Here is a 57671-nt window from a genome sequence, read left to right as displayed (position 1 = left end):
GATGGCGGCGCTGTCTCCACCCGAGACTCAGTGAAATTGAAATCGCTGTGAAGATGCAGTGTATCCGCGGCTAGACGGAAAGACCCCGTGAACCTTTACTATAGCTTTGCACTGGACTTTGAATTTGCTTGTGTAGGATAGGTGGGAGGCTTTGAAGCGTGGACGCCAGTTCGCGTGGAGCCAACCTTGAAATACCACCCTGGCAACTTTGAGGTTCTAACTCAGGTCCGTTATCCGGATCGAGGACAGTGTATGGTGGGTAGTTTGACTGGGGCGGTCTCCTCCTAAAGAGTAACGGAGGAGTACGAAGGTGCGCTCAGACCGGTCGGAAATCGGTCGTAGAGTATAAAGGCAAAAGCGCGCTTGACTGCGAGACAGACACGTCGAGCAGGTACGAAAGTAGGTCTTAGTGATCCGGTGGTTCTGTATGGAAGGGCCATCGCTCAACGGATAAAAGGTACTCCGGGGATAACAGGCTGATACCGCCCAAGAGTTCATATCGACGGCGGTGTTTGGCACCTCGATGTCGGCTCATCACATCCTGGGGCTGAAGCCGGTCCCAAGGGTATGGCTGTTCGCCATTTAAAGTGGTACGCGAGCTGGGTTTAGAACGTCGTGAGACAGTTCGGTCCCTATCTGCCGTGGACGTTTGAGATTTGAGAGGGGCTGCTCCTAGTACGAGAGGACCGGAGTGGACGAACCTCTGGTGTTCCGGTTGTCACGCCAGTGGCATTGCCGGGTAGCTATGTTCGGAATAGATAACCGCTGAAAGCATCTAAGCGGGAAACTAGCCTCAAGATGAGATCTCACTGGGACCTTGAGTCCCCTGAAGGGCCGTCGAAGACTACGACGTTGATAGGTTGGGTGTGTAAGCGCTGTGAGGCGTTGAGCTAACCAATACTAATTGCCCGTGAGGCTTGACCATATAACACCCAAGCAATTTGAGTCGAAAGGCCAGATTGCGGTGTGTGAAGACGCAATGAACCGAAAGTTCGAAATACTCACAAAACACCAAGCTATCACATCCCCAATTTGCTGAAGCGCGGCCGACTGGCCACGATTCGGTACCCGAATTTCTTGACGACCATAGAGCATTGGAACCACCTGATCCCATCCCGAACTCAGCAGTGAAACGATGCATCGCCGATGGTAGTGTGGGGTTTCCCCATGTGAGAGTAGGTCATCGTCAAGATTAAATTCCGAAACCCCAATTGCGAAAGCAGTTGGGGTTTTGTTTGTTCGGTCGAAATACAGGGGCACGCCGTCTATCGTGCTCAGGGCAATTGTAAAAAAAATCACATCAACCTGATTCCGCGCTTTTGGTATCGTGCAGCGCTTTTTAACGGACTGAGTTTGCGCCCATGGATCGGCACACCTTTTCAAAGAGTTGCTGCACTAGTGCCTGAGCCGATCCCGATCAAAGACCACGAAAAAGAGTCACGCCTGGTCAACAAAAGACTGATGGCCTGCGCTCTGTTCGTCGTCGCTATTACCTGTGCGCTGGTGGTGCGCCTTTACGTCCTGCAAGTGGTTGAATTCGACTATCACTCCACGATTTCCGAAAACAACCGCGTCCACGTCCTGCCAATTACACCAACCCGTGGAATGATCTATGACCGCAATGGGGTCGTCCTCGCAGATAACCGACCCAGTTTCAACTTGACCATCACTCGCGAACGCGCCACCGATGTGAAAGCTGAGCTTGATGAGGTGGTCAGCCTCCTGCATTTGCCTCCGGAAGATCGCACGCTGTTCGACAAAGCCATGAAGCAGGCACGGCATCCATTTGTGCCCGTTACCCTGTTCTATGAGCTAAGCGAAGAACAGATCGCCGAACTGGCAGTAAACGAGTTCCGGTTGCCTGGACTCGATGTCGAGCCGCAGTTCGTTCGCCATTATCCGCTGGGAGAGCACTTCGCTCATTCGGTTGGCTACGTCGGGCGCATTAACGAGAAAGAATCCAAAGTACTGGATACGGTCGAATACCGGGGGACGCAATCCATCGGCAAGACCGGTATCGAAAAATTCTACGAGTCACAACTCCACGGTCATGTCGGTTACGAGGAAGTTGAAACCAATGCTCAGGGCCGCGTGTTGCGCGTGCTCAAGCACACGGACCCGGTTCCCGGCGAAAACATTGTCCTGAGTCTTGATATCAAGCTTCAGGAAGCCGCCGAACGAGCTCTGGATGGTCGTCGTGGCTCAGTCGTCGCACTCGATCCATCGACCGGTGAAGTGCTGGCTATGGTTAGCAACCCGAGTTTCGACCCCAACCTGTTCGTCACAGGCATCAGCTCAAGGGAATATTCGACGTTACGCGACTCTATCGACCGGCCGCTTTTCAATCGTGTGCTGCGTGGCCTGTATGCGCCGGGTTCAACCATCAAACCGGAAGTTGCAATCGCCGGGCTCGACGCCGGGATCGTCACGCCGCAAACCCGTGTGTTCGACCCAGGCTACTACCAGCTCCCTGATTTCGATCACAAGTACCGAAACTGGAACCACAGCGGCGACGGTTGGGTAGATATGGACGCAGCAATCATGCGTTCCAACGACACCTACTTCTACGATTTGGCGCACAAGCTCGGCATCGATCGCTTGCACGACTACATGGCCATGTTCGGTCTGGGCGAGAAAGTCTCCCTGGATATGTACGAAGAATCTCCCGGGCTGATGCCATCCCAAGCCTGGAAGCGCGCTACGCGTCGTCAGCCATGGTTCCCCGGCGAAACGGTGATCCTCGGTATTGGCCAAGGCTATATGCAGGTTACGCCGTTGCAACTCGCCCAAGCCACGGCGCTGATTGCCAACAAAGGCGTATGGAACCGACCGCACCTGGCCGTGACGGTCGACGGTGTCGCGCCGGTGGACGAACATCCGATACCCAATATCTTGCTCAAGGACCCGCGCGACTGGGAGCAAGTCAACCACGGCATGCAGATGGTGATGCACGATGCCCGCGGGATTGCCCGAGCAGCGGCGGCGGGGGCGCAATACCGTATTGCCGGCAAGAGCGGTACCGCGCAAGTGGTAGCGATCAAGCAGGGCGAGCGTTACAACCGTGCGAAAACCCTGGAGCGAAACCGCGACAATGCCTTGTTCGTCGGTTTCGCTCCGGCCGAACACCCGAAAATTGTCATCTCGGTGATGATCGAAAACGGCGAAGCCGGGGGCCGCGTCGCCGGTCCCGTTGTACGGCAGATCATGGACGCCTGGCTGCTCGATCAGGACGGTCACCTGAAACCGCAGTACGCTGCACCAGGCAAAGCGTCGGGTGACCCTCACGCCTAGAGCAAGCGCCGTAAGGCACTTGCCATTGCCCTGACGTTAACGTAAAGATTGCGGCAGGGCGCCTATTCACAAAGGCGCAGGGGCGGACGACCCGGAGCGCTTGATGACGCTAATAAAAACAAACCTACCCAAACTGCATCGCGAAGCCCGGTTGGCCCGGGAGAAACTTCACCTGGAAGGCGAAGTGCCTGACGGTGTCCTGCGCGCCGAAATCGATGCCTCATGGCGTCGTAGCCTCAGCCATGGCGTGCATTTCAATGCCAAGCATGAGCTTGCGCTGGAATCGAGTGCGAGCGTCGACGTACTGCTCGCGAGCAATCGCTTGTTGATCGACGCCGCGTTGCCCGCCATCGATTACCTGGCCGAGCGCCAGGGCAAGGAAGGGTTGATCATATTGGCTAACTCCGATGCCACGATTCTTGCGGTTGAAGGGCGCGCCGATCGTCTCAAGGGCAGTGGCCTGCAAGACATCACCCTCGGCGCTTGCTGGAGCGAGGCAGTACGCGGCACCAACGCTCTGGGCACCGCGCTGGTCGAAGCCCGACCAACCTTGATCGATTGTGGCGAACACTATCTGGATCGCCTGAGCGATTTTTCCTGTACCTCTGTACCGATCCATTGCCCCCAGGGCGATATCCTCGGCGTCCTCGACCTGACCCGCGAAGGACCATTGGGTCGTGCCCATGACAGTACCGCGCTCTTGGCCATGGCCGTCAGTCAGATCGAGAGTCGGGTGTTCAACGCCAGCTATCCCGATGAGATCGTCCTCGCTTTTCACAGTCGTCGTCAGTATCTCGAGTCTCCATGGCAAGGCCTGCTGGCAGTGAGCCTCGGCGGGCGGATTCTGGCGGTCAGTGCCCAGGCATGTCAGTTGCTCCATGCCGAGCGCTCGGCTCTGGTGGGCCGGCGCTGCGAAGAGTTTCTCGGTGTCGATGGCCTACAGTTACTGACCCGTTTGCATCAGGGCGGCGCTGGCAGCTTGCAAACCGCCAAAGGCGAGTTTTTCTACAAGACACTGCGTGCGCCACAGCGCTCGGTCAACGCCAACAGTCAGGCGCGCAACGTTGCGAAAACCGCGAAAACGCAACCAGATCTCGAATCGCTCGCCGGAAGTAATACCCGTTATGCCCGGGCTTTGCGCATGGCTCGCCAAGGCTTGGCCAACGCGCTTCCGGTGTTGCTGCTGGGTGAAACCGGCACCGGCAAAGAAGTCATCGCCCGCGCCCTGCACATGGCCGGCAGCCGTTGCGATAAACCCTTCGTCGCGGTGAACTGCGCAGCCATTCCCGAAGGCCTGATTGAGTCTGAACTGTTCGGCTACCGTGAAGGCGCGTTCACCGGCTCACGCCGTGGCGGCATGATCGGGCGCTTGCAACAGGCCCATGGTGGCACCTTGTTTCTCGATGAAATAGGCGACATGCCGCTGGCCTTGCAAGCTCGCCTGCTACGCGTTCTTCAGGATCGCAAAGTCGCGCCGCTGGGCGCCGGTGAAGAGCAGGACATCGACGTCGCGCTGATCTGCGCCACCCACCGTGACCTCAAGCGTCTGGTAGAGGAAAAACACTTTCGCGAAGACCTGTTCTACCGGGTCAACGGCATCAACGTGATACTTCCGGCGTTGCGCGAACGTGAGGATTTTGGCGCGCTGATCAGTCGCCTGCTCAGTAGTCTCGACGCGCCAACCGTAGTCCTGCACGACGACCTTGACCGTTTACTCGCCGCTTATCATTGGCCCGGTAATATCCGTCAGCTTGAGATGGTTTTGCGTACGGCGCTGGCCATGCGCGAGCCGGGGGAGGCTGTTCTGACCATCGACCATTTGCCCGACAGCATGCTTGACGAGTTGTCCGTCAGCGAACGGCCGCACTCCGGCAGCATTCGTGAAAATGAACTGGAAATGATTCGCCAGTCCCTCGACACGCATCAGGGCAATGTATCGGCCGCCGCAGACGCCTTGGGCATCAGCCGCGCGACGCTGTATCGCAAGCTTAAACAGTTGCGCTCATGATGCAGCGCCTGATCGTTCGGCTGATCGACAGCCAGAACCCCGAGGCCCTGCAAGCGGCGTTGCATTGGCTCTACAGTTTTGTCCGGCCCCATCGTCTGGCAATTGCCGGACTGCTGGGATTATCGGTTTGTGCTTCGGCGCTGGTGCTGGTGCAGCCATGGCTGACCAAGCTGTTGATCGATGACGGTCTGCTGGCACGCAACTTTCCGATGCTGGTTTTGATTGCCGGGTTGATGATTGTCGCCGGACTGCTGGGGACGGCGCTTTCGGGGATCAATCGCTACCTGCACACACGGCTGTCCGGGCGCATGCTGTTTGCGTTGCGCGATGATCTGTACCGGCATTTGCAGACCCTGTCGCCGAGCTTTTACGGCCAGCGGCGCATTGGCGACCTGATGTCGCGGCTCGATGGCGACGTCGCGGAGATTCAGCGCTTTGCCGTGGACTCTCTGTTTTCGGCGGTGTCCAGTGTGATCGGTCTGGTCGTAGCGGTGGCGATGCTGCTGACGTTGTCCTGGAAGTTGTCGCTGTTGGCACTGGTGTTGATTCCCCTCGATGTACTCTGGCTGCGCTGGATGCGACGCAAGGTCGAGCGCGATGTGCGGCAATTGCGCGAGCGCTCGGCGGACATGTCCTCGTTCATGGTCGAGACACTGCCGGTGATGAAATTCATTCAGTCTGCTGGCCAGCAACAGCGGGAAGCGCGGCGCCTTGAGACGCTAGGGCAGGGCTACATGAGCCAGTTGCTGCGCCTGCAGGTCACCGAATTTTTCACACAGGCCGTACCGGGCACCCTGACGTCGTTGTCGCGCGCCTGTGCATTTTTGATTGGCGGCTATTGGGTCGTGCAGGGCACTTGGCAGTTGGGTGCGTTGATCGCGTTTTCCACTTACCTGGGCATGGCCGTTGGGCCGGTTCAGAGTTTGCTCGGGCTCTACGTGGCCATTCAGCGGATGACCGTCAGCCTCGGCCGGGTCATGGAGTTGCGCGGTGAGCAACCGACAGTACTGACACCCGATGCACCCCGGCCAATACCGGCCTCTGGCGATCTCTGGTTCGACAACGTGCACTTCGCCCATCCGGGCCGGCAGTCGACGTTGCGCGGCATCGAAGCGCGAATTCCCTACGGTTTGAAAGTCGCCTTGAGCGGCGGCTCGGGTGTCGGCAAATCAACCCTGATCGATCTGCTGCAACGGCACCACGATCCGCAGTCCGGGCGAGTGCTTCTGGATGACGTCGACTTGCGTGAATTGGACTTGTTCCAACTGCGTCAGCGTATCGCCATCGTCAGTCAAGACATCGTGCTGTTTCGCGGCAGCCTCGCCGACAATCTGGCTTATGCCGTGCCGGACGCCAGTCGTGAATCGATAGCCGAAGTCGCGCGACTGGCTCAGCTGGACAGCCTGATCGCGTCCCTGCCTGAAGGGCTCGACAGCCCGTTGGGGGAGCGTGGTCAGCAGCTGTCCGGCGGGCAAAAACAGCGCATCGCGATTGCCCGGGCATTGTTGCAGGACCCTTTGATTCTGGTCCTCGACGAAGCCACCTCGGCGGTGGATGAAACCACCGAGCGCGAAGTCATCGAAGCCATCGACCGTTTGTTTGCCGGGCGTACGCGGATCCTGATCAGCCATCGTCCCTCGACACTGGCCGACGCCGATTTGCGCTTTGAATTGCTCGATGGCGTACTCACCTCGAAAACGGTGCTGCATGAAGCCTGAACTGCGTATTGGTGTGGTGGACAGCGGCCATTCGGCTGCACAGCGGGTGCAAGTGATCGCCGGACGACGGTTTTCACTTTTGAAGGACGCTCTGGCCGAAAGCGACTTGCGGGATGACCCGCTCGGGCACGGCAGCGCTGTGATCGAGGCCATCAGCCGGCGCGCACCCTCAGCGTTGTTTTGCGTGGCTCAAGTGTTCGATCAGCGCGGGGTCACCAGCGCGTTGCAGATCGCTACCGCGATCGACTGGCTGGTGGCGCAGGATGTGCGGCTGATCAATTTGAGCCTGGGGTTGCGCCAGGATCGCAGCCTGTTGCGCGCAGCCTGCGCGGCGGCCGTGGCGAAAGGCGTGCTGTTGTGTGCGTCGAGCCCTGCTCAGGGTGAAGGCGTGTTCCCCGCGAATTATGCGCAGGTGCTGCGGGTGACCGGCGACGCCCGTTGTGCCGAGCAGCAATGGTCATGGCTCAACAGTGCCCAGGCGGATTTCGCCGCGTGTGTGCACGGCACATATCCAGGGCAATCCGGTGCGAGCCTCGGTTGCGCAGCGTTGAGTGGACACATTGCGGGTTTCCTCGCTGCGCAACCTGACGCCAGCAACGCACAAGTCATCGACTGGTTGCAGCAGAACGCCGCCTATCGTGGCCCTGAACGGCGACTCGGGTCATGACCGCGATCGTCATTCTCGGCGCAGGACCCGCGGGTGCAGCGGTTGCGCTGGGGCTTCGGCGGCTTGGTTACAGCGTGACTTTGGTCAGTGAATGGCGCCGGTTTGCCGCGCTCGAAGGCGTATCTATCCGGGTGCTGGAGGCATTGCGTGGTGCGGGTTTTCATCATGCGCTGACGAACGCAGCTTTGCCGTCTCAGCGGCAGGTTTCGTGGAACGGCCGGCAACACGCACAGAATATCGAATACTTGCTGGATCGCCCCAGCTTTGACCGAGGACTGCGTGAGGATCTGCGCTTGGCCGGTGTCGAGCTCATCGAAGGCCGTGTGTTGTCGGTTCAATCTTGCGAACCTGGCCATCGAATCGAGATCGACGCTCGCGAGCCGCTGCTCACGAAGTTTCTGGTCGAAGCCCGTGGACGTCAGGCGCCCGCACTCGGCAAAGGCCTTCGAGGCCCGGAGACCGTCAGCCTGCTTAATCGCTGGCAAGGCTCGCCGGGCACCACGGCCAGCGCCGTTGAAAGCCTTGCAGACGGTTGGGCGTGGATGGCGCGGCGGGCCGACGGCCAGTGTTACTGGCAATGGACGGTGGACGTGGCCAGTGTGGGGTTGCCCGCCAAGGCGCAATTACTGGATTTTTGTCAGCAACGGCGTCAGGCGTCGTCCGTGGCGAGAGCGTTTTTTGGCAGCGACCCCCAGGTCCAATTGCAGCTGCATGCCCGCAGCAGTACGGCGATTCTGAGCCCTCAGGTGTGCGGCGATAACTGGATTCGTATTGGGGACGCAGCGATGGCTGTGGACCCGCTATCGGGCAACGGCATTTTTCAATCCCTGTCCTCGGCGTTGCAGGCGCCGGCGGTGATCAACACGCTGTTGCGCAAACCCGAGCGAGCGACGTTGGCCCAACGCTTTCATCAACAAAGGGTGGAACAGCTGTTTTTGCGATTCGCGCGCATCGGCCGTGATTTTTATGCGGATGAGCAACGATGGTTGGATCAACCCTTCTGGCAGGCACGACGGCAATGGCCGGATGCCGAGATCGCCCATGCCGAGGCAGATTTCAATGCGTTGAGGATCGAGCGGGCGCCGGTGTTGCGCGATGGTTTTGTCGATGAGGCCGAGGTGGTGATTACGGCGGATCAACCGTTGGGGATCTGGCATGTGCTGAGTGTTGAGTTGGCGCCGCTGGTTCGGGGGATGAAGCAAGGAGTGCCTGCGGAGCAGGTCCTGGCGGGCTTGACGCTGGAGCAGGGGAGGATGGTCAGGAGTTGGTTATTGGCGCAGGGGTTCAAACCCTGAGGCCAGTGGTTGTTGGGCTGGCCTCATCGCGAGCAGGCTCGCTCCTACAGGGTGAATGCTTTCCAATGTAGGAGCGAGCATGCTCGAGAAGGCGGCCCGACAGTCGCCGCTATTACAACTTGATCAACACCGACTTCAGCTCGGTGTAATGCTCAATCGCCGCATAACCCATTTCACGCCCGACCCCCGACATCTTGTAACCGCCGAACGGCAGTGCCGGGTCCAGGGCGCTGTGGCAATTGACCCATACCGAGCCGGATTTGATTCGCGGAATCATCCGGTGCACCGCTGCCAGATCATTGGACCAGATGCTCGCACCCAGTCCATAAGGACTGTCGTTGGCCATGCGCAACGCGTCGGCCTCGTCATCGAACGGAATGGCCACCAGTACCGGACCGAAGATTTCTTCCTGCACCAGCGAATGCTTCTGATCGACATCAACGATGACTGTCGGTTTGACGAAGAACCCCGGCCCGAATTGCTCACCGCCACAGGCGATGGTTGCGCCGCTTTCCCGGCCCTTTTCGATGTAGCCGTAAACCCGTTGCTGCTGACGCGCTGAAATCAATGGGCCCATCTCGACGCTCGGGTCCAGGCCATTGCCGAGCTTCATGGCGTTGGCGATATCGCTGATGTCCGCTACCACATTGTCGAAGTGCTTGCGCTGCACGTACAACCTGGAACCCGCGCAGCAGACCTGGCCCTGGTTGAAGAAAATCGCACTGGCGGCGCCGGCCGCGGCGGTCTTCAGGTCGGCGTCGGCCATGACAATGGTCGGCGATTTACCGCCCAGTTCCAGGGTGACCCGAGTCATGGAATCCATGGCGATCTTGCCGATCTGCTTGCCCACCGCGGTTGAGCCAGTGAAGGTCAGCTTGTCCACCAGCGGGTTGTGGGTCAGGGCGGAACCCGCCGTGATGCCGGTGCCGGTGACCACGTTGAATACGCCTTGCGGATAGCCCGCTTCCAGCACCAGTTCCGCGAGCTTGAGCGCAGTGAGCGGGGTTTCATCAGCGGGTTTGAGGACGACGGTGCAACCGGTGGCGAGCGCCGGGCCGAGTTTCCAGCAGGCCAGCAGCAGCGGGAAGTTCCAGGCGACGATGGCGCCGACCACGCCTACCGCTTCGCGACGGATAAAACTGTGGAACTGATCGTTAGGCATAAGCGGCGCCGACACGTCGACCGTGGAGCCTTCGATCTTGGTCGCCCAACCAGCCATGTAACGCAGGAAATCGATGGACAACTGCACATCCATCACCTGGGCAACCGCCGCGCTTTTGCCATTGTTCAGGCATTCCAGTTGCGCCAGCAACTCGGCGTCGCGTTGCATCAGGTCGGCGAGTTTCCACAACAGATTCTGCCGCTCCCGCGGGCGAGTGCGGCTCCAGGCCGAATCATCGAAGGCCTGGCGGGCGGCGAGCACGGCGCGGTCGACATCCTCAGGCGTGGCCCGTGGCACCACGCACAGTTCTTCACCGGTGGCCGGGTTGTGCAGGGGCATGGTCTGGCCGTCGGCGGCCTCGATCCAGTCTGCGCCGATCAGCATGCGTGGGGCACGCTGGATGAATGCCGTGGTGGCGGGAAGCAGGTTTGGGAGCGACATGTTGAAACCTCGTCTTGTTCGTGTGACGAGGTCTTTCGCAACGGTTGTGCCAGTTGTAGATTTCTTTGTTTCGAGCCCGAACGGGCGGGCTTGCGGGTTGTTTTTCGAATGGCCTCGGCGTGCGCAAGCGTCGCAAATTGCGACGACGTGAGACATCAGTACACCCTTGCAGGAGCGAGCCTGCTCGCGAAAAACCTCCGGACAATCCAGGCATTCAGACACTCCGCGTTATCGTTGACGTCCATCGCGAGCAGGCTCGCTCCTACAGAGAGCAGAACTATGCTTGTCTCAGGTTGCAACAGTTGTCGCGAAATTGAACGGGGAACGCAGATCCAGCCATTGACTAAACCCAGGACGTTTCAAGCAACTCATTGATTCAAATAGATATTAATAAGCTGGCACGCTCCGTGTATTGCTCATCGCAGACGTTTCTCTTGCCTCCGTAGCCGATCGAGGCCGGCGGTAGAAACCATAAAAACGACAAGCCACAAAAATAAGAAAGCACCGTGCGAGGTTCGACGTTGATGAAGAGAAGAATCCGATCAGGCATGAGCGCCAGCCTGCTGGCCGTGGCCGCTTGCGTGGCCCTGCATACCCCCGCCAGCCTGGCAGCCCGCGACGCCCAGACCATCCTCAAGGAAACCTGTCAGGGCTGTCACACCCCCGAAGCCGATAACGCCCTCAGCCGTATCAGCCACCAGCGCAAGACGCCGGAAGGCTGGCTGATGAGCATCGCCCGCATGCAGACTATGCACGGCTTGCAGATCAGCGATGACGACCGTCGCACGCTGGTCAAATACCTGGCCGACACCCAGGGCCTGGCGCCGAGCGAAACCGATGGCGTGCGTTATGCCATGGAGCGTCGGCTCAACACGGTCGAGCAGTTCGATGACCAGACCAGCCAGATGTGTGGCCGCTGCCACTCCGGTGCGCGGGTCGCCCTGCAACGGCGTCCGGCCCAGGAATGGGAGCGTTTGGTGAACTTCCACCTTGGGCAATGGCCGTCGCTGGAATACCAGGCACTGTCCCGGGACCGCGACTGGTTCGATATGGCCCGTAAAGAGATGGTGCCGCTGCTGGCCAAGCGTTATCCGCTGGACAACCCGGCCTGGAAAAAATGGCAGAGTGTCGCGCCGAAGGCCGATGCCCTGGTGGGCGACTGGAGCTTTAGCGGTCACTTGCCGGGCAAGGGTGAATTGGCTGGTGTGATGAGCGTCAGCGCCGACGGCAGCGATACCTTCAAGGTCAGCGTCAAGGGCCAATATGCCGACGGCACCCCGTTCAATGGCGACGGCAGTGCGATTCTCTACACCGGCTACGAATGGCGCGGCAACGTGACCATCGATGGCGTGACCATGCGGCAGGTGTTCGCCGCCCAGGGCAATGCGATGCAGGGCCGAATGTTCGAGGCCGAGCATGACGAGCGCGGACTGGACTTCGTCGCGGCCAAGCAGGGTTCCCAGCGTTTGCTGGCCGTGCAGCCGGGCTATCTGAAGGCTGGCAGCGAAACTCAAGTCACCCTGATCGGCAGCGGCCTGACCGGCAAGCCGGACTTCGGCAAAGGCGTGGAGGTGGTTGAAGTCATTGAGCAGAGCCCTGAGCGGATCAAGGTCAAACTCAAGGCTGCCGCCAATGCCCAACCGGGCCTGCGTATGGTCACCGTCGGTGCGTTGAAAGGCCCGAGCCTGTCGGTCTACAGCAAGATCGCCTCGGTCAAAGTCGTGCCGCAATTCTCGGTAGCGCGGATCGGCGAGGGCGGTGGTTCGACGCCGAAAGTCCAGGGTCGTTTCGATGCGGAAGCCTGGGGCAAGGGCGCCGACGGCAAGCCGTACCGCATCGGCGTGTTCCCGGCGCAATGGACAGTCGAGGCCTTCGACGATCGCGCCAAGGAAGACGAAGACGTCAAGTTCGCCGGCACCATGCAGGCCGACACCGGCGTTTTCACCCCGGGCGATGCCGGACCGAACCCGGCACGCAAGATGTCCACCAACAATGCCGGCAACCTCAAGGTGATCGCCGCCGTCGACGACGCAGGGAAATCCCTGACTGGCGAAGGCCACATGATCGTGACCGTGCAACGCTGGAACAATCCACCCATTCCTTGAGTTGGCTGAAAACGCAGGCTTCAGACACTTTTTCGGAATGACCGCAGGCCCCGGAACCGGGGCTTGCACAGGAGGTTTGCCATGGGCGCTATCTTGAATCTGGTCGAACGCAACTTGCACGAAGTGCACGTCGACGCCGACCGCATGCTGTTTCACATCCCCAGCAGTTCGCTGTTCGCCAGCGATGAACTGACGGGCACCATCATCGACACCTTGCGCGGGCCGGGTTGCTCCTCGGACGACCTGATCCAGCGCCTGGCCACGCGTTTCAATGGCGAGGAAATCACCGAGACCCTGCGCGAGCTGATGGCCCTGGAACTGGTCAGCGACGGTTCGCCGCTGACCCCGGACATCGCCACCAAACGCGTCGAGCGCACGGCAATCAATACCGTGGTGCTCAACGTCAACACTGGCTGCAACCTGAGCTGCACGTATTGCTACAAGGAAGACCTCGACAAACCATCGGCAGGCAAGAAGATGGACGTCGAAACGGCGATCGCTTCGGTGGAAATGTTGCTCAGGGAATCCCCGGACGAAGAACGTTTCACCGTGGTGTTCTTCGGCGGCGAGCCGCTGAGCAATCGCAAGCTGATCGAGTACATGGTCGATTACTGTGAGAAGCGATTCCGCGAGGCGGGCAAGTTCGTCGAATTCGTCATGACCACCAACGCCACGCTGCTCACCGAAGACACCGTGGACTACCTCAATGCCCACCGCTTTGGTTTGTCAGTGAGCATCGACGGGCCGAAAACCGTGCACGACCGCAACCGCATCACCGTGGGCGGGCAGGGTACGTACGACGTGGTGCGGCGCAAGGCGCAGATGCTGCTGTCACGCTACAACAGCCGTCCGGTCGGTGCTCGCGTAACGCTCACCACCGGTGTGACCGACGTCGAAACCATCTGGGACCACCTGTTCAATGAACTGGGTTTTGCCGAAGTCGGCTTCGCGCCGGTGACTTCCGGCGACATCAGCAGCTTCAACCTCACCAGTGATGAACTGGTGCAGGTGTTCGCCAACATGAAGGCCCTCGGTCGACGCTATCTGGAAGCAGCGCTGGAGCACCGCAACATCGGTTTCTCCAATCTGCACCAGCTGATCACCGACATCCACGAAGGCCACAAAAAAGCCCTGCCATGCGGTGCGGGCCTGAAGATGCTGGCCGTGGATCACAAGGGTGAGCTGAACCTGTGCCACCGCTTTACCGGCTCGAGCCTGCCGACCTTCGGCAACGTCCACAGTGGGGTGAAACAGGTGGAATTGAACGACTTCCTGTCCCAGCGCCTGGACCGCACCAACACCGGCTGCGAAGACTGCCAGATCCGCAACCTGTGTTCCGGCGGCTGCTACCACGAGAGCTACGCCCGCTACGGCGACCCGACCCACCCGACCTATCACTACTGCGAACTGATGCGTGACTGGGTCGACTTCGGCATCGAGGTCTACACCCGGATCATGGCCAACAACCCTGCGTTCATCAGCAGTTACATCACTCCGCGCAAGGCTCACTGATATGAAACATCTCAAGGCAATCAATAACAAAGCGCTGAAGCTGGATCAGGCCGCGGATGAGAACCGCATTGAAGAAGTGGTGGCGATGAGTTCGGTGGCGGGCTGTGCCTCGACCACCGACCCTGGCTGGGAAATCGATGCGTTTGGCGGTGTGTCGTCGCTGTGCCAGCCGATGGAAGCCGACCTCTACGGTTGCTCTGACCCTTGCTGGTGGCCGGCCCAGGTGCCAGACATGATGAGCACCTACCCGGACTGGAACAAGGATGCCCTGGCGTCCAACGACAACTGGCGCAACCTCGGCACTGTCTTTCCAAAAGACAAGTAATCGGACAGAAAAGGATTCCAGCATGCACAGCATCAAAGCCTGCGGCCTGGCCGCTTTCGCCGTCCTGAGCACGTTTTCGCTCAGTCTCCTGGCCGATGAAAACAGCGTATTGCAAGACGGTCACGAATACATGGTGACCACCAACTACCCGAACAACCTGCACGTGATCGATCTGGCGACCGACACGCTGTTCAAGACCTGCAAGATGCCTGACGCCTTCGGGCCCGGCACCGTGCAACTGTCACCGGATCGCAAGACCGCCTATGTGCTGAACAATCACTATGCGGATATCTACGGCGTCGAACTGGACAGTTGCAAGCAGGTATTCCACGCCAGCATCACCCAGAAGCCGGGGGAAAAAGCGAAGTCGATGTTCGCCTTCACCCTCAGCCACGACGGCAAGGAACTGTTCACCGTCGCCAACCCGACGTTGATGATGAACGACCGCTATGAAGTGCAACAGCCACGGCTCGACGTGTACAAGACCGATGCGGGCATGGACGCCAAGCCTGTGCGTAGTTTCCCGGCGCCGCGCCAGCTGACCATCATGCAGAGCGGTGACGATGGCACGCTGTACGTGGCCGGCGCGGACGTCTACAAGGTCAATGTGCAAACCGGAAAATTCGATGTGCTGATTCCCAGCCGGCACTGGAAACGCCCGAACTACAGCGCACCGGACGTGCTCTACGTGTGGAATCAGCAGACATATCGGCATGATTTTTCGCTGCTCTACACCGCGGCGAAATTCAAGGACAAGAAACAGGACCCGGCCACCGCCGAATACCTGTACGGTCTGTTCAGCGTCGACCTGAAGACCGGCAAGACCGAAACCACCGACTTCGGCCCTTTGACCGAAATCTACTTCAGCGGCATGCGCTCGCCGAAGGACCCTAACCTGATGTTCGGCGTGCTCAACCGCCTGGCCAAGTACGACATCAAACAGAAGAAGATGCTCCAGTCCGCCACGCTCGATCATTCCTACTACTGCATTTCCTTCAACAAGGACGGCAGCAAAATCTACCTGGCGGGGACGTTCAACGATGTGGCGATCTTCGATGCCGACAGCCTGAAACAGACGGGCAGCATCAAGTTGCCGGGCGGGGACATGGCGATTACCACGGCGCAGATTTTTGTCCGCTAACTGTGGTGCTTGAACTGACGTCTTCGCCGGCAAGCCGGCTCCTACAGGTTTTTCACAAATTTACTGTAGGAGCCGGCTAGCCGGCGAAGAAGCCCTCAACAAAACGGTGAAAATCAACCCCCCGGCACCGGACAACTCATATCCCCTTCCTGACACTTCAGGTAGTTCCTGAACGTCTGAACCCGTGCCTTTGTCAGCTCTGTGGTGCAGTTGCTGTAGATCAACGGATACACACTCCCACCGGTCACCCCGGACGCCGAGAACTTGCACTCGGCATCGCGAAAAGCCACCCAGGCGCGCTGCGCGCCCACCAGCAACTTTTTGTTGTCCGGGTTGCCTTTGAGCCGTGAATTGATCTGCTGATACAACGCATTCAACTCCTTGTCGGCCGCCGCATGCTGCTGCGCCGCGCACTGGTTCATCGTCGTTTGGTCACTGGCGTTGTCGCAATCCACGGCGAAAACGCCCGCGCTCGGCAACAGCGGCGCCAGCGCGAGGAAAAAGCGTAGTTTCATGGAGGGATGCTCGCGTTTATCAAGGAAAATTGCGCTGCAGTGTAGCGAAAGGACATTCGCTCGCACGGCCTGCCTGGCATCTTCATCCAGAACTAATTCCCGCAAATGCAGCCGAATGTTTCAGGCATGGTTGATTGCGAATCCCGATTGGTACAACTTTAGGGTTGGTCTTATGGTCTTACTGACCTACTGTTCAAGTACAGGAGGTGACTTATGAACCCAGCATCTGATCGCATCGAAAGGAAAATCCTGCTCAAGGCCAAGCGTTCTCAGGTCTGGCGCGTGGTGGCCAATGCCGAAGTGTTCGGACAGTGGTTTGGCGTTGCGCTGGAGGGCAAGCGTTTCGTCGCCGGTGAGTGGACCCAGGGTAAGGTCACGTACCCGGGGTATGAGCATGTCTTGTGGAATGTTCTGGTCGAGCGGGTCGAGCCGGAGCGGCTGTTTTCGTTTCGCTGGCACCCTTATGCGGTAAACGCGCAGATCGACTATTCCCAGGAACCGACCACCCTGGTCAAGTTCGAACTGGAAGACCACGAAGACGGCACGCTGCTCAAGGTCTCGGAGTCCGGGTTCGATCACATTCCCGACGTACGCCGGGAAAAAGCCTTCCGCATGGACAGCCGCGGTTGGGAAGAGCAGATGAACAACATCGAGCAGTTTTTGAGCGAGAGCGCCAAGGGCCACCCGCGTGAGGGTTGAGACCCGGTTTCAGCGCAAAGGCGCGAAGCTCGCTTTGCGGCTTCGAAGTCCAAGCGTCTAAGGGTTTTCGGAAGGTGGGTTATAGCGAATGTCTTACACGCGGTGGTAGTGATGTCGACTGTTGTTATTTGGATCCGATGCGTAAGCTGGCCTCACCCACTGAAGCACAGGATGTGCTCAGGATCACGGATGATCGACCATAGGCAAGGAATGCCGCGACAAGGAGTCGTAATGGTCTTGGAAAAACCCGCTTCGGCGGGTTTTTTTGTGGGCGTGTGAAAAGTCATGGCTGCGGGTATTTGCATCCCGCAGCCCATTTTTGTCACTGACGGTCAAGTTTCGCTGCTGCGCGCTGAGTAATTTGCGCACGCAATTTCAACGAGCCAGCGGCACGTTGGCTCGCCTCCTCAAGCACGCTGGCCGGTGCTGTCTCGGGGCTGCCCGCGGCAAATGGCGGCGCTGGAGCGTATTCCAGTTGCAGCTGCACCAGCTCGGCGGTGGCCTTGTCGAACAGCTCTGCGGCCAGGGTCAGAGCAAAATCGATGCCGGCGGTGATGCCGCCACCGGTCAGCAGATTGCCGTCGCGAACGACGCGGTCCTGAACCGCAATCGCCCCCAACGGCGCCAGCAGTTCGTGGTACGCCCAATGAGTGGTGGCACGTTTGCCCTTGAGCAATCCGGCTGCGCCAAGCACCAGCGAGCCGGTGCACACGGAGGTGACGTAGCGCGCGTTGGCGGCTTGGGTCTTGAGAAAGGCCAGGGTTTCGTCATCTTCCATCAAGGGGCCGACGCCGCTGCCACCCGGAACACAGATCACATCCAGTGCCGGGCAATCTTCGAACGTAGTGGTCGGTTTCAGCATCAGACCGGTGCTGGCGGTGATGGGCATCAGGTCTTTCCAGATCAGGTGCACTTTCACATCCGGCAACGAGGCCAGCACATCGTAGGGGCCGGTCAGGTCTAGTTGTTGAACCTGTGGAAACAACAGAAAACCGATCTGCAACGTCATGGCGCTTTTCTCGTGAGGTGGGTAGACGGTTTGACTGTAGGCTCGTAGTCTTTGGCGCATACGCCAATATCCCCACGAATTACGCCAAATGCCGAAAACCATTCACGTACTTGCCTTCGCCAACGTGCAATTGCTCGATGTCACCGGGCCGTTGCAGGTATTCGCTTCGGCCAATGACATTGCCCGTCAGCGAGGTTTGCCAACACCCTATGCGCCCTCGGTGATCGCCAGCGGCGGTGGGCCAGTCATGTCATCAGCCGGGCTGGCGCTGTTGGCCGAGCCATTGCCGGAGCAAGGCAGCGACACCCTGGTCATTGCCGGTGGCTGGGGCGTCTACGCGGCAGCGGAGGATGCGTCGATGGTGGCGTGGGTGCGCGAACATGCACGCGGATGTCGGCGGGTTTGCTCGGTGTGCACCGGGGCGTTCCTGCTGGCGGCCAGTGGCTGGCTCGATGGCCGACGCGTCGTTACACACTGGACCCGCTGCGAGCAACTGGCGCAGCAGCACCCGCAATTACAGGTCGAACCCAATCCGATCTTCATCAACGACGGCCCGGTCTGGACCTCGGCCGGCGTGACCGCCGGCATTGACCTGGCACTGGCCATGGTAGAAGAAGACCTTGGGCGCAGCATGGCGCTGGAAGTTGCCCGGCAATTGGTGGTGTTTCTCAAGCGTCCGGGCGGCCAGTCGCAATTCAGCGTGACCCTGTCCTTGCAAAAAGACGGCAACCGGTTCGATGAACTTCACGCCTGGATCAGCGAAAATCTCACCAAGGATCTCGGCGTCCCGACCCTGGCGTTACAGGCCGGCATGAGCGAGCGCAGCTTCGTCCGCCACTACCGCGCCGACACCGGCCAGACCCCGGCCCGGGCCATCGAGCTGATTCGGGTCGAGACCGCGCGGCGCTTGCTCAGCGATACCGGCGTGCCGATCAAACGCGTCGCGGTGCAATGCGGCTTCGGCAGCGAAGAAACCCTGCGCCGCAGTTTCCTGCGGGCAATGGGCGTGACGCCACAGGCTTATCGGGAGCGGTTTTCTGTCAGTGCAGCAGCAGATCCGGTGCACTGATCACATCAGGCTTGCTCTTGCGTCACCTGATTGAAGTACTTCGTCCGATCCGGGGTAAACGTCACCACCATCGAGGTCCGTGAGCAGGTCAGCGCACGCTCGTCGCACAGATCAACGTCCAGGTCTTCCCCGCGCAAGCCCTGCCACTGGGCCAGGTACTTTAGGGAACCGTACTTTTCAAGTTTCTTCAGGCTGCGGTTGACGCCGCCTTTCCAGCCCAGCACCGGCAGTTCGCCAGCGAGGCATTGCTTTGCGAGGTCGGGGAAGCGGGAGGCGCGCTGGCGGCCGACTTCCCAGCACTTGATCAGGCCTTTGTCGTGGGCTTCCCACAGAGCTTCGCGGTTCAGACCGGTTCGAAGGGGAGTGTCGATGCTGCGATGGATGCGTTGGGTCATTCTGGCTCCTTGAATTGCGGGGGGCTGGACAGCTCCGCTGTGCCCGTTGAATCTGGATGTTAGGTGGGGATGTGATGCCTTGCAATACAGGTTTTTTACGGTTTTTGCATTCGGTTCTGTTTAAAAAAGGTAGGACTTGGAGCAACGTATCGTTCGGGAAAAACACTGAACCCGTAGAAGCCCGGCTCACCGGCGAAGGCATCCCTGAGTGCGCATTCGCCGGCAAGCCGGGCGGCTGTGAAAACAAGTCTCAAGGCTGCCAGAAGCTCTTTTCCCCACTCAATTTGCGATCCAGAAAACACGCAGCGCTGATCAGCGCCAGGTGCGTCAACGCTTGCGGCGTGTTGCCCATGTGGCGTGCGTGACTGTCGAATTCTTCGGCGTAGAGTCCCAACGGGTTGGCATACCTGAGCAGTTGTTCGAATTCCAGATGAGCCTTGTCCACTTGACCTGCGCGGGCCAGGCATTCGACGTACCAGAACGAGCACGCGGCGAAGGCGCCTTCGGTGCCGGGCAAGCCGTCGATCTGGCTGTCGTCGTTGCGGTAGCGGTAGATCATGCCGTCGCGCACCAGGGTTTTTTCGATGGCTTGCAGGGTCGACAGCCAGCGCGGATCACGGGCGCTGACGAAGCGCACCAGCGGCATCAGCAACATCGAACCATCCAGCCCGGTTCCACCGATGTGCTGAACGAAATGCCCGCGCTGTTCATCCCAGAAGTTGTTCCAGATGTCGGCGTAGATTGCCTGGCGTGTCTGGTCCCAACGAGCGAACGGTGCGGGCAACGAGCGTTTTGAAGCCAGGCGAATGGCCCGGTCCAACGCGACCCAGCACATCAGGCGCGAATGCAGGAAGTGGTATTGCTCGCCGCGCATTTCCCAGATGCCGACATCCTTTTGGTTCCAGGTTTCGCACACCTGATCGACCACTTCCACCGTGTGCTTCCAGCCATCATGGGAGATGGCTTCGCCGTATTTGTTGACCAGATAGATAGCGTCCATCAGCTCGCCAAAGATGTCGAGCTGGACCTGTTCATACGCCTGGTTGCCGATACGTACCGGCCGGGCGCCGCCGTGGCCGCGAAGGTGCGGGAGTTCAATCTCCGGCAATTCCTGGTGACCGTCGATGGCGTACAGAATGTTGAGTTTCATCGGCTTGCCCTGGCAATCGCTGACCCGCCCGCGCAGCCAGCGCATGTAGGCATTGGCCTCTTCGACGAAGCCCAGACGCATGAAGGCGTAGACGGTGAACGAGGCGTCGCGGATCCAGGTGAAGCGATAGTCCCAGTTGCGTTCGCCACCGGGCGTTTCCGGCAGGCCGAAGGTCGCGGCGGCGAGAATGGCCCCGTGTTTGCGCGACGTCAGCAGCTTCATGGCCAGGGCCGAGCGATTGACCATCTCCCGCCAGCGCCCACGGTAATTGGACTGGCCGATCCAGTCGCGCCAGAACTTCAGGGTGCGTTCCAGGCACAGGGCGGCGGCGCCTTCCTTGAAGCGCGGATCATCGATGGCACCGAGCAGAAATTCAGTGCTCTGGCCTTGTTCCAGAGTGAACTCGGCGACGGCGGCATTGCCTTCGATTTGCAACGCTTGACCCGAAGACAGTCGCAAGGACGGTTGATCAGGCGCTTCAAAAATCACGTCTTTTTTATCCATACGGGCGCGGGTGACGGCGCGGGCGTAGTCATGCCGAACGGCGCAGTGCAGGCGCAAAGTGGCGCGACCGCTGACCAGGCAAATCCTGCGCATCAGCAGCGGACGGTCGTCCTCGGTGTCGCCAATCGGCAGCAGATCGGTGACTTCGACCACGGCGCGGTCGCTGAGCCAGCGGGTTTGCAGCACGTTGGTGTCGGGCAGGTAGATCTGTTCCCGGCGGGCGTCTGGCAAGTCCGGGGACAATTGAAAAATTCCCGCTTCGGGGCTGTCCAGCAGAGAACAGAAGATCGACGGACTGTCGAATTCCGGCCAGCAGAAAAAGTCCACGCTACCCTTGTCATTGACCAGCGCCGCACTGCGCATGTCGCCGATGATGCCGTGGGCGTCGATGGTGCTTTGGCATTCGGGGTGATCAGCCATTGTCGCGAAACTCCGGGGAACCTGGGGCCTAAGTAGCTGACTGGTCGGGGGCGGTGAGAGTTCATTTGGAGAAGGGAGATGAGGTGTCTGTTCTGGCCCCATCGCGAGCAAGCTCGCTCCTACAGTGGGTGGGCGTAAACCGTCCAGTGTGGGAGCGGGGTTGCCCGCGATGGGGCCCTTCACATTCCACCAACAATTCCACGCTTCCCCCGCAATCAGCCGTTATGGCAACGTGCATGCCCTGATTGAGACCAGACCCATGGCAAACCCCTACCGCGAACTATTCAAAGCCCCTGGCAGCGGCGCATTCGTATTGGCGGGAATGATCGCGCGCATGCCGATTTCCATGACCGGCATCGGCTTGATCACCATGCTCTCGCAGTTGCACGGTGGATACGGATTGGCGGGCGCGGTGGCGGCGACGTTTGCGTTGGCCACGGCGTTTTGTGCACCTCAGGTGTCGCGGCTGGTGGATCGATATGGCCAGGGGCGGGTTCTGCCTGTGTCGGCGTTGCTCGGTGGCGGGGCATTGTTGCTGCTGTTGCTGTGCACGCGGTTGCAGGCGCCCAACTGGACGTTGTTTGTCTTCGCCGCGTTGGCCGGTTGCATGCCGAGCATGTCGGCGATGGTGCGGGCGCGCTGGACCGAGGTCTATCGCGGTCGGCCGCAGTTGCAGACGGCCTACGCCCTGGAATCGGTGCTGGATGAAGTCTGCTTCATCGTCGGGCCGCCATTGTCCGTGGGGCTATGCGTGGTGGCGTTCCCTGAAGCGGGGCCGTTGGCCGCGTTGCTGGCGCTGGGCATCGGGGTGACGGCGTTCGTCTTGCAGCGCAGCACGGAACCTGCGGTGCACCCCCATGAAGAACATCATCAAGGCTCGATCATTCGTTCCCGCGACATTCAATTGCTGATGCTGTTGATGGTGGCCATGGGCATTATCGTCGGCGTGGTGGACGTGGTCAGCGTGGCTTTCGCCCAGCAGCAGGGCCAACCGGCGGCAGCGAGCATTGTGCTTTCGGTGTATGCGATCGGTTCGTGCCTGGCCGGGCTGGCGTTCGGCGCATTGCGTTCGAAAATACCGCTGCCGCGCCTGTTTCTGTACGGTGGGGTGGCGACGGCGGTGACGACGTTGCCGTTGCTGCTGGCGGTGAACATTCTCGGTTTGTCCCTGGCGGTGTTTGTCGCCGGCCTGTTTTTTGCGCCGACCTTGATTGTCGCGATGGCATTGATCGAGCAAATCGTACCGCCGGCCAAGCTCACCGAAGGCCTGACCTGGTTGGTCACCGGCCTGAGCATCGGGGTGGCGATTGGTGCCGCCGGTTCCGGTTGGCTGGTGGATGCGTTCGGCGCGCGGAGCGGGTTCTGGCTGGCGATTGCGGCGGGGGCGGTGGTGCTGGGTTCCGCCATTTCGAGCTATCGCCATCTGAAATGATGTTTCCATGGAAAATGTCTGTACGACTAATTCCCGGCATACCTCATCCGTTCACCAATCAGACAACTTTCGAGGTAAGCCTGGTGACCCGGCTGACATTGCTGTGCCTGCCCTATTCGGGCGCGAGTGCCATGGTCTACAACCGCTGGCGGCGCAAGCTGCCGGAGTGGATCAGACTGCAACCGCTGGAATTGCCGGGGCGGGGCGCTCGATTCGGCGAGCCCTTGCACACCGACATGCGGCGCCTGGCGCTGCAACTGGCCCATGAACAAAAAGCCACGCTCAAGACACCGTACGCGTTGTTCGGCCACAGCATGGGCGCGTTGCTCGCCTGCGAGATGGCTCATGCGTTTCGCTCGCTGGGTTGTCCGGAGCCGGTAGCGCTGTTCGCTTCCGGCACCGCCGCGCCGACGTTGCGTGCCGAATACGACCGGCACTATGCCCAGCCCAAAACCGACACCGAACTGATCGAGCAACTGCGCCTCCTCAATGGCACCAGCGAAGAGATACTGGCCAACCAAGAATTGATGAGCCTGACCCTGCCGGTGCTGCGTGCGGACTTCCTTTTGTGCGGGCGATTCGAACCAGTGCGACGGCCCTTGCTCACGTGCCCTGTGCATGTGCTCGGCGGCAAGAATGACCGCGCCACGACCGAGCAGTTGATCGGCTGGAGCCAGGAAACCCGCGGCAGTTTTTCCGTGGACATGCTGGCCGGTGGGCACTTCTTCATCCATGAACATGAGGCCAGGGTACTGCGGCTGATCAAGGATCAGCTTGAGGTGCATCATCGGCGGCACTCCATGGCTGCGAGCGCCTGATGATCGATTAATCCCTTTGTAGGAGCTGGCTTGCCAGCGAAGGCGGTCTTGCAGGTGGCACCATTTCTCCTGTCATGACCCTTTCGCTGGCAAGCCAGCTCCTACAAGAGCGGTGCGATTTACACCCCTTCTGACACCTAATTCATTCGCTAATTTTTCTGGTCTGCATTCGTTTGATAAGGACGACGTGCCTTTGTGCTTCCCGCCACTGATCCGGATGCCTTGAAATGAATGCTGAAGACTCCTTGAAACTTGCTCGCCGGTTTATCGGGTTGCCCCTGGAAAAGCGCCAGGTGTTCCTCGCGGCATTGGCCAGGGAGGGCGTGGAGTTCGCCCGGTTTGCGATTCCATCCGGCGTTGACGCCGAGGATCGCCAGGCACTGTCTTACGCTCAGCAACGCATGTGGTTTCTTTGGCAACTGGACCCGCACAGCGGCGCCTACAACCTGCCAGGGGCGGTGCGGCTGACCGGGCGTCTGAACGTATCGGCGCTGGAGCAGGCATTCGCCAGCCTGGTGGCCCGTCACGAAACCCTGCGCACGGTGTTTGCCCGCGAAGCCGATGACAGCGTGCGGCAAGCCCCGAGCGCTGCGCCGCTGCAAATCGAACACGTGGATATCAGCGAGCTGCCCGCCGCTGACCGTGAGCACTCGGTGGCTCAAACCGCCGAACAACAATCGGTGCTGCCATTCGATCTGGCGGTCGGTCCGCTGCTACGGGTGACCCTGCTCAAGCTCACCGATCAGGAACATGTCCTGCTGCTGACCCTGCACCACATCGTCTCCGATGGCTGGTCGATGAACGTGCTGATCGACGAATTCATCCGCTGCTACGACGCCTTCGATGCAGGCACCCCACCGCAACTTGCGCCGCTGCCGATCCAGTACAGCGACTACGCCCTGTGGCAGCGCCGCTGGCTGGAAGCGGGCGAGCAGGCGCGGCAACTGGCGTACTGGCAGGCGCAGTTGGGCGATGAGCATCCGGTGCTGGAATTGCCGCTGGATCATTCGCGCCCGGCGATGCCGAGCTATCGCGGCACGCGCTTCGAATTCGCGGTCGATACACAACTGGCCGAACACCTGCGCACCACCGCGCAGAACCACAACATCACCCTGTTCATGCTGTTGCTCGGTGCGTTCAACGCGCTGCTGCATCGCTACACCGGGCAAACCGACCTGCGTGTCGGCGTCCCCATCGCCAACCGCAACCGTGCGGAAATCGAAGGGCTGATCGGCTTCTTCGTCAACACCCAGGTGCTGCGTACGCAACTGGACGGCCAGACCCGGGTTGACGACTTGCTACGCGCCATCAAGGAAACCGCCCTCGGTGCCCAGGCCCATCAGGACTTGCCGTTCGAGCGTCTGGTCGAGGCATTGAAACTGGAGCGCAGCCTCAGCCACACGCCGCTGTTCCAAGTGATGTACAACCACCAGCCGCAGGTTGCGGACATAGCCTCGGTGAGCACCGCGTCAGGCCTGGCGCTGGGCAGCATCGACTGGCAAAGCCGCACCACCCAGTTCGACCTGACACTCGACACCTGGGAGAAGGGCGGCAAGCTGCACGCGGCGCTGACCTACGCCAGCGACCTGTTCGAGGCCGATACCATTGTGCGCATGGCCGGGCACTGGACGCGTCTGTTGCAGGCGGTCGTCGACGACTCGACGCAAGAAATCGGCGAGTTGTCGATGCTGACGGCGGATGAGCAGCACGTGCTGGTGCATGACTGGAACCGCACCGCCGAGGCTTATCCCGTCGAGCAGTGCATGCATCAGTTGATCCAGGCCCAGGCCCGGCGCACACCCGAGGCGTCGGCCTTGGTGTTTGGTGATCGTCAGCTCAGTTACGCGCAACTCGATGCGCGCAGCAATCAACTCGCCCATTGCCTGCGCGAGCACGGTGTCGGTCCGGATGTGTTGGTGGGGATTTGCGTTGAGCGCTCGCTGGAAATGGTCATTGGTCTGCTGGCGATTCTCAAGGCCGGTGGCGCCTATGTGCCGCTCGACCCAGAGTACCCCGCAGAACGCCTGGCCTACATGATCGAAGACAGCGCGATTGGCCTGCTGCTCAGTCAAACCGAATTGCTCTGCGCGCTGCCGACCGAGGGAGTCAAGGTCATCGCCCTCGATCAGGAAGACGACTGGCTCGACGGTTACAGAGAAACCTGCCCGCAGGTTGAGGTGCACCCGTTGAACCTGGCTTATGTGATTTACACCTCCGGCTCCACGGGCAAACCCAAGGGTGCCGGCAACAGTCACGCGGCCCTGGTCAACCGTTTGTGCTGGATGCAGCAGGCGTACGGGATCGATGGCCGCGACTCGGTGTTGCAGAAAACCCCGTTCAGTTTCGACGTCTCGGTGTGGGAGTTTTTCTGGCCATTGATGACGGGTGCACGTCTGGTGGTGGCGCCGCCGGGTGCGCATCGGGAACCGGCGCGGTTGATCCGGATCATCAAGGATTACGGCATCAGCACTTTGCATTTTGTGCCGTCGATGTTGCAGGCGTTTATCCACGAGCCGGGTGTCGAGACATGTACCAGCCTCAAGCGCATCGCGTGCAGCGGTGAAGCGTTGCCGCTCGACGCGCAACTGCAGGTGTTCGCCAAACTGCCGGGCGCCGGACTGTACAACCTGTACGGTCCGACCGAGGCGGCCATCGACGTGACCCATTGGACCTGCATCGATGAAGGCGCCGACAGCGTGCCCATTGGCCGTCCCATCGCCAACCTGCGCACCCATGTGCTGGACGCACAGTTGCTGCCGGTCCCGGCGGGTGTGGCAGGGGAGTTGTACCTCGGTGGCGCCGGGTTGGCGCGCAGTTATCACCGGCGCCCGGCACTCACCGCCGAACGTTTTGTGCCGTGCCCGTTCCACGATGGCGCGCGGTTGTACCGCACCGGCGACCGCGTGCGCCAGCGCGCCGATGGCGTAATCGAATACCTCGGGCGCCTCGACCATCAGGTCAAGCTGCGTGGCCTGCGCATCGAGCTGGGTGAAATCGAAACCCGCCTGATGCAGCATCCGCTGGTGCGTGAAGCGGTGGTGTTGGTTCAGGGTGGCAAACATCTGGTGGCGTACCTGGTGCTGGAAAACACTGAGGCGGATGCTCAATGGCCGCAAACGCTCAAGGCCTGGCTGTTGAGCTCCCTGCCGGAATACATGGTGCCGACTTACCTGATGTCGCTGGACGCCTTGCCGGTGACCGCCAACGGCAAACTGGACCGCAAGGCCTTGCCGCCACCCGAATCCGCGCCGCAGCAAACCTTCGTCGCCCCGCAGGATTCGATGCAAACCGCGCTGGCGCAGATCTGGCAGGATGTGCTCGGGCTGGAGCGTGTCGGTCTTGAGGACAACTTCTTTGAGCTGGGCGGCGACTCGATCATCTCCATCCAGGTGGTCAGCCGTGCCCGTCAGGCCGGGATTCGCCTGAGCCCGCGGGATCTGTTCCAGTACCAGACGGTGCGCAGCCTGGCGTTGGTCGCGGAGTTCGACAGCCACAGCGCTATCGATCAAGGCCCGGTCAGCGGCGAGGTGATCCTGACCCCGGCGCAGCATTATTTTTTCGATCAGGCCATCGCCCAGCGTCAGCACTGGAATCAGTCGCTGTTGTTGACGCCGCGAGAGGCGTTGAATCCTCAAACGCTGGAAGCTGCGCTGATCAAGGTCATCAATCACCATGACGCCGTGCGTCTGCGCTTCATCGAAGGTGCAGACGGCTGGAACCAGCATCACGCGTCACCCGTTGAAACGTCAGGATTGTGGCAGCGCCGTGCGTCTTCGACCGATGACCTGAGCGCGATGTGCAATCAAGCACAACGCAGCCTCGATCTGGCAGGTGGACCGCTGTTGCGCGCCGTGCTGGTCAACCTCGACGATGGCAGCCAACGCCTGTTGCTGGTGATCCATCACCTGGCGGTGGATGGCGTGTCGTGGCGGGTGTTGCTCGAAGACTTGCAACAGGCCTACCGGCAAGCAGCACTACCGGCGAAAACCAGCGCCTATCAAACCTGGGCTAAACACCTGCAACAGCACGCCCGCACTCTCGATGAACAACTGCCGTACTGGCAGGCGCAACTGGACGACGCCCGCGACTTGCCGTGCGACAACCCGCAGGGCAGTTTGCAGCATCGCCACGGGCACAAGATCGAATCGAAACTCGACGCAGGCTTGACCCAGCGTTTGCTGCAACAAGCTCCGGCGGCTTATCGCACCCAGGTCAACGACCTGTTGCTCACCGCGTTGGCGCGGGTCATCTGTCGCTGGACCGGGCATGAATCGACGTTGATCCAGCTCGAAGGCCATGGCCGCGAAGACCTGTTCGACGACCTCGACCTGACGCGTACCGTCGGCTGGTTCACCAGCCTGTTCCCCGTGCGCCTGCAACCCAAGGCCGAGACTTCACGTGCGATCAAGGCGATCAAGGAGCAACTGCGCGCCGTCCCGGCCAAGGGGTTGGGTTATGGGCTGCTGCGTCATCTCGGTGAACCGGCCCAGATCGACGCCTTGAAAGGCTTGCCGACGCCCCGAATCACCTTCAATTACCTCGGGCAGTTCGACCGTCAGTTTGATGAGACTGCGCTGTTTGTCCCAGCGTCTGAAAGTGGCGGTCAGGCCCAGGGCGACGACGCGCCGCTGGCCAACTGGCTGACACTGGAAGGCCAGGTCTTCGGCGGACAACTCACGCTGCAATGGGGCTTCAGCCGCGACATGTTCGCCAACAGCACGGTGCAGCAACTGGCCGATGCCTATGCCGAAGAACTCAAGTCGTTGATCGAGCATTGCTGCGCGACAACGGCGGGCCAGGTCACTCCATCGGACTTCCCGCTCGCACGCATCACACAGGCACAACTGGACGCTTTGCCCGTCGCCGCGCCCGCCATCGAGGACGTTTACCCGCTGACGCCGATGCAGCAGGGCATGCTGTTCCACACCCTGTACGAACCCCAGGCCGACGCCTACATCAACCAATTGCGCCTGGACATCCGGGGCCTTGAAATCGCCGCGTTCGGCCGGGCGTGGCAGGCGGCGATCAATCGCCACAACATCCTGCGCAGCAGCTTCCATTGGTTGGGACTTGAGTGCGCGCATCAGGTGATTCATCGCCAGATCGACCTGCAACTGCAAGTGATCGAAGCAGACGATATCAACCTCGATGCCTTGGCAACTGAAGAGCGCAGCCGTGGGTTCGAGCTGAGTAGCGCGCCGTTGTTTCGCTTGATCCTGGTGCGTCGGGGCAGTGAAGACTGGCACCTGATCTACACCAGCCATCACATCCTCATGGACGGCTGGAGCAACGCGCAGTTGCTCGGCGAAGTCATCCAGCACTATGCCGGCCAGACGCTGACCAAGCCGTTGGGACAATACCGCGACTACCTCGGCTGGATTGCGCAACAGCCGCTCCCTGCCGCCCAGCAGTTCTGGAAACAGGCACTGGCGCCGCTGGAAACCCCGACGCTGTTGGCGCAAGCCCTGCCGACGCCGGCCGAAGGGCGAGGCATGGGCGAGCATCAACTGACCGTTGAAAGCACCGCGCTGCAAAGCCTGAGCGATTTCGCCCGCCAGCAGAAAATTACCCTCAACACCTTGCTTCAAGGTGCATGGGCGCTGCTGTTGCAGCGCTACACCGGCCAGCCTTGCGTGGCCTTCGGTGCGACGATTGCCGGGCGTTCGGCGCCGTTGCCGGGCATCGAGCAACAGTTGGGATTGTTCATCAACACTTTGCCGATCATTGTCCATCCGTCAGCGGGGCAAGCGGTGAGCGATTGGCTCAATGAACTGCAAGCTTTGAACCTGGGCCTGCGTGAGTTCGAACACGTGCCGCTCTATGATATTCAGGGCTGGGCCGGGCAGCAGGGGGCGCTGTTCGACAGCCTGCTGGTGTTCGAAAACTTCCCGGTGGCCGAGGCACTCAAACAAGGGGCGCCAGCGGGCTTGGCGTTCGGCGCGCTGCACAATCACGAAATCACCAGCTACCCGCTAACCCTCGGCATCGAAGTCGGGGCCTCGTTGCGTCTGGATTTCAGTTTCGATCGCAGCCAATTCAGCGCCGAGCAGATCACCCAAATGGGCGCGAGCCTGTTGCATGTGCTGGCGCAATTTGTCGCCCAGCCACAACAGGCGCTCGGTGCTGTCAGCCTGCTGGATGCTCAGGCCCAGGACCGAGTACTGCGTAACTCGCGTCCACCGGCGCCGCGACTGGACAACCCGTTGCTGACCCATCAGCGCTTCGAACAGCAAGTGGCACGCACACCTGATTCGCTGGCCGTGGTAGCGGGTGACGAACGCCTGACGTACGCCCAGCTCAATGCGCAAGCCAACCAGTTAGCCCATCGCCTGCGCGCTCTTGGCGTCGGGCCGGGGCAGCGGGTCGGCCTGTCGGTGCGGCGCAATACACGAATGATCGTCAGCCTGATGGCAATCCTCAAGTCCGGCGCCGGGTATGTGCCGCTGGACCCGGATTACCCGGCCGAGCGCCTGGCCTACATGATCGAAGACAGCGGCATCGACCTGCTGCTGGCGCAATCGGGCCTGCTCGCCGATGTGCTGCTGCCGCAAGGTTTGCCGCGCCTGACGCTGGATTTGAGCGAAGACACCGGGTACTCCACCGACAACCCGGTGAACCTCGCCAGCGCCGAAGATCTCGCGTACCTGATCTACACCTCCGGCTCCACCGGACGCCCGAAAGGCGTGTGCCTGGCCCATGCCGCACTGCGCGAGTTCTGTGTGATTGCGGCGGATTATTCAGGCCTGACCCCTGAAGACCGTGTGCTGCAGTTCGCCACGTTCAGCTTCGACGGCTTCGTCGAACAGTGCTATCCACCGCTGTGTGTGGGCGCGGCGTTGGTGATGCGCGGCGATGAGCTGTGGGACACCGACACGCTTTATCGCCAGCTTGTCGAACACGAGGTAACGCTGGCGGATTTGCCGGCGGCGTATTGGTTCTTGCTGTCCCAGGAGTGGGCCGCTCAGCCTCGGCGCGACAAGGGCCGTTTGCGTCAGGTCCATGTCGGCGGCGAAGCGATGTCCCTCGAAGGCTTGAAGCTGTGGCACGCCGCTGGGCTGAGCGACGTGCGTTTGCTCAACACCTACGGTCCGACCGAAGCGAGCGTGGTCTCCAGCACCCACGAATGCACCCTGGCCGATACCCGCAACCCCATCGGCGTGCCCATCGGCAAAGCGTTGCCGGGCCGTGCGTTGTATGTGATCGACACGCAAGGTCATCTGCTGCCGAGCGGTTGCGTCGGCGAGTTGTGCATTGGTGGTGATGCGGGGCTCGCCCAACGCTATCACCAGCGCCCGGACTTGAGTGCCGAGCGCTTCATCGCCGATCCGTTTTCCACCACACCGGGGGCGCGGCTGTACCGCAGCGGCGACCTCGCACGCTATCGCGAAGACGGCGCGCTGGAGTATCTGGGGCGCATCGACCATCAGGTGAAAATTCGTGGATTGCGGGTCGAGTTGGGTGAGCTCGAAGCGCACCTGCAAGGCTTGCCGATGATCAGCGAAGCGGCGGTGCTGGTGCACGAAGCCGTGGGTGGCAAGCAGTTGATCGGCTACGTGGTGCCGGCCAATGCCGAACTGCTGAGCACAGATGCGCGTGAACTCACCGACACCGTTCGCCGCGCCTTGGGCGAGCGTCTGCCGGATTACATGCTGCCCGCACAGTTGGTACTGATGACTGCGCTGCCGCTCAATCGCAACGGCAAGCTCGACCGTGCGGCGCTACCGGCCCCCGAAGCCTGGGAAACGGCCACAGGCACCGCGCCGCAAGGCGAGCTGGAAACCGAGCTGGCGCAGATTTGGCAGCAAGTGTTGCAGGTCCCACGGGTTGATCGCGAAAACAGCTTCTTCGAACTGGGCGGGCATTCGTTGCTGGCCACGCAGATCGTCTCGCAGATACGTCAGCGCCTCGGCCTGTCGGTGAGCCTGCGCAGCCTGTTCGAACACCCGCGCCTTGAGGATTTCGCCGCGCAGGTGAAAGCCCTGCAACGCACCTGTGAGCGCCCGGCGCTGGTGGCGGGCACCGGCGGCGAGCGTCAGCCGTTGTCCTTCGCCCAACAGCGTTTGTGGTTCCTGTGGAACCTGGAACCGGACAGCTCGATGTACAACATGCCCGGCGCGTTGCGCCTGCGCGGTGAGTTGAATCTTGAAGCCTTGCGCCAGACCTTCGACACCTTGGTGCAGCGTCACGCGGTGTTGCGCACCACCTTCTACGAGGAAGACGGCAAGGCCTGGCAGCGCGTGCAGGAGCAATTGCCGTTGAGCTTTGATGCCGTCGACCTGCGGCATTTGCCATCGCCGGATACTGAGGCGCAGAAACTGGCCCGGGAAGAAGTTGCTCGGCCATTCGATCTGCGCCACGGCCCGCTGCTGCGAGTCCGCGTGTTACGGGTCGCGGAACAGGAACACGTGCTGCTGTTGACCGTGCACCACATCGTTGCCGATGACTGGTCGTTCCGCATCCTGATCAACGAGTTCGTCACGCTGTACCCGAGCCTCAACCGTGGCGAAACGCCTCAACTTCCAGCCCACAGCGTGCAATACGCCGACTTCGCCAAATGGCAACGCCAGTGGCTGGAGCAAGGTGGAGAACTGCAACGTCAGCTCGATTACTGGCAGCAGCGTTTGGGTGAGCAATTACCCGTGCTGGAGCTGCCGGCTGACGGCGATCAACGCACGGCCGCGGAAGGCGCCAATGCGCATTTCACCTTCAGCGCAGAACTGAGCCAGCAACTGCGCGACTTCGCCCAACAGCACGATCTGTCGCTGTTCATGCTGCTGTTGGCCGGTTTCACCCTGGTGTTGCGCCAGCGCACCGAGGTCAATCGCGTGCGCATCGGCACCGATATCGCCAACCGAAATCAAGCCGAGCTTGAAGAAATGGTCGGCTTCTTCGTTAACCAATTAGTTCTGCAAATTGACGTGGAGGCCGAGCAGTCGGCCAGGCAGTTGCTGGACGTTTGCCGTCGCGCGGTGCTGGAGGCTTCGGACCATCAGGACCTGCCGTTCGAGCGACTGGTGGAAGCCTTGCGCTTGCCGCGTCGGGCCGGACGCTCGCCGCTGTTCGACATCAAGCTGATTTACCAGGAAGGCGTCGGTCGCCTGCCGTCGATGGAAGGCTTGCAGGTCGAGGACTTTGCGTCGGGGCGTCAAGCCGCCGAGATCGGCATGGTCGCTGCGTTCTACAACGACGCCGAGTACGTTCACCTGAGTTTCGAGACACCGGCCGGCCAGTACTTGCCGAGCACGCTGGCGTGTCTGTTCGAGCAGATTCAGGCCGTGCTGCAAGCGTTGTTGCGCGTCGACGAGTTGAGCGTGAGCCAGTTGCTGGAGGTGGCCACGGACGTGCAGCGCCGCGCCGAAACGCGCCTGAGTGAACAGCGCAAGGCTTTGCTCGGCGGCGCCATGGCGATCAAGCGACGCTCGGCGAAACGTGGCGCGCCGACTGTGCAATCGGCGGCGGACTGATTCAGGCGGCGGTGCTCAACCTGCACCGTCGTCAACATTTTCTGGAGGGGTTTATGAGCGTTTCAACGACCAGGTCCATTGCCAAATTGGCTCGTGGTGCCCGCAAGAGCCTGTCCACCGATCCGACGCAACTAGTGAGTTTCGCGCCGATGTTCGAGGGCGTCAGCATGCCGCTGGTGTGCCGTCCGGCCGTGCCTGGCGTGAATCTCGTGGAATGGGCGACTCAGAATCGCGCCCTGATCGAAACCCGCTTGCTGGAACACGCGGTGATTCTGTTTCGTGGCTTCCAGGTCGCCGACATCGCCGAGTTCAACCGTTGCGTCGATGCGATTTCCGGTGGCGCGTTGGAGTACCTGTTCCGCGCCTCGCCACGAACCCAGATCACCGGTCAGTTCAAGATCTACAGCTCCACCGATTACCCGGCGCCGGAGAAAATCTTCCCGCACAACGAGCACTCGTATTCGCCGGTGTTCCCGCGGCACCTGTACTTCTATTGCGACACCCCGTCGACCACCGGCGGTGAAACGCCGTTCGGTGATACCCGTCAGATTTTGGCGCGGATCGACCCGGCAGTGCGCGAGCAATTCCAGCGCAAACGCATCCAGTACGTGCGCAACTATGGCGACGGCATGGGCCTGCCGTGGCAGACGGTGTTCCAGAGCGAGGACCGCGCAGACGTCGAAGCCTACTGCACGAAGATCGGCATACAGGCCGAATGGAAGTCCGGCAATCGCCTGCGCACCCGGCAAAACGGCCCGGCCATCGTGCGCCATCCGCTGACCGGCGAACGCATCTGGTTCAACCACGGCACTTTCTTCAACGCCCTGACCCTGCCCGACAGCATCCGCGACAACCTGCTGCGTGAATTCGGCCCGCTGGACCTGCCGCAGAACACCTTCTTCGGTGACGGCACGCCGATTCCCGAGGACGTGATCCGTCACCTGCAAGGCATCTACCGCGACGTAATGGTCGAGTTCGCCTGGGAGAAGGGCGACGTGGTCCTGCTCGACAACATCCTCAGCGTGCATGCGCGCAACGAATTCACCGGCTACAGAAAAATCCTCACGGCCATGGCCATCGCGCAGAAAAGCGCCGACCTGGATCAGGAATAAGGACACCCGACATGAACACCACCGCCCTCGAACCTTCGGTAGACGTATTCCAGACTTCGGCCCAGCAGGCGTTCTATCTGCGCGCCCAGGAACTGGCTGGACAAACCCTGTTTGCCGCCCTGACCCTGCCGCTGGCCCAACCGGTGACCGCGCAAGTTTTGCGCGCAGCGCTTGAAACGCTGGGCCAGCGCCACGAAACCCTGCGCACGGTTTGTCGTCGCTTGCCGGGGATGAAATGGCCGGTGCAAAGCCTCTGCGATCAACTGCCGCTCACGTTGCTGGGCAGCCAGCCTTGCGTGGCTGATGCTTTCGAGCGCAGTCGTGAAGCCATGCTCAACGATCCGATCCGGGTGCTGGCGGTGGCGCCGGTCGAGACCGCTGACGGAAAGCATTTCGTCACGGTGCTGACGCTGGCCAGCAGTTTCGACGAAGCCTCGTTGCGTGTGCTTTCGGGCGAACTCGCCAGTCTGTTGCGCGGCGAAACCCTGCCCGTCGACGAAGAAGCGCTGCAATACCTGGACTACAGCGCGTGGCAGGAAGAACTGCGCGAGGAAGACATCGGTCATCAAGGCGCGGCGTTCTGGCGCAACCTGCAACAGCAGTTCGCCATGGCGCACCGCTTGCCCTTCGAAAAACCGGTCGACGTTGCGCGGGTGCGTCGTCAGGCCATGCTCGCTGACACCCAATGGTTTGCCGGCGTGCAGCGCACTGCCGCCGACCTGGGTATCGAGGACGAACAGGTGGCGTTGCTGCTATGGAGCGCCTTTGTTGCGCGCATCGGCAATCAAGAGAAACTGTTGATCGGCTGGCAAGTAGTGGGGCGCAACGAGCAAACAACCGCGACCCTCGGACGCTTCGCCCGTCGCTTGCCGGTGGCCTTCGATTACCGCAGCCATCAAACCATGGCACAAGCGCTGGCATCCTTCACCGCCAGCCTTGAGCAATCACTGTCGTGGCTTGACTGTCTCAACGAGTTCGAATTGAGCGCCGAAGGCAGCGGACCGCTGCGTTATGGTTTCGTCTATGAATCCGGTATCGAGCACGCTATCGAGGTCGACGACGCCAACCCCGAAGTCCTGCGCTTGCGAGTTCAGGGTGAGCGGTTGCAGCTGTCGTGCCTGGAGGGCGCAGTTCCGGAATCGATGCTGGTCGAATGGCTGGCCCAGTTTGCCGAGTTCAGCTGCCAGTTGCTCGCATCCCCCGAGCTGACGCTGGCTCAGGCGAGTCTGGTCAATGAGGCGCATCTTGGCCGTTTGATCGAGGGCTTCAACCCGAACGCCACCGAGCAGGCGTTGCCGTGCCGCTTCCTGCAAGAACTGTTCAGCGAACAGGCGCGCCTGCACCCGCAGCGCATCGCGGTGAGCGTCAATGGTGAGCGCCTGAGTTACGCCGAACTCGATGCACGCTCCAACCAGGTGGCCAACACCTTGCGCGCCCAAGGCGTCAAGCCGGACCAGGTCGTGGCGGTCTACGGCCAGCGTTCGCTGGAAATCGTCGTTGCGCTGTTGGGCACGCTGAAGGCGGGCGCGGCGTATTTGCCGCTGGACCCGAACTACCCGATCGAACGTCTGGCGTTCATGCTCGCCGACACGGGGGCGTGTCAGGTATTGGCCTGTCAGCCGTTGCCAGAAGCGTTGGGCAGTGAGCGCGTCGTTTCCTTGATGCCCGGCGCCGAAGTCTGGTCCTCGTCATCCAATCAACCTGAACCCCAGGGCGACAGCGCGAACCTGGCTTACGTCATCTACACCTCCGGCTCCACCGGCAAACCCAAGGGCGTGATGATCAGCCATGCCAACGCCTTGGCTTCGACCGTGGCGCGCAAGGCCTTTTATCGTCAGCCCCTGCGTTCGTTCCTAATGCTTTCGTCGTTCTCCTTCGACAGTTCGGTGGCCGGGGTTTTCTGGGCGTTGGGGCAGGGCGCGACCCTGTGCCTGCCTGACGAAGACAGCTACAAGGATCCGGCGCAACTGGCGTTGTTGATCCAGCGCGAAGAGGTTTCTCACTACCTGACCTTGCCGTCCTACCACGCGCTGATTCTCGAACACCTCGACCGTCAGGCGCTGGCCTGTGTGATCGTCGCCGGCGAAGCGTGCAGCACCGCGCTGGTGCAGCGACATCGCGAAGCATTGCCGGGGGTGGTGCTGGTCAACGAATACGGCCCGACCGAAGGCACCGTGTGGTGCTCGGCCTGGGAGCTGCCGCTCGGCGAAGACGACGACAGCATTGCGATTGGTCAACCGATTGCCGGCATGCGCATTCACGTACTGGGGCCGGATCTGCAACCCGTAGCCGTGGGCGTTGAAGGCGAGTTGTACGTCGGCGGTGCCGGCATTGCCCGAGGATACCTGCAACGGGCCAGGCTGAGTGCCGAGCGCTTTGTGCCCGATTTGTTCGCGACGACGGCGGGCCAACGCCTGTACCGCACCGGTGACCTGGCGCGTTATCGCGCCGATGGCGTGCTGGAGTATCTGGGCCGGGTCGACCATCAGGTGAAAATCCGTGGTTTTCGCATCGAGCTGGGCGAGATCGAGGCGGCCATGCGTAACGCACCGGACATCGAAGACGCTGCGGTGATTGCCCGCGAAACCCCGACCGGCCCACAACTGCTGGGCTTCGTGGTGTCCCCGACCGACACTGCGGACATCCGCCTCAACGAACTGCGCAGCCACTTGGTCGAGGCGCTGCCCGAGCACATGCAGCCAGCGCGCTTGCAAGTCCTTGAGCGTTTCCCGCTGATGCCGAACGGCAAACTTGATCGTCAGGCGTTGCTCGATCTGGATGTGCGCCGCAGTACCTTCGTCGCACCGCGCAACGATCTGGAGAAAACCCTCGCGGCGATCTGGGCCGAAGCGCTGCACGTGGAGCGCGTCGGCGTGCACGACAACTTCTTCGAACTCGGCGGGCACTCGCTGCTGGCCACGCGGATTCGTGCGCGGATTCAGGAAGAACTGAACCTGGCGATCCCGCTCAAGCTGTTCTTCGAAGGCGACACCCTGGAGCGTCTGGCGGGGCAGATCGAGCAGTTCCGTCAGCACAGTGAACATAAAGAAAACGATGTAGACGCCCTCGAAGCGTTGTTCGACGAAGTGGATGGGGAACACACGCGATGAGTGCTGCACCGGACAGAATGATGACCCTGGCCCAGCGTTTCTGCGGCTTGAACGCGGACGCCCGACATGCGTTGCAACAGAAGATGCACGCCCAGGGGCTGACCCTGGAACTGCTACCGATTCCGCCACGGGACCACAGTGTCGACACACTGCCGGCGTCGTACGCGCAGCAACGCTTGTGGTTCCTCTGGCAGATGCAGCCCCTGGCCACCGCCTACAACCTGACCGGTGCCTTTCGCCTGAATGGCGCGCTGAATCGTGAAGCGCTGGCGCACACCTTGACTGCGCTGGTGCTACGTCATGAAGTGCTGCGCACCACGTTTGTCTTCGACGAACAGCAGGTGCTGCAAAAAATCCATCCGCACATGGACGCGCCGCTGGTCGATGTCAGCGCGGGCGACGAGGTCGAACTGCAACGGCAGATCGCCCTGAACGCCGAGCAGCCATTCGACCTGCAAAATGGCCCGCTGATGCGCTGCCGCTTGATCCGCCTCGACGCCAAGCAACACGTGCTGGTGATGACTTTCCATCACATCGTCACCGACGGCGGTTCGCTGCCGATCCTGTTGCAGGAGTTCACCCGACTCTATGCGCAGCTCAGTGCCGGGCAGGCTGCGCAATTGCCGGAGCTGGTCATCCAGTACGCCGACTTTGCCCGTTGGCAGCGTCTGTGGCTGGAGGCCGGCGAGGCTGAACGACAGCTCGATTACTGGCGCGAACAATTGGGCAATGAACATCCGTCGCTGAGCCTGCCAACCGACCGTCGCCGCCCGGCGATCCCGAGCCAGCAGGGCGCCAGTGTCGAACTGAAGGTTTCAGCCGCGCTGACCGCGCAATTGCGCGAGCTCGCCCGCCGTGAGGGCTGCACACTGTTCATGCTGTTGATGGCGGCGTTGCAGACGTTGCTGCATCGCTACAGCGGCGAACAGGACATCCGCGTCGGCGTGCCGATTGCCAACCGCACCCGCCAGGACGTGGAAAACCTGCTGGGCTTTTTCGTCAACACCCAGGTGCTGCGCAGCCAGCCACGGGCCGACCAGCTGTTTGTGCAGTTGCTGGCCGAGATCAAAGCCGCGGCACTCGGCGCGCAGGCCCATCAGGATTTGCCCTTCGAGCAATTGGTCGATGGGCTGGGCGTGGAGCGCAGCCTGAGCCATACGCCGTTGTTCCAGGTGATGTTCAATCATCAGCGTGATAGCGGTGACCCACAACGCTGGGACCTACCGGGCCTGAGCGTCGAGCCGCTGATCTGGGACGAAAAGACCAGCAAATTCGACCTGATGCTCGACACCGTCGAGAGCGACGAGGCTATCCACGCGTCGTTCGTCTACGCCACGGAATTGTTCGACGCCTCGACCATCGAGCGTCTCGGCCGGCATTGGTTGAACCTGTTGCAGGGGATCTGCGCGGATAGCCGCGTGGCCCTGGCCGATCTGCCGATGCTCGACGTATCCGAGCAGCAGGCCACCTTGCTCGACTGGAATCGCAGCACGGTGTCGAGCGGCGATCAGGCGAACGATTTGTGCGCCCATCAATTGATCGAGGCGCAAGCTGCCGCGCACCCGCACAACATCGCCGTGACCTGCCGGGGCGTCACCCTCACTTACGCCGAACTGAACAGCCGCGCCAACCGCATCGCCCATCGACTGCGCGAACGCGGCGTTGGTCCCGACGTGATGGTCGGTATTGCGCTTGAACGTTCACTGGAGATGATCGTCAGCCTGTTGGCGATCCTCAAGGCCGGTGGCGCCTATATGCCGCTGGACCCGCAATACCCGCAGGATCGCCTGGCCTACCTGCTTGCCGACAGCGGCACGCGCCTGTTGCTGACCGATTCCGCATTGCTGCCGCACCTGCCGTTGAACGACGGTATTGAAATGATCTGCCTCGACCACGCCAGCGACTGGCTGATCGAGGCGAGCTCCGACAACCTGCCGAACCTGACAGCGCCGAAGAACCTGGCCTACGTCATCTACACCTCGGGCTCCACCGGCAAACCGAAAGGCACGCTGCTGCCCCACAGCAACCTGACGCGGTTGTTCAGTGCCACCGAACATTGGTTCGGTTTCAACGCCGACGATGTCTGGAGCCTGTTCCATTCCTATGCCTTCGACTTTTCCGTGTGGGAAATCTTTGGCGCGCTGTTCTACGGCGGCAAACTGGTGGTGGTGCCCCACGCGGTCAGTCGTTCCCCGGAGGACTTCGCCCGGTTGCTTCGTGACGAGGGAGTCACGGTGCTCAACCAGACGCCGTCGGCGTTCCGCCAGTTGATGCCGTTTGCTTGCGCCGACGCAAAAAACATGGCCCTGCGTTATGTGGTGTTCGGCGGCGAGGCGCTGGACGTGGCCAGCCTGCGTCCGTGGTACGACGCGTTCGATGACCGGCAGCCGGTGCTGATCAACATGTACGGCATCACCGAAACCACCGTGCACGTGACCTACCGACCACTGTCCCGCGCTGACCTCGATGGCGCCAACAGTTCACCGCTGGGCGAGCCGATTGCCGACCTGCGCTGGTACGTCCTCGACCCGCGCCTGAACCCGGTGGCCAAGGGCTGCGTGGGTGAACTGTACGTCGGCGGTGCCGGTCTGGCTCGCGGTTATCACCAGCGCGCTGACCTGACCGCTACGCGGTTTGTCCCGGATCTGTTTTCCGAGGAGGCTGGAGCGCGCCTGTATCGCACCGGCGACCTCGCCCGTTATTGCGCCGATGGCAGTATCGAATACGCCGGGCGCATCGACCATCAGGTGAAGATTCGCGGCTTCCGCATTGAACTCGGGGAAATCCAGGATCGCCTGCAAAGCCATCAGGCCATCGAGCAAGCGCTGGTGCTGGCGCCCGAGGTCAATGGCAGTCAGCAGTTGGTCGCGTGGTTCACCGCGACCGGCGACGACAGCGATTTGCGCCAGTCCCTGCGCGAACATTTGCAGGCCGGTTTGCCGGATTACATGGTGCCGGCGCACCTGATCAAACTCGACCAATGGCCGCTGACCGGCAACGGCAAGCTTGATCGCAACGCATTGCCCAAGCCTGACGCCGCGCTGGCGCAACAGGCCTATACGGCACCGTTGGACGAGATGCAGGCTGCGTTGGCAGCGATCTGGCAAGACGTGCTCAAGCTGGAGCGTGTGGGCATCGACGATAACTTTTTCGAGCTGGGCGGCGACTCGATCATCTCGATCCAGGTGGTCAGCCGTGCACGGCAGGCCGGGATTCGCATTACTGCGCGTGACCTGTTCCAGCACCAGACCGTGCAGAGTCTGGCGAAGGTGGCCGAGCGCAGTGCAGGGCGGGTGATCGATCAGGGACCGGTGCGTGGTGAGGTGTTGCTGACGCCGATCCAGCATTGGTTCTTCGAGCAAGACATCGAATCCCGCCATCACTGGAACCAGTCGCTGCTGCTGGAACTGCGCGAATCGCTGGACAGCGCCAGCCTGCAACAGGCCTTGACCGCGCTGCTGGAGCATCACGACGGGTTGCGTCTGCGCTTGCGTCAGGTGGATGGCGTCTGGCAACAGGCTCAGGCTGAACAGTGGAGCAGCGCCGAGGTACTGTGGCAGCGAAAGGCTGCCAACGCCGATGAACTGTTGGAACTGTGCAACGAAACGCAAGCCAGCCTGAACCTGCAGGATGGCCCGCTGTTGCGTGCGCTGCTGGTGGACATGGGCGCGGCGGGCCAGCGATTGCTGCTGGTGGTGCATCACTTGGCGGTGGACGGTGTGTCCTGGCGTTTGCTGCTGGAAGATTTTCAAACCGCCTATCAACAAGCGCAGCACGCTCAACCCCCGCGCCTGCCCTCGAAAACCAGCGCCTATCAAACCTGGGCCGCTCGCCTGCAATCCCATGCGCAAAGTGCTGAGCTGACCAGCCAGGCCGTTTACTGGCAAGACCAGTTCCGCGACGTGCAGGTCCAATTGCCTGCCGACAACCCGCAAGGCAGTCTCGCCAGCCAACATGCCGTCAGCGTGGAAACACTGCTCGACAGCACCTTGACCCGGCAGCTGTTGCAGGACGCTCCGGCGGCTTATCGGACTCAGGTCAACGACCTGCTGCTGACCGCGCTGGCGCGGGTGCTGGGTGACTGGACCGGCCAGCCGTCGACGCTGGTGAAGCTCGAAGGCCACGGCCGTGAAGACCTGTTCGACGACATTGACCTGACCCGGACGCTGGGCTGGTTCACTTCGATTTTTCCGGTAAAACTGACTCCGGCCAGCGATCTGGCCGGCAGCATCAAAGCGGTCAAGGAACAACTGCGCGCCGTGCCGGACAAGGGCATTGGTTTTGGCATCCTGTGCTATCTGGCCGACGCCGGGCTTGAGGATCTGCCGTCGCCTCAGGTCACCTTCAACTACATGGGCCAGTTCGACGCCAGCTTCGACGAGCACGCGCCGTGGCGCCCGGCCAAGGAAAGCGGAGGCGCCGAGCAGGGCGCATCGGCAGCGCTGGACCGTGGCCTGAGCATCAACGGTCAGGTCTATGGCGGTCAATTGCGCCTGAGCTGGACCTTCAGCGGTGACGTGTTCAACCCGCAAACCGTGCAGCGCCTGGCCGATGCCTACGCCATGGAATTGCAGCGGTTGATCGAGCACTGCCTCAGCGGTGCCGGTGGTTTGACCCCGAGCGATGTGCCGCTGGTGCGCGTCGATCAGGCGCAGCTGGATGCCTTGCCGTTGGCCGCAAACCAGTTCGAAGACATTTTGCCGCTGTCACCGATGCAGCAGGGCATGTTGTTCCACAGTCTGTTCGCTCCGGATGCTGGAGCCTACGTGCCGCAAATGCGTGTGGATGTGCAGGGCCTCGACGTCGAGGTTTTCCGTGATGCCTGGCAACAGACGCTCAATCGCCATGACGTTTTGCGCGCCGCGTTCTTCAGCGAAAGCAATGGCTCGCGGCCGCTGCAAGTGATTGTGGCCGACGCGACGTTGCCGCTGACCGTGCTCGATTGGCGTGATCAGGCCAACGTTACTGAAGCGCTGGATTGTCTGGCCGAAGACGACCGTTTGCGCGGTTTCGACCTGATGGCGGCGCCATTGCTGCGCCTGACGCTGGTGCAGACTGCGAGCGATACGCATCACCTGATCTTCACCAACCACCACATCCTGCTGGACGGCTGGAGTACTTCGCAGTTGTTCGGCGAAGTGCTGCAACGCTACTCCGGAATCATGCCAGTACCAAACGTTGGGCGTTACCGCGATTACATGACCTGGCTGGTTAGCCGTGATCGCGCCGCGTGCGAAGCATTCTGGCTGGAGCAATTGCAATCGCTCACCGAGCCGACGCGACTGGCCGGCGCCTTGCCGGGGCCGGCTGAGGGGCAGGGCGTTGCTCATCGCACCCTGTACCTGAGCCTGGACCGTGCCGCCACCGAGCGCCTCAACGGCTTTGCCCGTCAGGCCCGCGTCACGCCAAACACCGTGCTGCAAGCGGCGTGGCTGTTGCTGTTGCAGCGCTACACCGGGCAGCAGACGGTGGCGTTCGGCGCCACGGTGTCGGGGCGTCCGAGTGAGTTGCAGGGAATCGAGCAGCAGATTGGATTGTTCATCAACACCTTGCCGGTGATCGGCACACCGCACCCCGAGCGCACGGTCGGCCAATGGATCGATGAGGTCCAGGCACTTAACCTCAGGTTGCGCGAAGTCGAATACACGCCGCTGGCGGATGTGCAGCGCTGGGCCGGTCACTCTGGCGAAGCGTTGTTCGACACGTTGCTGGTGTTCGAAAACTATCCGGTTGCCCAAGCGCTGGAGGAAGGGAATTGCAGTGCATTGAAGTTCTCCGGTATCAGTAACCACGACCAGACCAGTTTCCCGTTGGCCGTCGCAGCCGAGCTGGGTGAATGCCTGGACTTGCGTTTCAACTACGACTCCGCGCTGTTCAGCGCGGGTGCGATTGAAGGTTTGAGCACTCGTCTGGTCGCGTTACTCGATGCGATGGTCTGCACACCGCATTTGCCATTGGGCCGCTTGAGTCTGCTCGACGCGGCGCAAACCGCTCAACAGGTGAAATGCTTCAATCGCACCGCTCAACACTGGCCGGACATACGCCCGGTCAACCAGTGTTTCGAAGACCAAGTGCTGAAGACCCCGGACGCACCGGCCCTGGTGTTTGCCGGCCAATCCCTCAGCTATCGCGAACTCAATCAACAGGCCAACCGGCTGGCGCACTACCTGCGCAGCCAGGGCGTCGGCGCCGAAGTGCTGGTGGGCATTGCCGCCGAACGTTCGCTGGAACTGGTGATCGGCCTGCTGGCGATCATGAAGGCCGGTGGTGCCTACGTGCCGCTGGACCCGGACTACCCGCGTGAACGGCTGGAACACATGTTCGGCGACAGCGGCGTGCGCCTTCTGTTGACCCAGGGGCATTTGCTTCAACAGTTACCGATTCCAGCCACCACCACGGCAATTTGCCTGGACGACATGGCGTCGTTGCTCGAAGGCCGCAGCGACGAAAACCTGCCCTGCGTGGTCGAGCTGCAATCGCTGGCCTACATGATCTACACCTCCGGCTCCACGGGCAAACCCAAGGGCGCGGCCAACCGTCACGATGCGCTGTACAACCGACTGGCGTGGATGCAGGGCGCGTATCCGCTGGACGGGCGCGACTCCGTGTTGCAGAAAACCCCGTTCAGTTTCGACGTGTCGGTGTGGGAGTTCTTCTGGCCGTTGATGGTCGGCGCACGTCTGGTTGTGGCCGAACCGGGTGCCCATCGTGATCCGGCGCAACTGGTCAGCCTGATCGAGGAGTACCAGGTCAGCACCCTGCATTTCGTGCCGTCGATGTTGCAGGCGTTTGTCCAGGGCGAAGGTTTCGAGCGTTGCGCCAGCCTGCGGCAGATCATATGCAGTGGCGAAGCGCTGTCGGCGGATTTACAGCACGCCCTGTTCGGCGTGCTGCCCAACGTTGGCCTGTACAACCTGTACGGCCCGACCGAAGCGGCCATAGATGTGACCCACTGGACCTGTGTCGATGACGGCGGCTTCAGCGTGCCGATCGGTTATCCGATTGCCAACCTGGTGACCTACGTCCTCGATGACAGCCTGCAACCGCAAGTGCAAGGTTGCGTCGGTGAGCTGTACCTGGGCGGCATCGGGTTGGCCCGTGGTTACCATCGCCGTCCGGACCTGACGGCCGAGCGCTTTGTCGCCAGCCCCTTCGGTGAGCAGGGCGAGCGCCTGTACCGCACCGGCGACCTGGCGCGTTATCGCGAAGACGGCGTGATTGAATACGTCGGGCGCATCGACCATCAGGTGAAAATCCGTGGTTTACGCATCGAACTGGGAGAAATCGAAGCCTGCCTATTGGAGCATCCACAGGTGCGCGAGGCGGTGGTGATCGCCCTCGACGTTGGCAAATCCAAACAGCTGGTGGCTTACGTCGTCGGTGATGCCGCCATCGATCCACTCAAACAGCACCTGCGCAATGCGCTGCCCGAGCACATGCAACCGAGCCACGTGCTGCGGCTTGACCAGTTGCCGGTGACGCCCAACGGCAAACTTGACCGCCGCGCATTGCCGCAGCCGGACCAGCAAGTGCGCGAATACATCGCGCCGCGCAATGCGGTGGAAGCGACGCTGCAAGCGGTGTGGCAAGCATTGTTCGAAGTGCCGCAGATTGGCATGCAGGACAACTTCTTCGAACTGGGCGGCGATTCCATCGTCTCGATCCAGGCGGTCAGCCGTGCACGCAAAGCCGGGTTGAGCATTTCCCCCAAGCACGTGTTCAGCCTTCCGACCATCGCCGAGCTGGCGACGGTCGCCCGGCCGGTCGGGGCGGATCAAACCGTGACGACGCTGGTTGCACCGGCGGCAAAAATCGAACTGAGTGACGCGCAGTATCAAGCGCTGCAATTGACAGCGGATGAAGTCGAAGACGTCTATCCACTGTCGCCGATGCAGCAGGGCATGCTGTTCCATTCGGTGCAGGACGGCGATTCGGGGCTGTACGTCAACCAGATCGAAGTGGGTGTGCGCGGCGTCGACGGTGCGCGTTTTCGCGAGGCGTGGGCCGACGCAGCCCAACGTCACGCGATCCTGCGTACCGCATTCCTGTGGGAGGGCGACAAGGAGCCGCTGCAAGTGGTGCTGCGCGATGCGCCATCGCTGCTGACCGAACTGGACTGGCGCGGGCTGGATGATCAGCCTGAGCGCGTGCGCCAATTGGCTGTCGAGGAACGTGAGCGTGGCTTCTCGCTGAACCGTGCGCCGTTGCTGCGCCTGTTGCTGGTGCGTCTGGAGGACGATCGATATCGCCTGATCTGGACTTACCACCACATCCTCATGGACGGCTGGAGCGTGTCGCGCCTGATCGGTGAAGTGCTGCGTCATTACAGCGGTGACGAGCACGAGCCGGTCGCGGCCTATCGCGACTACATCGACTGGCTCGGCCAGCAAGTCGGCGCGGCCAGCGAAGCGTTCTGGAAAGACAAACTCGACAATCTCGAAGGCGCCACGCACCTGGCCCGCGCAGTGCCGGTCAAAGCGCCGCAATCGGGCTATCACGCGATCTATACGCACCTCAGCGCTGGGCAGACTGCGCGTTTGCAGGCATTTGCCCAACAACAGCAGGTGACCCTCAATACCCTGGTGCAAGCCGCGTGGCTGCTGCTGTTGCAGCGCTACACCGGCCAGCGCACGGTGACGTTCGGCGCCACGGTGTCCGGTCGCCCGGAGACCCTCAATGGCTCGCAGAACATGCTCGGGCTGTTCATCAACACCTTGCCGGTGGTCAACACGGTGCCAACCGAAGCGAGCGTCGGCGACTGGTTGCGCGAGGTTCAGGCCTACAACCTTGATATCCGCGACTTTCAGCAAACCCCACTGGGCGATATCCAGCGCTGGGCCGGGCAGGGCGGGCAGTCGTTGTTCGACAGCATCATCGTGTTCGAAAACCAGCCGGTGGACCGCACGCTGCGCGAGTGGAACGGCGACTCCCTGCGTTTCGAGGACGTCTCCGATTTCGGCCTGACCAGCTTCGCCATGGACCTGATGGTCAGCCTCGATGAAGGGCTGCGCATCGAGTACATGCACCAGCGCGATCAGTTCGACCTGGCCACCGTCGAGGTCCTGCGTCGCCACATGGAAAGCCTGATGCAGCGCCTGTGCGAGGATGCCGGGCGCGCCGTCGGCGAGCTGGGACTGCTGACCCTGGACGAAGGCCGGACGCTGGACGGCGAGCTGCCGGTGGTGGCTGACGGTGATGAAACGCCGGTGCACGAGCTGATTCGTCAGCGTGCCCGCCTGCAACCGCAGCACACGGCGTTGGTCTTGAGTTATGCCGACCGCGATGCCGAACACTTGAGCTACGCCGAACTGGACCGTCGCTCCGACGCCTTGGCGGTGCATCTGCTGGAACAAGGCGTGCAGGCCGAAGACGTGATCGGCGTGTTCATGGAGCGCTCGCTGGAACTGGTGGTGTCGTTGTTGGCGGTAATGAAGTGCGGCGCTGCCTACGTACCGCTCGATCCGCAATACCCGCAAGAGCGTCTGCGCTACATGATGGCCGACAGCGACATGCGCCTGCTGCTGACCCAGGAACGCCTGCGCGATGTCGCGCAGCTCAATCCGGGCACTGTGATGATTGCCGTGGATCGTCTGGATCTCGATGTAGACGTGGCAACACCGAAACCTGGCGTGCATGCCGAACAACTGGCTTACCTGATCTACACCTCGGGCTCCACCGGCAAACCGAAAAGCGTCGCCGTGGCCCACGGGTCGTTGAGCATGCACGTGCAAGCCATCGCCAACCTGTACGAAATGGACCCGGACAATCGCGAACTGCATTTCATGTCGTTCGCCTTCGACGGCGCCCATGAACGCTGGATTACCGCGCTGATCAGCGGCTCGACCCTGGTGATCCGCGACAACACCTTGTGGACCGCCGAGCAGACTCTGGCCGTGCTGCACCGCCAGCGCATCAGCGTCGCCTGCTTCCCGCCGGCATATCTGCTGCAACTGGCCGAACACGCCGAAATGCAGGGTGGCCACCCGCCGTCGGTGCGCATCTATTGCTTCGGCGGCGATGCGGTGCCGGATGCGACCTTTGAGCGGGTCAAGCACACGCTCAAGCCACAATACCTGGTCAACGGCTATGGCCCGACCGAAACCGTGGTCACGCCGCTGCTGTGGATAATCGCCGCCGATGGCCAGTGCCAGGCGATGTACGCGCCGATTGGCCAACGCGTGGGCACCCGCAGCCTGCACGTGCTGGACATGGACCTCAACCCGCTGCCGGTGGGCATGGTCGGTGAACTGTACATCGGCGGGCGCGGAGTCGCTCGCGGCTACCATCGTCACCCGTGGCAGAGCGCCGAGCGCTTTGTTGCCGATCCGTTCAGCCTCGATGGCGGGCGTTTGTACCGCACCGGCGATCTGGTGCGCCGCCGCGAGGATGGCGTGTTCGATTACGTCGGGCGCATCGACCATCAGGTCAAGGTGCGCGGCTTCCGCATCGAACTCGGCGAAATCGAAGCCCGCTTGCGCGAGCAGGCCGGGGTCAACGATGCGTTGGTAGTGGTGCGAGAAAACGGTCAGGGGCCGCAACTGGTGGGCTATGTGGTGGCGGCGCAAGACGATGGCCTCGGCCCGCGTTGCCAGGCGGCATTGCGCGAGAGGTTGCCCGACTACATGGTGCCGACGCAGGTCGTGGTGCTGCCGCGCTTCCCGCTGACCCCCAACGGCAAGCTCGACCGCAAGGCCTTGCCGGATCCAGCCTACACCGGTCGCGACTACGTGGCCCCGCGCACGCCGCTGGAATGGGCATTGGCGCAGATCTGGCAGCAGGTACTGGGCATCGAGAAGGTCGGCATTACCGACAACTTCTTCGAGCTGGGCGGCGATTCGCTGCGCACGCTCAAGGTGATTTCGAAAGTTCGCGCACTGAATCAACCGGACTTTCAACTGAAATTGCGCGACATGATGGCCAAGCCGACGATTGCCGGATTGTCTGGTGTCGATGAACAGCCGCTGCGACAGAGTCCGCAACCGCTGTTGCTGCTCAATCAGGTAGTGGACGATCAATCGGCGCTATTCTGCCTGCACGCCGGTTTCGGCACGGTGTTCGATTACGAGCCGTTGGCTCGGCGTCTGGAGGGTGAGCGAACGGTTTACGGCGTGCAATGCCGGATGTTGCTCGATCGCCAGTGGCAGGACACGTCGCTGGCGCAGATGGCCGGGGCTTACGTCGACGCCATCCGCAGCAAGCAACCGCAAGGGCCGTACCATTTGCTGGGCTGGTCGCTGGGCGGAGCGTTGGCGTTGATGGTGGCTGATTTGCTTGAGCAGCAGGGACAGCGCGCAGCGTTCGTCGGTCTGGTGGACAGCTTTGTGCCGACACAAGCCAATGCCGTCGCCAGCCCGGATGAGTGGCGCGTAGACCTGGCCGAGTTCCTTGGGGTGGCGATGGGCATGGACGGCGATGTGATTGAACGGGCGTTGTGTGCCGAGACGATGGGGGGGCATGAGGCTGTGGCGCGGATCATTCGTGCGGTCATTGACACACAGAGCGATCAGGTCAGCGGGTATGCCTTGCTCGGCGCCGATGAGTTGGCCCAGACGTTCATGGTCAGCACGCGGTTGAAGGCGCTGTCGCGGCAGGTCGACAGGTTGCCGATACCCCAAGCCGAGCTGTGCTGTTGGTGGGCCGATGGCAACCCGACTGCTGAGCGTGCGACCTTCGAACGCCAGCAACCGCGCCTGCGAAGAACGCAAACCGTATCAGCCAGCCATTTCGATATCCTGCGCCAGGATGAGTGTCTGGAGGCTGTGGTGGCGTTGTTAGGCCGGGAGGTGGTGCCCCAGCTCTGAGCCAATAAATTGTGGCGAGCGGGCTTCCCTGTGGCTAGGGGGCTTGCCCCCGTTGGGCTGCGAAGCGGCCCTAAAACCAGCCACTGCGGTTATTCATGCGTACCGCATTGTTCGGGTTTGCGGCTGCTGCGCAGCCGAGCGGGAGCAAGCTCCCTCGCCACAGGTTTTCATTCAGCCTGAGATTATCGAGTTCGCCCTAACGAACAACCCTAACGCTTCGTTTACCACGGTGAGCCTTTTTATTTTTGGAGACGACCGCCCATGGCACTGCACCCGGACATCGAAGGATTTCTTGAGCTGGCCGAGTTTGGCCGCCTGAGCGGCAAGAGCCAGCCCATGCATGAGCTGAGTCCGGACGAGGCACGCAAGCAATTCGAGCAGACCTCACAGTTGCTCGATGCGGCCCCGTCGGGGGCGCTGGTCGTGACGGCTGTGAACATTCCTGCCCGCGATGGGCATCTGCTCAGTGCCCGTCTATACGCCAAACCTCAGGCAAGCAGCGAACCACGCCCGGTGTTGCTGTACTTCCATGGCGGCGGTTACGTGGTGGGTAGTCTCGATTCCCACGACACCTTATGCCGGCGTCTGGCACTGGCGGGGGTGTTTGCCGTCTTGTCGGCGGATTATCGTCTGGCGCCTGAGCACCGTTTTCCCACCGCCTATAACGATGCCGAGGACGTGGCTCGCTGGCTGGCGAATGGTGCGCCTGCGCTGGGGCTTGATGTGAATCGGGTGGCGCTGGCCGGGGACAGTGTCGGTGGCAGCCTGGTGGCGTCGCTGTCGCTTGCCATCGCGCAGGATCCGCTGGCCTGGCCCCTTGTGCCTCGCCTGCAAGTGCTGCTGTATCCGGTAATCGATGCCGTGCAAAAACGCCCGTCGCTGGAGCGATTCGCCGAAGGTTATTTGCTGGAAGCCACCACGCTGGAGTGGTTCTACCAGCAGTATCAACGCAGTGAGGCCGATCGCAGCGACTGGCGTTTTTCACCGCTGTACGCCGAACGCCTGGAACGACTGACACCCACCGTGCTGTGGCTGGCCGAGTACGACCCGTTGCTGGACGAAGGCCTGGCATGGGCCGAAAAACTGCGCAGCGCGGGTCAGCCGTTGGTCCTGGATATGAAAGCCGGCATGACCCACGATTTTGCGCGCATGGGTGAAATGGTTCAGGAAGTGCCGCAGATGTTGGCGCAACTGGCGGCGCAGATCAGCGAGAGTCTGGCCTGACGCCGTACTCTTGTAGGAGCAACCTCGCTCCCCCATCGATCCGATATTGAGCCCAATCGCGCCACTGTCAGGCTGTGCTTTAATTTGAAAACTTAATGACAGCGTTCTGCGCAGAACCCACAACGCGACATGCGCTGTTGCCTGATTATCAAGCCGAAAGGGAGTTTTGCATCGTGACTGAAGAGATCAAAACCAAAGGCCCCGCCTCGTACTTCCCATCCATTGAAAAGAAGTATGGGCAGCCGATCAGCCATTGGCTGAACCTGCTCAAAACAGTCGACGACAAGAAACATATGGAAAGGGTGGCCTGGCTCAAGACTGAGCATGGCATTGGGCATGGCCACGCAAACGCTTTGGTTGCGTATTACCTGGCCACCGCGAAAAGCGACTGACTGCGGTGTTGTTTTGAGCCAGCACCGAGCAGTGTCAGGGTTGGCTCATTCAGTCTCTGCGTTTATCAAGACATTGGCGGCGCAGCACCGTGCTGTTGATATCCCTGCATTCGACCGAGTAATCGTCATTGTCATAGTCTTTGTTTTTTGCCTTGTCCTTGGCCTTACCGCAATTGCCATTGTCGTTGCAATTGCCTTTGCCCTTTTGATTGTTGTCGCTGTTGTTTTTCAGACAGTTTCTGACGTCACTGGCACTGCCCGCATCATCGCAATCTGATCCGGCGAAGGACAGCGATGGCAAAGCCAGGGAGAGCAGGGCAGTACATACAGCGGCCGCTACGATTCGCATGACAAAACTCCTGAGTAGTGCTTATCCGAACGATTGCCTTGAGAAGCTCCGGCTCTGACTATAGCAGGCCTTTGAAAAGAGCTTCCTCAAGCCAGCATTTCGCTGATCCACCGTGCCTGCCGCGCGATGTCTTGCACCTTATCCTCAGGTACTTGCCGAGCATGAGCAAAGTTGCTCAGTGTTCGCTGTTTCTCACGCAGCAGGCGTTGCCACTTGGCCAGGAATGCAGGGCTGCGTGTTTGCAGTTGAAACGGGCCGAAGTACAGCTCCCGGGGGGTGTATATCACCGGTCCGGAGCGCTCGGCGACGATGATTTCGTAGCTGAAGCGGTTTTCCCGCAACAGCTCCTCGCAGAGGATGCGGTAGCCATTGTCCATCAGCCATTGGCGCAGTGGCTGCTCGCCACCATTGGGCTGCAGGATCAGGCGCTCCTGACCGCTCAGGCGCGCCTTGCCACTCTCGAGGATGTCGCGGATGGTCTCGCCGCCCATGCCGCAGATACTGATCGCCGTGATTGCGTCACCCGGCTCGATCGCCGCCAGACCATTGGCCAGGCGCACGGTGATCCGCCGCTCCTGGCCGTTTTCGCGCACGGTGCGCTCGGCCGCGCGAAACGGCGTCAATGCCACTTCGCCGGCCACCGCCATCGCGATGGCGCCGCGACGCATCAAGGCCACCGGCAAATAACCGTGATCCGAGCCGATATCGGCCAGGTGCGCACCTGCCGGCACCTGCGCCGCCACGCGCTCCAGGCGCATGGACAATGTCTGTTGGTTCAACTGCAGCCTCTTTCTCACCCCGGCGAACGTCGCCGGCCGGAAGGGTACATGGAAAAAAGCTCTGCACCTACGGCCTCTGGTCCACAACGCTGAACGTTGATCCAGCCATGTGCCGGGACTGATTGATCGTGACGAGGATGCTTCAGGTTTTCGTCGTCCGCATTGAAAATCAACTAACGTTTATGGCTGTGAGCAGCAGAGGTAGTCAGGGAAGACGAAGTACTGACTTTGCCTAACTAATGGAATAGCAAGGTTGGGAGGTTACTATGCGATTCAATACTGCCACGGAGTCCATTGATTACAGCTTGGGCGGCCGCTGTGCTTTGCTGTTTGTCATCGTCAATACGTTCTGGCTGCCGGATGCACAAGCCGCGTGCGGGCCGACGGCACCCGGGGCTTATATCCTGTCCCAGACCTGTACCCCGGCGGCTGGAGTTGATGCCACGATCACCACGCAACCGGGTACGACGATCACCACCGCCGTCGGCTCATCAGTGCTCAGTCGCGCCAACAACAGCAACTCGACGATTACCCTCAGCGGCACCACGATCACCAGCACACCGCCCACTGCTGCCAATGCCGTCTTCGCCAACGTGATCGGAGTGGGTGGCTCAGGCAACGCTGCTCTCACGATTGATGGCGGCGTCAACACGGTCAACCTCGGGGGCTCGGGCCTGGATGCGCTGGCAATTACCAACGTCAATACCGGGCTGTCCACCGTGTCTGTTACGTCCGGCACCACGCTGAACATCTTCAATACGGTCGAAGGCAACGAACACGACGGCATCGATGTGAACGCCAGTGGCGGTGGCACCATTAATGTGGCGCATGCCGGCAGTGGCTCGGTCACCACTTTAGGCGGCAACGGCATCTGGGCCAAAGGCTCGGGCAGCGGCGACGTCAATGTGAGCGTCGGCAATGGTGTCAGTTTTCTTGTCGACAACGCCAGTGAACTGTCCAGTGGCCCGCCTATTGATGACGATTCGTTGCCCACGGCGGGGGTCGGCAATCACGCGGGTGTCCATACCCGTGCGATCAACGGCAACACCACTGTCGATAACGCGGCCAGCGTCGAAGGGCGCGGCATGAACGCATTCGGCATTTTCACGGAAGGCGGTACCGGCGACACCACGCTGCACAACAGCGGATCGATTACCACCAATGGCTTGAACGGCTTCGGTATACGCGCGCTCTCGACCACCGGGAGCATTGCCGTGGTCAATGACGGCACGATCACTACGACCGGTGGCGGCGGCCACGGTATCTACGTCAACGATAACGTCGCAGCTCTGGGCAATATCAGCATCCAGAACAATGCACCGCTCAACGTCGGCAGCACCACCGATATCACCGGCTCGCGTGCCATCTACGTCATCAAGCGCGGAACCGGCGACGCGACCGTCACCGGCAATGGCAACATCAATGTCGTCGGTGGCCTGACGACCACTCGCGCCTACGGCATCATCATCAGTAACGAAGGTGGCAACATCGCCGTCGATTATGCGGGGGACATCTCGGCCAGCGGCGCCGTTGCGGGTGGCATTCGGGCTGACGCGAGGGCAGGCAGTGTCCGTGTCGATTACACCGGCAATCGCATCGAGACCTTCAACGGCAATGCGAACGGCATCTACGCCTCCACCCAGTCCACCACAGACACTGTGGACATCAAGGCCGGCGGGACGATCATCACCCATTCCAATACCGGCGGTGGCGACGGTACCGGTATAGGCTCGTTCGGCCTGCAGGCCTTGTCCCTGGGCGGCGATGTGAATGTGACGTTCACCGGGCCGCGCATCGACGTCAACGGTTCCGGCGCCGCCATCGTGGCTGGCAATGCGTTCGATTCGGGAACCGGGTTAGGCAGCCTCACGATCAGTAACACGGGCGAGCTTATTGCGCGGGGCAATCAGCAACAGGGCATTCGCACCTTTTCCACGACTGGTCAGCAGACCATCACCAACACCGGTGCGATCCAGACGCTTGGTGCAAGCAACAGCCAGGGCATTCGCGCCGAGGCTTCAGGCGCGGCCAATCTGACGGTCAACAATTCGGGGTCGATCACCACCAAAGGCACTGGTTCGTCGGGGATCGATGCGCAGGCGCAGGGTGGATCGGTCAGCGTCAGCAACAGCGCGGCGATTCAAGGTGGATGGTCAGACAGCAGTGGCGTCACCCTGGCCGGTGCCACGCAAGCGTTGAACAGCACGGGCAATATCACGGCACTCAGCGATTCGGCCGTTCGTGCGGATGCCAGCGGTACCGGGAATACGTTTACGCTCAATAATGCCGGGCAGATGACCGGCTCGGTCTCGGCCTCAAGTGCTGTCAGCCAGATCACCAACAAAGGCACCTGGACCTTGCGCAATTTTTCCGACAGCACCGGCAGCGGAGTCCGTGACACCTGGGGTATTGCGGTCAGCAACCTGGGTTCGGCGACCGGCAACAGCATCGACAACACCGGCCTGATTCGCCTGGCGTCCCAGCCCGCATCCGGCATCGTCAATTTCAACAGCAGCGGTGCTTATCTGCCCTTGGGTCAATCGGTCAATACACCGACAGCGGGCGGCGCCGTGCAAGGCCAATTGCTGGGCGTGGGTCGTTTCACCCACAGCGGCACCCTTGACCTGCCGGGGGGCACTCGCACGGTGGGCAACGTGCTGCTGATCAGCGGTGCGACCACGGCCGGTGCCAATGGGGGCGGTGTGTTTGTTTCCAACGGTGGCAACCTGCTGCTCAACAGCACCCTGAATGAAGGCGGGGCAAACAGCCGCTCCGACATGCTGGTCGTGGACTCGACCTCGACCGGCAGCGGCGGCGCGACCAGCGTTGCCGTCAGCAACATTGGCGGCTTGGGCGAGGTGACCCAAGGCAACGGGATTGCGGTCGTTGAGTTGACCAACAAGTCTGTCACAGCGAGCGATCCGAATGCCTTCCGCCTCGCGCGCCGGGTCGTCGCCGGGCCGTATGAGTACCGCCTGCAACAAGGCGCCGAGGATGGCAGCGCCAGGGACACCTGGTTCCTGCGTTCGGATGCCCTGATCCCGGATGATCCTCCTGGGCCTGGCCCGGACCCGACGCCTGACCCGACGCCTGACCCAACGCCGGATCCTGATCCAACACCGGACCCTGACCCAACGCCTGATCCCGCCCCGGTGCCGAACTACCGTCCCGAGGTCTCGCTATATGGTGCGTTGCCCGCGCTGGCGCTGGTCTATGGCCGGACGATGGTCGATACACTGCATGAACGGGTCGGCGAAGAGCGCCTCAACCCCGGCGACCCGTTACCTGCCGAGGACCAGGCCACCTATTCGCCTTCGATGGGATGGGGGCGGGTGATTTATCGCAGTGGCAAACAGGACGGGGATCGAAAAAATGCCTTGGGCAACACGCCGGAATACAACTACGACCTGACCGCGTTCCAGGTCGGCACCGACCTCTACCGCAAGGTCGACACCGATGGCAGCCACGATCAGGCGGGTGTTTCCCTGTCGGCGGGCACCCTCGATGCGGGCGTCAGCCATTACAACGGTCTGGCGGCCGGTCAGGACACCTTGCGCGCCTATGGGGTGGGCGCCTATTGGACCCATTTCGGACCTTCGGGCTGGTATCTGGACGGTGTGCTGCAAGTCAACCGCTTCGATATCGAGGCCAAGCCCAGCGAGCTGCCCGAACTGGAGACCCGGGGCTGGGGATACACCGCGTCGCTGGAAAGCGGCTACCCATATGCAGTCGACAAAGACTGGTACGTCGAACCGCAACTTCAGGCGATCTACAGCACCGTTGACCTCGACGACAGTAACGATGTCGGGGCCAACGTGCGGTTCAAGGACGTGGAATCGCTGATCGGCCGATTGGGCGTGCGCATTGCCAGAGATTGGGAAACCGAAGGCACGGACAAGACTGCACGGCGCACCAACGGCTGGATTCGTCCGAGCGTCTGGCATGAGTTCAAAGGGCAACCGAAAACCGAGTTCTCGTCCCAATCGGGTTATGTCCCGTTCGAGTCGGATATTCAGGGGACGTGGGGCGAGGTCAACCTGGGGGTGGATTACCAGGCCAACCAGCGCACCACGTTCACGGTCTCGGCCGGTTATCGCCAGGGCTTCGACGGCGACAGCCATGGCTATGACGCCATGTTGGGGTTCAAGATCAACTTTTGATTGTTGTTGTAGGAGCGAGCCTGCTCGCGATGGTCGTTAACGAAAACGCGTTTTTACTGGCTAAAAATAGCGTTCTTGAGTCCATCGCGAGCAGGCTCGCTCCTACATAAAACAGAAAGGCTACTTGGCGGTGACGTTGGCCCGCGCTGTGTGCAGCTTCTTGTAGCTGTCGATCAGGCGCAGGTGCTTGTCGAGGCCTTCAAGTTTCATGCTCGTCGGCGTCAGGCCGTAGAAGCGGACGCTGCCGTCCACGGAACCGATCGCGGCGTCCATTCGCTCGTTGCCGAACATCCGGCGGAAGTTGACTTCGTAATCGGCCAGTTCCAGATCTTCGTCCAGTTCCATCTCCAGTACCGCATTCACGGCCTGGTAGAACAAACCGCGTTCGACCGTGTTGTCGTTGTACTGCAGGAACATCTCGACCCTTTCTTTCGCTTCGTCGTAGTTCTGCAGCGCGAGGTAGATCAGCAGTTTCAGCTCCAGAATCGTCAACTGGCCCCAGGACGTGTTGTCGTCAAACTCGATGCCGATCAGGGTGGTGATGTCGGTGTAGTCATCCAGTTCGCTTTCTTCCAGGCGCTTGACCAGTGCTTTCAGACCGGCCTTGTCCAGGCTGTGCAGGTTCAGGATGTCTTCACGGAAGAACAGCGCTTTGTTGGTGTTGTCCCAGATCAGATCGTCGACCGGATAGATTTCCGAATAGTCCGGCACCAGGATGCGGCAGGCGGTTGCACCGATGTGCTCGTACACCGCCATGTAGCTTTCCTTGCCCATGTTTTCGAGGATGCCGAACAGGGTCGCGGCTTCTTCGGTGTTGGAGTTTTCACCCTGGCCGGAGAAGTCCCACTCGACAAATTCGTAATCCGACCGGGCACTGAAGAAACGCCACGACACCACGCCGCTGGAGTCGATGAAGTGCTCGACGAAGTTGTTCGGCTCAGTCACCGCGTGGCCTTCAAAGGTCGGCTGAGGCAGATCGTTCAGGCCTTCGAAGCTGCGGCCCTGGAGCAATTCGGTCAGGCTGCGTTCCAGCGCCACTTCAAGGCTTGGGTGGGCGCCGAACGAGGCAAACACGCCGCCGGTACGCGGGTTCATCAAGGTAACGCACATCACCGGGAACTCGCCACCCAGCGACGCATCCTTGACCAGCACCGGGAAGCCTTGCTCTTCCAGGCCCTTGATACCGGCCAGAATGCCGGGGTACTTCGCCAGCACTTCCTGAGGCACATCCGGCAGGGCCATTTCGCCCTCGATGATTTCGCGTTTAACCGCACGCTCGAAGATTTCCGACAGGCACTGCACTTGCGCTTCGGCCAGCGTGTTACCGGCGCTCATGCCGTTGCTGAGGTACAGGTTTTCGATCAGGTTGGACGGGAAATACACCACCTCGCCGTCGGACTGACGCACGAACGGCAACGAAACGATACCGCGCTCTTCGTTGCCGGAGTTGGTGTCGAACAGATGCGAGCCGCGCAACTCGCCATCGCGGTTGTAAACCTTCAGGCAGTATTGGTCGAGAATCTCGGCCGGCAGTGCGTCTTTAGGGCCTGGCTGGAACCAGCGTTCGTCCGGGTAATGCACGAATGGCGCGTTGGCGAGTTCTT

28 protein-coding genes and 2 rRNA genes (2 of these 30 running past the window's edge) are annotated in these 57671 nt (G+C 61.2%); 23 read left to right on the top strand and 7 right to left on the bottom strand.

Translation table 11 applies throughout. The features are described from left to right. The 7 genes from QMK58_RS22065 to QMK58_RS22035 form a co-directional block, all read left to right on the top strand. Window positions 1–925: ribosomal RNA gene (locus tag QMK58_RS22065) — 23S ribosomal RNA — on the top strand (it extends 1969 nt beyond the left edge of the window). 151 nt (window positions 926–1076) lie between these two features. Further along, window positions 1077–1192, top strand: a 5S ribosomal RNA gene (gene rrf / locus QMK58_RS22060). A 206-nt stretch (window positions 1193–1398) separates the two neighbouring features. Next, on the top strand, window positions 1399–3291 hold the full coding sequence (mrdA, locus tag QMK58_RS22055) for a penicillin-binding protein 2 (RefSeq protein ID WP_320395446.1): 1893 nt from the start codon (window positions 1399–1401) through the stop codon (window positions 3289–3291). A 103-nt stretch (window positions 3292–3394) separates the two neighbouring features. Beyond that, window positions 3395–5299 (top strand): sigma-54-dependent Fis family transcriptional regulator, encoded by a 1905-nt coding sequence (locus QMK58_RS22050; RefSeq protein ID WP_320395445.1) that lies wholly within the window; start codon window positions 3395–3397, stop codon window positions 5297–5299. Continuing rightward, window positions 5299–7017: an ABC transporter ATP-binding protein gene (locus QMK58_RS22045; RefSeq protein WP_053157103.1), complete on the top strand. Its 1719-nt coding sequence runs from the start codon at window positions 5299–5301 to the stop codon at window positions 7015–7017. Before QMK58_RS22050 ends, QMK58_RS22045 begins: the two co-directional genes overlap by 1 nt. Further along, window positions 7007–7684: a S8 family serine peptidase gene (locus QMK58_RS22040; RefSeq protein WP_053157106.1), complete on the top strand. Its 678-nt coding sequence runs from the start codon at window positions 7007–7009 to the stop codon at window positions 7682–7684. The genes QMK58_RS22045 and QMK58_RS22040 overlap by 11 nt, the downstream gene beginning before the upstream one ends. Then, on the top strand, window positions 7681–8979 hold the full coding sequence (locus QMK58_RS22035) for an NAD(P)/FAD-dependent oxidoreductase (protein WP_320395444.1): 1299 nt from the start codon (window positions 7681–7683) through the stop codon (window positions 8977–8979). The genes QMK58_RS22040 and QMK58_RS22035 overlap by 4 nt, the downstream gene beginning before the upstream one ends. Before the next feature lie 112 nt (window positions 8980–9091). Here the strand turns inward: QMK58_RS22035 and QMK58_RS22030 are convergent, their stop codons facing one another. After that, window positions 9092–10582, bottom strand: a complete 1491-nt coding sequence (locus tag QMK58_RS22030) for an aldehyde dehydrogenase family protein (RefSeq protein ID WP_053157112.1) — start codon at window positions 10580–10582, stop codon at window positions 9092–9094. Between the two features lie 524 nt (window positions 10583–11106). Here QMK58_RS22030 and peaA point away from each other — a divergent pair. The 4 genes from peaA to peaD all read left to right on the top strand — a co-directional run bounded on the left by peaA (window position 11107) and on the right by peaD (window position 15665). Next, the gene (gene peaA, locus QMK58_RS22025; protein ID WP_320395443.1) at window positions 11107–12687 is read left to right on the top strand and encodes a quinohemoprotein amine dehydrogenase subunit alpha; all 1581 of its coding nucleotides are present in this window, start codon (window positions 11107–11109) and stop codon (window positions 12685–12687) included. Between the two features lie 81 nt (window positions 12688–12768). Next, on the top strand, window positions 12769–14199 hold the full coding sequence (gene peaB, locus QMK58_RS22020) for a quinohemoprotein amine dehydrogenase maturation protein (protein ID WP_053157118.1): 1431 nt from the start codon (window positions 12769–12771) through the stop codon (window positions 14197–14199). A gap of 1 nt (window position 14200) precedes the next feature. Further along, window positions 14201–14524, top strand: a complete 324-nt coding sequence (qhpC, locus tag QMK58_RS22015; protein ID WP_320395442.1) for a quinohemoprotein amine dehydrogenase subunit gamma — start codon at window positions 14201–14203, stop codon at window positions 14522–14524. Window positions 14525–14546: 22 nt separating this feature from the next. Beyond that, window positions 14547–15665, top strand: a complete 1119-nt coding sequence (gene peaD, locus QMK58_RS22010; RefSeq protein WP_053157120.1) for a quinohemoprotein amine dehydrogenase subunit beta — start codon at window positions 14547–14549, stop codon at window positions 15663–15665. A 113-nt stretch (window positions 15666–15778) separates the two neighbouring features. On the opposite strand, the gene QMK58_RS22005 is transcribed toward peaD, so the two are convergent. Further along, the gene (locus QMK58_RS22005) at window positions 15779–16180 is read right to left on the bottom strand and encodes a lysozyme inhibitor LprI family protein (protein WP_053157121.1); all 402 of its coding nucleotides are present in this window, start codon (window positions 16178–16180) and stop codon (window positions 15779–15781) included. A 213-nt stretch (window positions 16181–16393) separates the two neighbouring features. Here QMK58_RS22005 and QMK58_RS22000 point away from each other — a divergent pair, with 213 nt between their 5' ends. Further along, window positions 16394–16879: an SRPBCC family protein gene (locus tag QMK58_RS22000; protein WP_053157123.1), complete on the top strand. Its 486-nt coding sequence runs from the start codon at window positions 16394–16396 to the stop codon at window positions 16877–16879. 322 nt (window positions 16880–17201) lie between these two features. Here the strand turns inward: QMK58_RS22000 and inhA are convergent, their stop codons facing one another. Then, entirely contained in the window at window positions 17202–17888 is a 687-nt protein-coding gene (inhA, locus tag QMK58_RS21995) for an isonitrile hydratase (protein WP_053157125.1), read from the bottom strand. An 88-nt stretch (window positions 17889–17976) separates the two neighbouring features. Here inhA and QMK58_RS21990 point away from each other — a divergent pair, with 88 nt between their 5' ends. Next, the gene (locus QMK58_RS21990) at window positions 17977–18957 is read left to right on the top strand and encodes a GlxA family transcriptional regulator (protein ID WP_053157127.1); all 981 of its coding nucleotides are present in this window, start codon (window positions 17977–17979) and stop codon (window positions 18955–18957) included. 5 nt (window positions 18958–18962) lie between these two features. On the opposite strand, the gene QMK58_RS21985 is transcribed toward QMK58_RS21990, so the two are convergent. After that, window positions 18963–19352 (bottom strand): hypothetical protein, encoded by a 390-nt coding sequence (locus tag QMK58_RS21985; protein ID WP_320395441.1) that lies wholly within the window; start codon window positions 19350–19352, stop codon window positions 18963–18965. A 250-nt stretch (window positions 19353–19602) separates the two neighbouring features. Then, entirely contained in the window at window positions 19603–21426 is a 1824-nt protein-coding gene (locus tag QMK58_RS21980) for a glycoside hydrolase family 15 protein (protein WP_053157133.1), read from the bottom strand. 259 nt (window positions 21427–21685) lie between these two features. On the opposite strand from QMK58_RS21980, the gene QMK58_RS21975 reads away from it, so the two are divergent. The 9 genes from QMK58_RS21975 to QMK58_RS21935 all read left to right on the top strand — a co-directional run bounded on the left by QMK58_RS21975 (window position 21686) and on the right by QMK58_RS21935 (window position 51056). Further along, window positions 21686–22858: an MFS transporter gene (locus tag QMK58_RS21975; protein WP_053157136.1), complete on the top strand. Its 1173-nt coding sequence runs from the start codon at window positions 21686–21688 to the stop codon at window positions 22856–22858. Between the two features lie 83 nt (window positions 22859–22941). After that, window positions 22942–23676: a thioesterase II family protein gene (locus QMK58_RS21970; RefSeq protein WP_053157139.1), complete on the top strand. Its 735-nt coding sequence runs from the start codon at window positions 22942–22944 to the stop codon at window positions 23674–23676. Window positions 23677–23903: 227 nt separating this feature from the next. Then, complete coding sequence (locus QMK58_RS21965; protein ID WP_320395440.1) at window positions 23904–33140, top strand: non-ribosomal peptide synthetase; 9237 nt, start codon at window positions 23904–23906, stop codon at window positions 33138–33140. 53 nt (window positions 33141–33193) lie between these two features. Beyond that, window positions 33194–34252 (top strand): TauD/TfdA family dioxygenase, encoded by a 1059-nt coding sequence (locus QMK58_RS21960; protein ID WP_053157145.1) that lies wholly within the window; start codon window positions 33194–33196, stop codon window positions 34250–34252. 11 nt (window positions 34253–34263) lie between these two features. Beyond that, window positions 34264–37362: an amino acid adenylation domain-containing protein gene (locus QMK58_RS21955; protein WP_320395439.1), complete on the top strand. Its 3099-nt coding sequence runs from the start codon at window positions 34264–34266 to the stop codon at window positions 37360–37362. Beyond that, the gene (locus QMK58_RS21950; RefSeq protein ID WP_320395438.1) at window positions 37359–49163 is read left to right on the top strand and encodes a non-ribosomal peptide synthetase; all 11805 of its coding nucleotides are present in this window, start codon (window positions 37359–37361) and stop codon (window positions 49161–49163) included. The genes QMK58_RS21955 and QMK58_RS21950 overlap by 4 nt, the downstream gene beginning before the upstream one ends. 261 nt (window positions 49164–49424) lie before the next feature. Further along, the gene (locus QMK58_RS21945) at window positions 49425–50387 is read left to right on the top strand and encodes an alpha/beta hydrolase (RefSeq protein ID WP_053157154.1); all 963 of its coding nucleotides are present in this window, start codon (window positions 49425–49427) and stop codon (window positions 50385–50387) included. 173 nt (window positions 50388–50560) lie between these two features. Beyond that, window positions 50561–50779, top strand: coding sequence for a DUF4287 domain-containing protein (locus tag QMK58_RS21940; protein WP_053157968.1), 219 nt, complete (start codon window positions 50561–50563; stop codon window positions 50777–50779). After that, the gene (locus QMK58_RS21935) at window positions 50724–51056 is read left to right on the top strand and encodes a hypothetical protein (RefSeq protein WP_156322320.1); all 333 of its coding nucleotides are present in this window, start codon (window positions 50724–50726) and stop codon (window positions 51054–51056) included. Before QMK58_RS21940 ends, QMK58_RS21935 begins: the two co-directional genes overlap by 56 nt. 158 nt (window positions 51057–51214) lie before the next feature. Here QMK58_RS21935 and QMK58_RS21930 read toward each other — a convergent pair whose 3' ends face one another. Further along, window positions 51215–51907, bottom strand: coding sequence for a tRNA (adenine(22)-N(1))-methyltransferase (locus tag QMK58_RS21930; RefSeq protein ID WP_320395437.1), 693 nt, complete (start codon window positions 51905–51907; stop codon window positions 51215–51217). A gap of 266 nt (window positions 51908–52173) precedes the next feature. Between QMK58_RS21930 and QMK58_RS21925 the strand changes: the two genes are divergently transcribed. Then, window positions 52174–56067: an autotransporter outer membrane beta-barrel domain-containing protein gene (locus QMK58_RS21925; protein ID WP_320395436.1), complete on the top strand. Its 3894-nt coding sequence runs from the start codon at window positions 52174–52176 to the stop codon at window positions 56065–56067. Window positions 56068–56187: 120 nt separating this feature from the next. Here QMK58_RS21925 and QMK58_RS21920 read toward each other — a convergent pair whose 3' ends face one another. Then, a protein-coding gene (locus QMK58_RS21920; protein ID WP_053157165.1) for an OsmC domain/YcaO domain-containing protein crosses the window boundary here: on the bottom strand, window positions 56188–57671 show its 3' portion. 715 nt of this gene lie beyond the right edge of the window; the window shows 1484 of its 2199 coding nt (coding positions 716–2199); its start codon lies off the right edge, out of view — the gene reads right to left on this strand; the stop codon is at window positions 56188–56190.

The organism is Pseudomonas sp. P8_241 (assembly GCF_034008315.1).
Lineage (GTDB): Bacteria > Pseudomonadota > Gammaproteobacteria > Pseudomonadales > Pseudomonadaceae > Aquipseudomonas.
This window is presented reverse-complemented; position numbering and strand designations above follow the sequence as displayed.

What these genes read in the sequence shown, in the direction of transcription:
- peaA (WP_320395443.1), top strand. Translation starts at nt 11,107, where the DNA reads ATGAAGAGAAGAATCCGATCAGGCATGAGCGCCAGCCTGCTGGCCGTG.
- QMK58_RS21925 (WP_320395436.1), top strand. Translation starts at nt 52,174, where the DNA reads ATGCGATTCAATACTGCCACGGAGTCCATTGATTACAGCTTGGGCGGC.
- QMK58_RS21960 (WP_053157145.1), top strand. Translation starts at nt 33,194, where the DNA reads ATGAGCGTTTCAACGACCAGGTCCATTGCCAAATTGGCTCGTGGTGCC.
- QMK58_RS22005 (WP_053157121.1), bottom strand. Translation starts at nt 16,180, where the DNA reads ATGAAACTACGCTTTTTCCTCGCGCTGGCGCCGCTGTTGCCGAGCGCG.
- QMK58_RS21965 (WP_320395440.1), top strand. Translation starts at nt 23,904, where the DNA reads ATGAATGCTGAAGACTCCTTGAAACTTGCTCGCCGGTTTATCGGGTTG.
- peaB (WP_053157118.1), top strand. Translation starts at nt 12,769, where the DNA reads ATGGGCGCTATCTTGAATCTGGTCGAACGCAACTTGCACGAAGTGCAC.
- QMK58_RS21945 (WP_053157154.1), top strand. Translation starts at nt 49,425, where the DNA reads ATGGCACTGCACCCGGACATCGAAGGATTTCTTGAGCTGGCCGAGTTT.
- inhA (WP_053157125.1), bottom strand. Translation starts at nt 17,888, where the DNA reads ATGACGTTGCAGATCGGTTTTCTGTTGTTTCCACAGGTTCAACAACTA.
- QMK58_RS22050 (WP_320395445.1), top strand. Translation starts at nt 3,395, where the DNA reads ATGACGCTAATAAAAACAAACCTACCCAAACTGCATCGCGAAGCCCGG.
- qhpC (WP_320395442.1), top strand. Translation starts at nt 14,201, where the DNA reads ATGAAACATCTCAAGGCAATCAATAACAAAGCGCTGAAGCTGGATCAG.
- QMK58_RS22035 (WP_320395444.1), top strand. Translation starts at nt 7,681, where the DNA reads ATGACCGCGATCGTCATTCTCGGCGCAGGACCCGCGGGTGCAGCGGTT.
- QMK58_RS21980 (WP_053157133.1), bottom strand. Translation starts at nt 21,426, where the DNA reads ATGGCTGATCACCCCGAATGCCAAAGCACCATCGACGCCCACGGCATC.
- QMK58_RS22040 (WP_053157106.1), top strand. Translation starts at nt 7,007, where the DNA reads ATGAAGCCTGAACTGCGTATTGGTGTGGTGGACAGCGGCCATTCGGCT.
- QMK58_RS22045 (WP_053157103.1), top strand. Translation starts at nt 5,299, where the DNA reads ATGCAGCGCCTGATCGTTCGGCTGATCGACAGCCAGAACCCCGAGGCC.
- QMK58_RS21985 (WP_320395441.1), bottom strand. Translation starts at nt 19,352, where the DNA reads ATGACCCAACGCATCCATCGCAGCATCGACACTCCCCTTCGAACCGGT.
- QMK58_RS21990 (WP_053157127.1), top strand. Translation starts at nt 17,977, where the DNA reads ATGCCGAAAACCATTCACGTACTTGCCTTCGCCAACGTGCAATTGCTC.
- QMK58_RS22000 (WP_053157123.1), top strand. Translation starts at nt 16,394, where the DNA reads ATGAACCCAGCATCTGATCGCATCGAAAGGAAAATCCTGCTCAAGGCC.
- QMK58_RS21935 (WP_156322320.1), top strand. Translation starts at nt 50,724, where the DNA reads ATGGCCACGCAAACGCTTTGGTTGCGTATTACCTGGCCACCGCGAAAA.
- QMK58_RS21955 (WP_320395439.1), top strand. Translation starts at nt 34,264, where the DNA reads ATGAACACCACCGCCCTCGAACCTTCGGTAGACGTATTCCAGACTTCG.
- peaD (WP_053157120.1), top strand. Translation starts at nt 14,547, where the DNA reads ATGCACAGCATCAAAGCCTGCGGCCTGGCCGCTTTCGCCGTCCTGAGC.
- QMK58_RS21950 (WP_320395438.1), top strand. Translation starts at nt 37,359, where the DNA reads ATGAGTGCTGCACCGGACAGAATGATGACCCTGGCCCAGCGTTTCTGC.
- QMK58_RS21975 (WP_053157136.1), top strand. Translation starts at nt 21,686, where the DNA reads ATGGCAAACCCCTACCGCGAACTATTCAAAGCCCCTGGCAGCGGCGCA.
- QMK58_RS22030 (WP_053157112.1), bottom strand. Translation starts at nt 10,582, where the DNA reads ATGTCGCTCCCAAACCTGCTTCCCGCCACCACGGCATTCATCCAGCGT.